This is a genomic window from Anaerobacillus alkaliphilus (genome assembly GCF_004116265.1).
GTDB lineage: Bacteria > Bacillota > Bacilli > Bacillales > Anaerobacillaceae > Anaerobacillus > Anaerobacillus alkaliphilus.
Genome location: NZ_QOUX01000046.1, coordinates 230,687 through 288,357, shown reverse-complemented (window position 1 = coordinate 288,357; position 57,671 = coordinate 230,687). Strand labels below are relative to the sequence as shown.

53 protein-coding genes (2 of these 53 running past the window's edge) are annotated in these 57,671 nt (G+C 36.6%); all 53 read left to right on the top strand.

Going from position 1 to position 57,671, the window contains the following annotated elements:
- Positions 1-273, top strand: partial view of a FliA/WhiG family RNA polymerase sigma factor gene (locus DS745_RS16575; protein ID WP_129079348.1) — the final stretch only. It extends 492 nt beyond the left edge of the window; only the last 273 of its 765 coding nucleotides appear in the window; the start codon falls outside the window, past its left edge; the stop codon is at positions 271-273.
- Between the two features lie 52 nt (positions 274-325).
- The gene (locus tag DS745_RS16570) at positions 326-1,702 is read left to right on the top strand and encodes a DUF342 domain-containing protein (RefSeq protein WP_129079347.1); all 1,377 of its coding nucleotides are present in this window, start codon (positions 326-328) and stop codon (positions 1,700-1,702) included.
- A 48-nt stretch (positions 1,703-1,750) separates the two neighbouring features.
- Complete coding sequence (locus tag DS745_RS16565) at positions 1,751-2,074, top strand: hypothetical protein (protein ID WP_129079346.1); 324 nt, start codon at positions 1,751-1,753, stop codon at positions 2,072-2,074.
- 195 nt (positions 2,075-2,269) lie between these two features.
- A complete protein-coding gene (locus tag DS745_RS16560; RefSeq protein ID WP_129079345.1) occupies positions 2,270-2,791 on the top strand; it encodes a DUF6115 domain-containing protein in 522 nt (173 codons plus the stop codon).
- 164 nt (positions 2,792-2,955) lie between these two features.
- Positions 2,956-3,654, top strand: a complete 699-nt coding sequence (gene rpsB / locus DS745_RS16555) for a 30S ribosomal protein S2 (RefSeq protein ID WP_129079344.1) — start codon at positions 2,956-2,958, stop codon at positions 3,652-3,654.
- A gap of 183 nt (positions 3,655-3,837) precedes the next feature.
- Positions 3,838-4,719, top strand: a complete 882-nt coding sequence (gene tsf, locus DS745_RS16550; RefSeq protein WP_129079343.1) for a translation elongation factor Ts — start codon at positions 3,838-3,840, stop codon at positions 4,717-4,719.
- Between the two features lie 108 nt (positions 4,720-4,827).
- On the top strand, positions 4,828-5,550 hold the full coding sequence (pyrH, locus tag DS745_RS16545) for a UMP kinase (protein WP_129079342.1): 723 nt from the start codon (positions 4,828-4,830) through the stop codon (positions 5,548-5,550).
- A 1-nt stretch (position 5,551) separates the two neighbouring features.
- Positions 5,552-6,109: a ribosome recycling factor gene (gene frr, locus DS745_RS16540; RefSeq protein ID WP_129079341.1), complete on the top strand. Its 558-nt coding sequence runs from the start codon at positions 5,552-5,554 to the stop codon at positions 6,107-6,109.
- Positions 6,110-6,403: 294 nt separating this feature from the next.
- A complete protein-coding gene (locus DS745_RS16535) occupies positions 6,404-7,171 on the top strand; it encodes an isoprenyl transferase (protein ID WP_129079340.1) in 768 nt (255 codons plus the stop codon).
- Positions 7,172-7,186: 15 nt separating this feature from the next.
- A complete protein-coding gene (locus DS745_RS16530) occupies positions 7,187-7,981 on the top strand; it encodes a phosphatidate cytidylyltransferase (protein ID WP_129079339.1) in 795 nt (264 codons plus the stop codon).
- A 54-nt stretch (positions 7,982-8,035) separates the two neighbouring features.
- Positions 8,036-9,190, top strand: a complete 1,155-nt coding sequence (locus tag DS745_RS16525; protein WP_129079338.1) for a 1-deoxy-D-xylulose-5-phosphate reductoisomerase — start codon at positions 8,036-8,038, stop codon at positions 9,188-9,190.
- Positions 9,191-9,241: 51 nt separating this feature from the next.
- A complete protein-coding gene (gene rseP / locus DS745_RS16520; protein WP_129079337.1) occupies positions 9,242-10,498 on the top strand; it encodes an RIP metalloprotease RseP in 1,257 nt (418 codons plus the stop codon).
- Positions 10,499-10,645: 147 nt separating this feature from the next.
- Positions 10,646-12,355, top strand: coding sequence for a proline--tRNA ligase (locus tag DS745_RS16515; RefSeq protein WP_129079336.1), 1,710 nt, complete (start codon positions 10,646-10,648; stop codon positions 12,353-12,355).
- 182 nt (positions 12,356-12,537) lie between these two features.
- A complete protein-coding gene (locus tag DS745_RS16510) occupies positions 12,538-16,842 on the top strand; it encodes a PolC-type DNA polymerase III (protein WP_129079335.1) in 4,305 nt (1,434 codons plus the stop codon).
- 369 nt (positions 16,843-17,211) lie between these two features.
- The gene (rimP, locus tag DS745_RS16505) at positions 17,212-17,682 is read left to right on the top strand and encodes a ribosome maturation factor RimP (RefSeq protein WP_129079334.1); all 471 of its coding nucleotides are present in this window, start codon (positions 17,212-17,214) and stop codon (positions 17,680-17,682) included.
- Positions 17,683-17,867: 185 nt separating this feature from the next.
- The gene (gene nusA / locus DS745_RS16500; protein ID WP_129079333.1) at positions 17,868-18,998 is read left to right on the top strand and encodes a transcription termination factor NusA; all 1,131 of its coding nucleotides are present in this window, start codon (positions 17,868-17,870) and stop codon (positions 18,996-18,998) included.
- 18 nt (positions 18,999-19,016) lie between these two features.
- Entirely contained in the window at positions 19,017-19,289 is a 273-nt protein-coding gene (gene rnpM / locus DS745_RS16495; protein ID WP_129080062.1) for an RNase P modulator RnpM, read from the top strand.
- Positions 19,289-19,588 (top strand): YlxQ family RNA-binding protein, encoded by a 300-nt coding sequence (locus DS745_RS16490; protein WP_129079332.1) that lies wholly within the window; start codon positions 19,289-19,291, stop codon positions 19,586-19,588. The genes rnpM and DS745_RS16490 overlap by 1 nt, the downstream gene beginning before the upstream one ends.
- A gap of 57 nt (positions 19,589-19,645) precedes the next feature.
- Complete coding sequence (infB, locus tag DS745_RS16485; protein WP_129079331.1) at positions 19,646-21,802, top strand: translation initiation factor IF-2; 2,157 nt, start codon at positions 19,646-19,648, stop codon at positions 21,800-21,802.
- Positions 21,799-22,077 (top strand): DUF503 domain-containing protein, encoded by a 279-nt coding sequence (locus DS745_RS16480; protein WP_129079330.1) that lies wholly within the window; start codon positions 21,799-21,801, stop codon positions 22,075-22,077. Before infB ends, DS745_RS16480 begins: the two co-directional genes overlap by 4 nt.
- 58 nt (positions 22,078-22,135) lie before the next feature.
- A complete protein-coding gene (rbfA, locus tag DS745_RS16475; protein WP_129079329.1) occupies positions 22,136-22,492 on the top strand; it encodes a 30S ribosome-binding factor RbfA in 357 nt (118 codons plus the stop codon).
- 72 nt (positions 22,493-22,564) lie between these two features.
- A complete protein-coding gene (gene truB / locus DS745_RS16470; protein ID WP_129079328.1) occupies positions 22,565-23,488 on the top strand; it encodes a tRNA pseudouridine(55) synthase TruB in 924 nt (307 codons plus the stop codon).
- Between the two features lie 38 nt (positions 23,489-23,526).
- On the top strand, positions 23,527-24,486 hold the full coding sequence (gene ribF / locus DS745_RS16465) for a bifunctional riboflavin kinase/FAD synthetase (RefSeq protein WP_129079327.1): 960 nt from the start codon (positions 23,527-23,529) through the stop codon (positions 24,484-24,486).
- A 112-nt stretch (positions 24,487-24,598) separates the two neighbouring features.
- A complete protein-coding gene (gene rpsO / locus DS745_RS16460; protein WP_129079326.1) occupies positions 24,599-24,868 on the top strand; it encodes a 30S ribosomal protein S15 in 270 nt (89 codons plus the stop codon).
- A 177-nt stretch (positions 24,869-25,045) separates the two neighbouring features.
- Positions 25,046-27,148 carry a polyribonucleotide nucleotidyltransferase gene (locus tag DS745_RS16455; RefSeq protein WP_129079325.1) on the top strand — a complete coding sequence of 701 codons (2,103 nt, stop codon included), beginning with the start codon at positions 25,046-25,048 and terminating at the stop codon, positions 27,146-27,148.
- 209 nt (positions 27,149-27,357) lie between these two features.
- A complete protein-coding gene (locus DS745_RS16450) occupies positions 27,358-28,344 on the top strand; it encodes a polysaccharide deacetylase family protein (protein WP_129079324.1) in 987 nt (328 codons plus the stop codon).
- 20 nt (positions 28,345-28,364) lie between these two features.
- The gene (locus tag DS745_RS16445) at positions 28,365-29,603 is read left to right on the top strand and encodes a M16 family metallopeptidase (RefSeq protein ID WP_129079323.1); all 1,239 of its coding nucleotides are present in this window, start codon (positions 28,365-28,367) and stop codon (positions 29,601-29,603) included.
- Positions 29,604-29,690: 87 nt separating this feature from the next.
- Complete coding sequence (locus DS745_RS16440) at positions 29,691-29,936, top strand: YlmC/YmxH family sporulation protein (protein ID WP_129079322.1); 246 nt, start codon at positions 29,691-29,693, stop codon at positions 29,934-29,936.
- 194 nt (positions 29,937-30,130) lie between these two features.
- Positions 30,131-31,033, top strand: coding sequence for a dipicolinic acid synthetase subunit A (dpaA, locus tag DS745_RS16435; protein ID WP_129079321.1), 903 nt, complete (start codon positions 30,131-30,133; stop codon positions 31,031-31,033).
- Positions 31,030-31,632, top strand: a complete 603-nt coding sequence (locus tag DS745_RS16430; protein WP_129079320.1) for a dipicolinate synthase subunit B — start codon at positions 31,030-31,032, stop codon at positions 31,630-31,632. The genes dpaA and DS745_RS16430 overlap by 4 nt, the downstream gene beginning before the upstream one ends.
- A 450-nt stretch (positions 31,633-32,082) precedes the next feature.
- Positions 32,083-33,132 carry an aspartate-semialdehyde dehydrogenase gene (gene asd, locus DS745_RS16425; RefSeq protein ID WP_196121277.1) on the top strand — a complete coding sequence of 350 codons (1,050 nt, stop codon included), beginning with the start codon at positions 32,083-32,085 and terminating at the stop codon, positions 33,130-33,132.
- Between the two features lie 161 nt (positions 33,133-33,293).
- Entirely contained in the window at positions 33,294-34,517 is a 1,224-nt protein-coding gene (dapG, locus tag DS745_RS16420; RefSeq protein ID WP_129079319.1) for an aspartate kinase, read from the top strand.
- A 98-nt stretch (positions 34,518-34,615) separates the two neighbouring features.
- Complete coding sequence (gene dapA, locus DS745_RS16415; protein WP_129079318.1) at positions 34,616-35,476, top strand: 4-hydroxy-tetrahydrodipicolinate synthase; 861 nt, start codon at positions 34,616-34,618, stop codon at positions 35,474-35,476.
- 202 nt (positions 35,477-35,678) lie between these two features.
- Positions 35,679-37,352 (top strand): ribonuclease J, encoded by a 1,674-nt coding sequence (locus DS745_RS16410; protein WP_129079317.1) that lies wholly within the window; start codon positions 35,679-35,681, stop codon positions 37,350-37,352.
- Positions 37,353-37,723: 371 nt separating this feature from the next.
- Positions 37,724-38,458, top strand: a complete 735-nt coding sequence (locus DS745_RS16405) for a ClpP family protease (RefSeq protein WP_129079316.1) — start codon at positions 37,724-37,726, stop codon at positions 38,456-38,458.
- Entirely contained in the window at positions 38,455-38,664 is a 210-nt protein-coding gene (locus DS745_RS16400) for a YlzJ-like family protein (protein ID WP_129079315.1), read from the top strand. The genes DS745_RS16405 and DS745_RS16400 overlap by 4 nt, the downstream gene beginning before the upstream one ends.
- A 302-nt stretch (positions 38,665-38,966) precedes the next feature.
- Positions 38,967-41,294, top strand: a complete 2,328-nt coding sequence (locus DS745_RS16395; protein WP_129079314.1) for a DNA translocase FtsK — start codon at positions 38,967-38,969, stop codon at positions 41,292-41,294.
- Between the two features lie 103 nt (positions 41,295-41,397).
- On the top strand, positions 41,398-42,120 hold the full coding sequence (locus DS745_RS16390; RefSeq protein ID WP_129080060.1) for a GntR family transcriptional regulator: 723 nt from the start codon (positions 41,398-41,400) through the stop codon (positions 42,118-42,120).
- An 86-nt stretch (positions 42,121-42,206) separates the two neighbouring features.
- Positions 42,207-43,502: an EF-P 5-aminopentanol modification-associated protein YfmF gene (gene yfmF / locus DS745_RS16385; protein WP_338324557.1), complete on the top strand. Its 1,296-nt coding sequence runs from the start codon at positions 42,207-42,209 to the stop codon at positions 43,500-43,502.
- The gene (gene yfmH / locus DS745_RS16380; protein WP_129079312.1) at positions 43,503-44,786 is read left to right on the top strand and encodes an EF-P 5-aminopentanol modification-associated protein YfmH; all 1,284 of its coding nucleotides are present in this window, start codon (positions 43,503-43,505) and stop codon (positions 44,784-44,786) included.
- Positions 44,787-44,808: 22 nt separating this feature from the next.
- Entirely contained in the window at positions 44,809-45,525 is a 717-nt protein-coding gene (gene ymfI, locus DS745_RS16375) for an elongation factor P 5-aminopentanone reductase (protein WP_129079311.1), read from the top strand.
- Positions 45,526-45,624: 99 nt separating this feature from the next.
- A complete protein-coding gene (locus tag DS745_RS16370; protein ID WP_129079310.1) occupies positions 45,625-45,885 on the top strand; it encodes a DUF3243 domain-containing protein in 261 nt (86 codons plus the stop codon).
- A gap of 213 nt (positions 45,886-46,098) precedes the next feature.
- Positions 46,099-46,872 (top strand): DUF3388 domain-containing protein, encoded by a 774-nt coding sequence (locus tag DS745_RS16365; protein ID WP_129079309.1) that lies wholly within the window; start codon positions 46,099-46,101, stop codon positions 46,870-46,872.
- Positions 46,873-46,890: 18 nt separating this feature from the next.
- A complete protein-coding gene (locus DS745_RS16360) occupies positions 46,891-47,754 on the top strand; it encodes a helix-turn-helix domain-containing protein (RefSeq protein ID WP_161568291.1) in 864 nt (287 codons plus the stop codon).
- Positions 47,755-47,909: 155 nt separating this feature from the next.
- A complete protein-coding gene (locus DS745_RS16355) occupies positions 47,910-48,404 on the top strand; it encodes a YajQ family cyclic di-GMP-binding protein (RefSeq protein ID WP_129079307.1) in 495 nt (164 codons plus the stop codon).
- Positions 48,405-48,563: 159 nt separating this feature from the next.
- On the top strand, positions 48,564-49,142 hold the full coding sequence (gene pgsA, locus DS745_RS16350) for a CDP-diacylglycerol--glycerol-3-phosphate 3-phosphatidyltransferase (RefSeq protein ID WP_129079306.1): 579 nt from the start codon (positions 48,564-48,566) through the stop codon (positions 49,140-49,142).
- A gap of 15 nt (positions 49,143-49,157) precedes the next feature.
- The gene (locus DS745_RS16345) at positions 49,158-50,417 is read left to right on the top strand and encodes a competence/damage-inducible protein A (RefSeq protein WP_129079305.1); all 1,260 of its coding nucleotides are present in this window, start codon (positions 49,158-49,160) and stop codon (positions 50,415-50,417) included.
- Complete coding sequence (locus DS745_RS16340) at positions 50,407-51,993, top strand: DEAD/DEAH box helicase (RefSeq protein ID WP_129079304.1); 1,587 nt, start codon at positions 50,407-50,409, stop codon at positions 51,991-51,993. The genes DS745_RS16345 and DS745_RS16340 overlap by 11 nt, the downstream gene beginning before the upstream one ends.
- Before the next feature lie 258 nt (positions 51,994-52,251).
- Positions 52,252-53,301, top strand: a complete 1,050-nt coding sequence (gene recA / locus DS745_RS16335; RefSeq protein WP_129079303.1) for a recombinase RecA — start codon at positions 52,252-52,254, stop codon at positions 53,299-53,301.
- A 294-nt stretch (positions 53,302-53,595) separates the two neighbouring features.
- A complete protein-coding gene (gene rny / locus DS745_RS16330) occupies positions 53,596-55,164 on the top strand; it encodes a ribonuclease Y (RefSeq protein WP_129079302.1) in 1,569 nt (522 codons plus the stop codon).
- 187 nt (positions 55,165-55,351) lie between these two features.
- Entirely contained in the window at positions 55,352-56,146 is a 795-nt protein-coding gene (locus DS745_RS16325) for a TIGR00282 family metallophosphoesterase (protein ID WP_129079301.1), read from the top strand.
- Between the two features lie 248 nt (positions 56,147-56,394).
- A complete protein-coding gene (locus tag DS745_RS16320; RefSeq protein ID WP_129079300.1) occupies positions 56,395-56,655 on the top strand; it encodes a stage V sporulation protein S in 261 nt (86 codons plus the stop codon).
- A 554-nt stretch (positions 56,656-57,209) separates the two neighbouring features.
- A protein-coding gene (locus tag DS745_RS16315) for a 2-oxoacid:acceptor oxidoreductase subunit alpha (protein ID WP_129079299.1) crosses the window boundary here: on the top strand, positions 57,210-57,671 show its start. Its footprint extends 1,278 nt past the window's final position; only the first 462 of its 1,740 coding nucleotides appear in the window; the start codon lies at positions 57,210-57,212; its stop codon lies beyond the right edge, outside the window.

Here is a 57,671-nt window from a genome sequence, read left to right as displayed (position 1 = left end):
AAAAGAGATGAAACATTTAAAAACACCCTTATGGATAAGAGTACTCTAAATCCAGAAGAGCAAATGGTCAAAAAAAACACACAAGAAGAGCTTGTTCAGATTATTGAAAGTTTGAACGATAAAGAGCAACTTGTCATCAGCTTATTTTACTTTGAAGAACTAACGTTAACAGAGATTGGTCAAATTATGGGTCTGTCGACTTCGAGAATTTCACAAATTCACTCTAAAGCCCTTTTTCGACTGAAACAAGTGTTTTCAAAAGGAAAGAGATAGATGTAATATCTAGTTCTTTCCTTAGCTAGTTCGGGTGAGGAGATTGATGTAAATGAATGCAATAGATGAATATTATGAAATACAGATTGATAAGCAAAGGATGCAAGCTACGTTAATCCAAAAAGTTCGTATAGACGAAGAAACCAATATTACAGTAGACGAGCTAAAACTGTTCATAAAGGAACACGGCATTGTCTTTGGTGTCAAAGAGGAACAACTTGAGAAGGCTATGTTGGCTGATAGCAATAATCACCCACTCATAATTGCAGAAGGGGTTAACCCTGTTAACGGTACTGATGCTAGATTAAATCCAATATTCCCTACCCTGAAAGAAGTAAAGAATAGGGATGACCTTAGAAAAGTGGATCTAAAACAAGTAATTAGTATACCATCAGTCACCCATGGTCAGCTAATCGGTGAAAAAATCCCTGCCACAAGTGGAGTATCAGGAACTAATATTTTTGGAGAAGAAATAGTTGCAAAGCCAGGTAAAGACTTTCGTTTTCGCCCAGGAAAAAACACTCGTATCGAGGAGAATTCTCTGTATGCAACGATTGATGGGCAAATGTCTGTGGAACCAAAGATCATCCATGTATATCCCTTGTTTGAGGTAAATGGGGACTTAGATTTAAAAACCGGTAATATTGATTTTGTCGGTAGCGTGAATATAAGAGGAAATGTTCCTGCTGGTTTTGAAATACGCTCAAAAGGGGATATAAGAATACATGGGACTGTTGAAAGTGCCACGTTAATTTCAGAGGGAGCTATCTTTGTATCTGCGGGGATCGTAGGACAAGGAAAAGGTTTAATAAGAGCGACTGGAGATCTTCATACTTCCTTTATAAACCAAGGAATTGTTGAGGTAGAGGGTGATGTTAATGTCACTCAATCAATTTTACATAGTAAAATCCAAGCTGGTGGTAATGTATATTGCCATAAGGGGAAAGGCAATATTGTCGGTGGGGATATCTCTGCTGGAAAGAATATTTTTGTTAAAGAAGTTGGAAACGCACACAATACGAAAACTACTTTATATTTAGGTGTGCATCAAGAAATGTTAAACAAAGAAAAGTTATACAGTCATAATTATAAGAAAGCAGAAGAGGACTTAAAAAAACTACATCTACTTTTAACGAATTTATCGGAGAAAGAAAAATTGTCTCCTTTATCACCAAGTGAAAAGATAATGAAGTTACGAGTACGTAATACAATAACCTTAACAACTGAAACAATGCTTGAAGCCAAGGGAAAATTGGAAGATTTCAAAGAGGTTTACTCTGACAATGGTCATTCGGAGATAATGATTGAAAAACAAGTGTTTGCTAACGTAGATGTTTATTTTGGTAAATACCGGAGAAAGATTATCTCTCACCATCAACAAGTGAAAGTTTATCTAGAGAATAGTGAAATTACCATTGGGCCAATCTAAGAGATCAATGTTTTTCTATTATTTTGATTAATTTTTGGAGGGGATAATGTGAGTTTAAGAGCAATTGAATTACAAGTAGCTATACCCCGTACCCAAAGCGTTGGTAAAATCCAAGATCAATTACAGCAAAGAGGCCAAGTAATGCAAGACCACCTCGGGTTAGAACAGAAAAAGGATGATGACCATAAGCGTAAGCAGGTCCTAGAGACATCTGAGACAGACAAAAAGCGGTTAAGTAATGACGATGAGAGTAATCAAGGGCAAAAAAATGACCAACGGAAAAACAAAGAGAACAAAAGCAACGAAAAACATCAGAATGCTGCTGTTGCTAAGCACCCATATAAGGGGAACTTCATCGATTTCTCTGGGTAATTTGACCAATAGTGATTCATGATTTTTTTAGTACAAGGATGAAACTAACGTGTATACTATACGAAATAGCTAATTGGGAATTGTCCAACAAACTTGGTCAATTCCTTTGGTATGTAAAGAGTATGATGTACATGATTTAAATATAATGCAATACTAGTAGTACAGGTATACTTTCAATCTGAAAGGAAGAGCAATGTGGAATATTTTATAATAGTTAGCTTCTTATTACATTTTCTTGCTTTTTTCATCATTGTTTTATTGGTACAAAAAATGAATGCGAATAATCCAAAAGAGCAAGCAAATGATCTAGAGAAGTTAAAACGGGAAATTGAAGATTTACTTGTAGCATATACAACTGAAATGAAGGAAGAAAATGAAAAGCTTATAAATAAAATTGCAATTAAACGAAAAGCTTATGAGAAGTCTCAACAAAACGCGGTTAATAAATATGATCAGCCACGAACAAAAATTGTAGATGCGAAGAAAGAGACAGCTATTATAACAGAGGAAACACCTAAAACATCCTCGAAACAGGTAGTAATTGAAGAAGACGTTTTTGTTCCACCGCTCATTAGTGAAACTGAGGATATTGTAGAGCAATCGACAACTGCTCAAGTGTTGTCCTTAGCAAACCAAGGGTTTTCAGCAAAAGAAATTGCAAAAAAACTGAAAATAGGTGATGGCGAAGTAGAGTTATTATTGAAATTTCACAAATAAAAGCAGTCTACTACTTGCTATTAAAAAACCAATATGGTATATTAAATCTCGGTGTTAATCACACACGCTTGTTAATTTAAATAAAGGTGCTACTTAATGTAGTCTTATTTAAAGAGGATGCGAGCGGAGGATAAAAAAAAACCATTTTAAAGGAGGTGTGAAGAATGGGCGTAATCTCCATGAAACAATTACTAGAAGCAGGAGTTCACTTCGGTCACCAGACTCGTCGTTGGAATCCTAAAATGGATCGCTACATCTTCACTGAAAGAAACGGAATTTATATTATTGATCTTCAAAAGACGGTCAAAAAAGTTGAGGAAGCTTACTACTTCGTAAGAGACTTAGCTGCACAAGGTGGAAAAATACTTTTTGTTGGTACGAAAAAGCAAGCACAAGACTCTGTAAAAGAAGAAGCAGAGCGTTCTGGAATGTACTTCATTAACCAACGTTGGTTAGGTGGTACGTTAACAAACTTCGAAACAATTCAAAAGCGTATTTCTCGTCTTAAGCAATTAGAGCAAATGCAAGAAGATGGTACGTTCCAAGTTCTTCCTAAAAAAGAAGTTATTATTCTTAAAAAAGAAATGGATCGTCTTGAGAAATTCTTAGGTGGAATTAAAGATATGAAGGGTATCCCTGATGCTTTATTCATTATCGACCCACGTAAAGAGCGTATTGCGATTGCAGAAGCTCGTAAATTAAATATCCCGATCGTAGCTATTGTTGATACAAACTGTGATCCGGATGAAATTGATTACGTAATTCCTGGAAATGACGATGCAATCCGTGCGGTAAAACTTCTTACTGCTAAAATGGCAGACGCAATTATCGAAGCCAATCAAGGCGAAGAAACATCTGCTTAATAGAATAGAGCTCTAAAGAGGGTGGTAAAGGGTATTACCCTTTATCACCTTTTTCTTAAATAGAGATATTATATGGCTTATGCCAAGATAACTTTTTAAAAATATTAATATCAGTCAATACTAAGTAAGTGAGAGTTAATTTAGCTTAGGTGATATGATGTACATAACTAAGGAGGAAACAAAATGGCAATTTCAGCAAGTATGGTAAAAGAACTGCGTGAGCGTACTGGTGCAGGAATGATGGATTGTAAGAAAGCACTAACAGAAACAGATGGTGATATGGAAAAAGCAATTGACCTTCTTCGTGAGAAAGGTATTGCTAAAGCTGCTAATAAGGCAGATCGTATTGCAGCAGAAGGATTAACGTATGTTGCAGTAGAAGGAAACAAAGCTGTTATCGTTGAGGTAAACTCTGAAACAGACTTCGTTTCTAAAAACGAAAATTTCAAAGCGTTAGTAGCAAATGTTGCTAAGAATATACTTTCTAATAACCCTGCTGATGTAGATGCAGCATTAACTCAAAGCTTTGAAGAAGCTACTCTTGCAGATTACATTAATACACAAATTGCAAAAATCGGAGAAAAACTATCTCTACGTCGTTTTCAAATTGTTGAAAAAACTGATGCTGACGCTTTTGGTGCTTACCTACACATGGGCGGTAGAATTGGTGTATTAACAGTTCTTTCTGGTACAAGTGACGAAGAGCTTGCAAAAGATGTTGCAATGCATATTGCTGCGATCAACCCTAAATATATTTCTCGTGATGAAGTTTCTGAAGAAGAAGTTATCCGTGAGCGTGAAGTATTAACTCAACAAGCGCTTAACGAAGGGAAACCAGAAAACATTGTTGCTAAAATGGTAGAAGGTCGTTTAAGCAAGTACTTTGAAGATATCTGCTTAAATGATCAACCGTTTGTAAAAGATGGCGACCAAAAAGTTGGTAAGTATGTAGCTAACAAAGGTGCTTCTGTAGTTTCTTTCACTCGCTATGAGGTTGGAGAAGGTATGGAAAAACGTGAAGAAAACTTTGCTGAAGAGGTAATGTCTCAAGTTAACAAGAAGTAGGCATTAGCTACAACAAAGATTGTATTATAGTTCTTTTGAAAAGTAGGGGCACATAGTGTCCCTTTTTCCAAATAGCCAATGTAAATTTATTAATCACTGGAGGGTAACATGGAAAAGCCTAAGTATAAAAGAATCGTCCTTAAACTGAGCGGCGAGGCGCTTGCTGGAGAAGTTGGATATGGGATTGACCCAATAGTTATTCAGTCAATTGCTCAGCAAATTAAAGAAATTGTTGCACTAGATGTAGAGGTTGCCATTATTGTAGGCGGAGGAAACATTTGGCGTGGAATGGCTGGTAGCGCTAAAGGAATGGATAGAGCAACTGCAGACTATATGGGGATGCTGGCAACTGTTATGAACTCTCTTGCACTTCAGGATAGCTTAGAAAATATTGATGTACCAACGAGAGTACAAACATCAATTGAAATGAGACAAGTTGCAGAACCATACATAAGAAGAAAAGCGATTCGTCATCTAGAGAAAAACCGTGTTGTTATTTTTGCTGGTGGTACTGGTAATCCGTATTTCTCAACAGATACAACAGCTGCTCTTAGAGCCGCTGAAATTGAAGCAGAAGTAATTCTAATGGCTAAAAATAAAGTAGATGGTGTTTATACTGCGGACCCTTCTATTGATGCAAATGCAAAGAAATATGAAACACTTACTTACTTAGACGTTTTAAAAGAAGGATTAGCTGTTATGGATTCAACAGCATCATCTTTATGTATGGACAATGATATCCCACTTATTGTATTTTCTATTATGGAAGAAGGAAATATCAAGCGTGCTGTATTAGGCGAAAATATTGGAACAATTGTTAGGGGGAATTAAGATGAGCAAAGAAGTGATTAAGTTATCTGAAGAAAAAATGAATAAGGCTATTGAAGCATTAAAGCGTGAACTTGTGACATTGCGTGCCGGGAGAGCAAATCCAGCAATTTTGGATAAAATTCAAGTTGAATATTACGGAGCGCTTACTCCTTTAAATCAATTAGCTTCAATTACTGTACCTGAAGCAAGGTTATTAGTCATTCAGCCGTTTGATAAAACAGCAATTAATGATATTGATCGTGCTATACAGAAGTCTGACTTAGGTTTAAGTCCTTCAAATGATGGAACTGTTATTCGTATTACTATTCCGCCATTAACTGAAGAAAGACGACGTGACCTAGTAAAATTAGTTAAGAAGTACGGAGAAGAAGCTAAAGTTGCGATCCGTAACATTCGACGTGATGCTAATGATGAATTGAAGAAGCTTCAAAAAGATGGCGAATTAACGGAAGATGAGTTACGTCGTAGTACTGATGAAGTTCAAAAGCTTACTGATAAAGAAATTGTAAAAGTAGATGAAGTTGCATCAGCTAAAGAAAAAGAAATTATGGAAGTATAATAAAATTCGAGGTAAAATAGTATAGTAATTAGAACCCTCTAGAAATCTCAGGGGGTTTTTTTACTATCTTACATATAACATTATTACTTCACCAATAAAAGAAGTTCGATTTACCCTTATAATTTTATGGAATTCAACCAACAATGGTAATACTATTTTTTTGAGAATGTTAGTTTAGCGTTGTGATGTCACTGTTTATCATATACAATTGTTAAGGTGTACCATTTAGTTATCTCGAAAATATACAATTTTACATAGGGTTTAAGAAATTAGCAAAATTTGGGGGACATGAACATGCTTGAAAAGTTCTCAAACTGGAAGTCAAAAGCTGAACAAGAAAAAAAAGATGAGCCAATAAGATTAGATAACGTTCCAAAACATGTAGCAATAATTATGGATGGAAACGGTCGTTGGGCGAAGAAACGTGGTTTACCTAGAATAGCTGGACATCGTGAAGGAATGAATGTGATTAATAAAATGGTGAGACAAGCGAATTCTCTTGGCGTTGAAGTATTAACCTTGTATGCTTTTTCAACAGAAAACTGGAAAAGGCCGAAAAATGAGGTTGATTTCTTAATGCGTCTACCTGAGAGATATTTAAGTGTTGAATTGCCTAAGCTGATTGAAGAGAATGTCAAGGTCCGCTTAATGGGTTGCAAGGACAGCTTACCTACACACACCATTAAGGCGGTTGACAATGCAATCGAGAAGACAAAGGAAAATACTGGTTTAATTTTAAATTTCGCGTTGAATTACGGAAGCAGAGATGAAATTGTGACCGCTATTCAAGCAATTGCAACAAAAGTTGCTGAAGGTAAAATTAACCCTAGTGATGTCAGTAATACGCTTGTTTCAGAGCATTTAATGACGTCTGAACTAAGAGACCCAGACTTATTAATACGGACTAGTGGTGAAATACGTTTAAGTAATTTTATGCTCTGGCAGCTGGCTTATACAGAGTTTTGGTTTACGGATGTATTATGGCCAGATTTTACAGAACAACATTTTCTAGAAGCTGTGAACGTATATCAACAGCGAACTAGACGCTATGGGGGTATATAGAAAGGGGTCACGCCGATGAAACAAAGAATTATTACAGGTATTATTGCTGGAATTATCTTTATTTTACTAATCCTTATGGGAAATCTGCCATTTACCTTAGCTATTATGGCGATAGCCACAATCGGATTGTTTGAATTACTAAAAATGAAAGACATCAAGATACTATCTATAACGGGCTTCGTTAGTGTTTTGCTTTTGTGGTCAATCCTAATTCCGAATGAATGGATTACACAAAGTCTACATACTTACCTTGTGCGCACAGAACTAGTTACGGGCTTTATCCTACTGTTGTTAGCTTTAACTGTGCTAACAAAAAATTCAATAACATTTGATCAAGTTGGCTTTATCATTATATCCTCATTATATGTGGGACTAGGTTTCCACTTTATGATTGAAACGAGAGCATTAGAACATGGACTTGCAATATTCTTCTTTATTCTGTTATCGATTTGGTCTACAGATACAGGCGCTTATTTTACTGGTAGGTCTTTTGGAAAAAGGAAACTTTGGCCAGAAATCAGCCCTAAAAAAACGATTGAAGGTTCCCTGGGTGGTGTGATTTGCGCTCTTATTGTTGGTCTTTCCTACAACTATTTTGTACCTGTTGCAGACTCGTTGATAACTGTAAGCATTATGATAATTGTTATATCAATTGTAGGACAGCTCGGTGATTTAGTTGAGTCAGCTTTGAAGCGTCATTATGGCGTGAAAGATTCAGGGACATTACTACCAGGGCATGGAGGAATATTAGATCGTTTTGACAGTTTAATTTTTGTTATGCCAGTACTTTTTCTATTACAATTTATTTAGAGAGTTTAGTATAAATAACAAAAATGTTCATTATATATCATGAGGAGCCTTTTTATGAAGAAGATAAGTTTATTAGGAGCGACAGGTTCAATAGGAACACAAACTTTGGAAGTAATTGCAAGTCACCCGGACAAGTTTAGCCTTGAAGCTATTTCAATTGGAAAAAATATTGAACTAGGTTTAAAACAAATTAATGAGTATAATCCTAAGCTTGTTTCCGTACAATTTAAGGAAGATTATGATAAGCTTCTAAATGAAATACCTAATACTGTCAAGCTAGTATATGGACAAGAGGGGTTAGAGGAGGTCGCCAGTAATAATGATGCGGATATATTAGTAAATGCTGTATTAGGAAGCGTTGGCCTAGCGCCTACATTGTCGGCAATTAAAGCTGGGAAAACCATTGCCATCGCAAACAAGGAAACTTTAGTAACTGCCGGGCACATTGTAACAGAAGAAGCTAAAAAACATAAGGTAGATCTACTTCCTGTAGATAGTGAACATTCTGCTATTTACCAGTGCTTACAAGGTGAAAGACTCCAAGAGGTGGAGAAATTAATTTTAACTGCTTCAGGGGGAAGTTTTAGGCACTTAGACAGGACCGAGTTAAAAGATGTTACAGTTGCTGATGCCTTAAATCACCCAAATTGGTCTATGGGAGCTAAAATCACAATAGATTCTGCCACGATGATGAATAAGGGGCTTGAAGTTATTGAAGCTCATTGGCTTTTTAATATGCCATATGAAAAGATTGCTGTTCTCCTTCATCAGGAAAGTATTATTCATTCTATGGTTGAATTTATTGATGGAAGTGTCATTGCTCAGTTAGGTACTCCTGACATGAAAGTTCCAATACAGTATGCTCTAACCTATCCAAATCGACTACAGCTTCATGGCAAGAAGCATTTGAACCTTTGGGAAGTTGGTAAGCTACATTTTGCGAAACCGTCACTAGAGCGTTATCGCTGTCTTTATTTTGCTTTTGAGGCAGGTAGTGCAGGTGGTATACTACCTACGGTTTTAAATGCTGCAAACGAAGAGGCTGTCTCTTTATTCTTAAATGGAAAGATATCTTTCTTAGAGATTGAAGAAGCTATTGAAAGAGCATTAAATGAATATGAAAATATTGCCTTACCAAGTTTAGAAGTTATCCAACATATAGACAAAGAGACGAGAGATTTCGTAAGGAATGTAATGGCTTCAAAATAGTACATATTTTTCTAAAAGTTGTTTTTAAAAAAATAAAAAGGTTGTGATTCGGTGAATACATTTATTTCTATTATTATCATTTTTGGACTGCTCGTATTCATCCATGAGCTTGGTCACTTAATTTTTGCAAAGCGAGCAGGTATATTATGCCGAGAGTTTGCGATTGGATTTGGACCTAAGTTATTTTCTTACAAGAAGGATGAGACAACGTATACGATTCGTTTATTACCTTTGGGTGGATTTGTTAGAATGGCAGGAGAAGACCCAGAAATGATTGAAATAAAGCCAGGATTTCAGATTGGCTTAAATTTTAATCGAAATGGCAATGTAAAGGATATTATCATAAACAATAAATCAAAGCATCCTGATGCGAAAGTCATAACTGTTGAGAGAATTGATCTTGAGCACCAATTAATAATTCAAGGCTATGATGAAAGTGATGAGTTAAAAGAGTATAAGGTAGATGCCAAAGCTGACTATATATATGATGAGCAAAGAACCCAAATTGCCCCATATAACCGACAATTTGGTTCTAAAACTCTTTCACAAAGAGCGGTAGCCATTTTTGCAGGACCTTTTATGAATTTTGCCTTAGCAGCTGTAATCCTAATATCATATGCACTCATTCAGGGCATGCCAGTTGATAAACCAATAGTAGGTGATGTAATTCCTGATGGTGCTGCTATTGAGGCTGGTTTACAAAAGGGCGATTATGTTGTGGCTATTGATGGAAAGCAATTAGATACATGGAGTGATCTAACTAGTATTATTCAAAGAAGTGCAAATCAAGAGCTTGTATTCCAAGTACAAAGAGGTAACGACGTAGTAGAAATCCCTGTTGTTCCAGAGGCCAGAACAGGACCGAACGAACAAACAGATGGATTTATAGGGATTTATCCTCCAACTGAATTTTCGTTATTAGGATCAATCTCATTTGGATTTGCGCAAACATGGGAATATATTGTCTTAATTATCCAAAGTCTTGGTATGTTAGTAACAGGCCAATTTACTTTAGACCATTTATCAGGACCAGTAGGGATTTATAACTATACAGGTCAAGCAGCAGCAATGGGGATACTGGTATTAATGCAGTGGGCAGCGATTCTAAGTATAAACTTAGGGATCATTAACCTCTTGCCACTCCCGGCACTAGATGGGGGGAGGCTAATGTTTATCGGCCTAGAAGCAGTAAGAGGTAAACCAATTGATCCTCAAAAAGAGGGAATTGTTCATTTTGTTGGATTCGCTCTTTTAATGGTACTCATGCTCGTTGTAACATGGAATGATATAAACAAATTCTTTTTATAATTTGCTCTTTTCGTAAGCGAAAAAGCAATATTCTTTTTAGAATGTAGAATGTTGTGTTGTAAGTAATGCTTAAAGCATCTCTTAGTCCAATTCTTCTTTCATTCAAATAATCATAATCTTATCATATCTAAAACAGAGGTGTTTTTTATGCGTCAAACTCATTATTTAAGTCCTACGCTTAGAGATGTACCAGCAGATGCTGAAGTTACGAATCATCAGTTGATGCTACGAGCTGGACTGATTAGGCAAACGGCATCTGGGGTCTACTCGTTTTTGCCACTAGGCTTACGTGCGTTAAAAAAGGTTGAAAATATTGTAAGAGAAGAAATGGATATGGCAGGAGCTCAGGAAGTTTTAATGCCAGCCATCCAGCCAGCAGAGCTTTGGCATGAAAGTGGACGTTGGGAAGCTTATGGACCTGAATTGATGCGTTTTAACGACCGTCATAATCGTGAGTTTGCATTAGGGCCAACTCATGAAGAGGTTATTACTACGTTGGTAAGAGATGATGTTAAATCCTACAAAAAACTTCCTATGACTCTCTACCAAATACAAACGAAATTCAGAGATGAAAGAAGACCTCGCTTTGGTGTTTTAAGATCTCGTGAGTTTATTATGAAGGATGCCTATTCGTTTGATACAACTCAACAAGGACTAGATGTTAGTTACGACAAAATGTACGAGGCGTATACAAATGTATTTAATCGTTGTGGTTTAGATTTTCGTGCTGTTGTTGCTGATTCAGGTGCAATGGGTGGAAAAGATACACATGAATTCATGGTACTTTCAGGTATAGGTGAAGATACTATTGCCTATTCAAGTGAAAGTAATTATGCAGCCAATATTGAGATCGCACCGGTTGTAGCTAACTATAGTAAGAGTACAGAAGAAGTGCTTTCTTTAGAGAAGTTTTCTACTCCTGACCTAAAAACGATTGATGAATTAGAGGATTCTTTAGGAATAAATAAAGAAGCTTTGATAAAGGCAGTTCTTTTCATTGTCGATGAAAAACCAGTACTTGCACTTGTACGTGGTGATCATGATGTTAATGATGTAAAGATTAAACACTATTATGAAGCAAGTATTGTTGAGTTAGCTAGTCGTGAACAAACCCTTCAATATATGAAATGTGAACCAGGATTTATTGGTCCAATAGATATTAGTGAAGAGGTTGATGTAGTTGCTGATGTAGCTATTCAATATGTGGTAAATGCTGTTTCTGGGGCTAACGAAAAAGATTATCACTATAGGAATGTAAATCCAGAGAGAGATTTTAAAGTTAAAGAATATATTGACCTTCGTTTTATTAAAGAAGGTGATTTGTCACCTGACGGCCAAGGAGTTATTAAATTTGCTGAAGGTATTGAAGTTGGACACGTCTTTAAATTAGGTACACGTTATAGTGAATCAATGGGTGCTATTTTCTTGGATGAAAATGGGAAGACACAGCCAATGATTATGGGTTGCTATGGAATTGGTGTGACACGAACAGTGGCAGCGGTAATTGAACAGCATAACGATGAAAAAGGGATTGTTTGGCCGAGAGCTGTAGCGCCTTTTGATTTGCACTTAATTGCTGTAAATATGAAAGATACGGAACAAAAAGATCTATCAGAACAATTATATAAACAATTAATGAAAGATGGTTATAGTGTTCTTTTTGATGATCGTGCGGAAAGACCAGGGGTGAAATTTGCGGATGCAGATCTTATTGGTTTACCTCTAAGAATTACCGTTGGAAAAAAGGCAAATGAAGGGATTGTAGAATTAAAAATTCGCAAAACCGGTGAGGTTGTTGAAGTGCAACTAGAGCAGCTATCTTCAGAGTTAACGACGATCTTATCAAATTTATTATAAGAATGACAACAATGGTACCTTGCCGTTTGAAGGTACCATTTTCTATGAAAAGTTTTTTTTCATCCAGTATTTATCTACCCAAGGTGATGTGAAAATTTGTTATACTAATAAAATGCATGTACATGGTAGTATTAGTAATAAAGCTTTATTCTTTAAATTTGAAAATACATGGGAGGTTTATTATGAGCGAAGAAAAACGAATACGCCAAGAGCGATTTCAACTACTCCTCCAACAAATATTGTTTCCAACGGATTTATCGGAGCGTTTCTTTCAAGATGGACTTATTCAAAAACTATCAATCTTTAAAAATGAAAAAAAATGGGAGTTTGAGTTTCAAGTCGACAATATTCTTCCATATCAGGTCTTTCAATTATTTCAAGAACGTTTAGGACAAACTTTCGGCCATATTGCGACTGTTACCTTTACGCTTAGTTATACAAATGCCAAAATGGAAGAAAAGACAATAATTGAGTATTGGCCATTCTTAGTTGATAGTCTTGAAGGGTTTTCACCTTCAATTCAACATTTTCTAAAAGGGCAAACACCTGAGATACAAGGTCAAAAAATAATAATTACAGTTAGAAATGAAACCGAAGCTACGGCACTTAGTAGGAAGCTAAAGGATCCTTTAAAAGACGCTTTTCTAAGACTAGGCTTCCCAAACTACCTTGTTGAAGCAACTGTAAAACAATCAAAACAAGAGTTTCAACAATTTGTTGCACAAAAAGAGCAAGAAGATCATTCGAAAATGATTGCTGCGATGATTGAAAAACAAAAAGTTGAAAAACGAGCTGACTCAATTTCTCACTCCAACGAGGCTTTAACAATTGGCTATCAGATTAAAGATGAAATTGTACCAATTGAAACGATACAGGATGAGGAAAAGAAAGTGGCTATTCAAGGTTATGTGTTTGATGCAGAGACAAGAGAGTTAAGAAGCGGACGTACATTATTAACATTTAAGATTACCGACTATACAGATTCCATATTAGTAAAAATCTTTTCAAATGATAAAGAGGATGTTCCATTACTTCAAGCTGTAAAAAAAGGCTTATGGTTAAAGGTGCGTGGCGGTGTTCAACAAGATACATTTGTACGTGATCTCGTAATGATTGCCAAAGATATAAATGAAGTAAAACCGGTTCTCAAACAGGACTTAGCTCCAGAAGGGGAAAAACGTGTAGAATTACACTTACATTCGCCAATGAGTCAGATGGATGCCATTACTCCGTGTAGCAAAATTATTGAACAAGCTAGCAAATGGGGCCACCCAGCCATTGCTATTACTGATCATGGCATCGTTCAGTCTTTCCCTGAAGCATATGGAGCGGGGAAAAAACTTGGGATAAAAATTCTCTATGGACTTGAAGCAAATCTAGTGGACGATGGTGTGCCGATTGCTTATAACACGGACCATCGTAAGTTATTTGAGGAAACTTATATCGTTTTTGACGTTGAAACAACAGGTCTTTCTGCTGTTTACAATACCATCATCGAACTTGCTGCTGTAAAGATACAAAATGGGGAAGTCATTGATCGGTTTGAGTCATTTGCAAATCCACATGAGAAATTAACAAATACCATTATTGAATTAACAGGTATCACTGATGACATGCTTGTTGGTGCTCCTGAAATTGACGATGTTTTAAAGGATTTTCGAGCTTGGATCGGTGATGACATCCTTGTAGCTCATAATGCTAGCTTTGACATGGGTTTTATTAATGCAGGCTTCCGGAAAATTGGATTAGCAGATGCAGCAAATCCTGTCATAGATACGCTAGAACTTGCTAGATTTTTATACCCAGAAATGAAAAACCACCGTTTAAATACTCTTTGTAAAAAGTTTGATATAGAACTGGTAAGTCACCATAGAGCGATCTATGATGCCGAAGCAACTGGATATTTACTATGGAAATTAGTGAAGGACTGTATCGAGCAAGAAATAGAGTATCATGACCAATTAAATGACAATATGGGTAAAGGCGATTTCCATCGTCTCCGTCCTTCTCATTGCATTTTGTTAGCGCAAACTCAAGCAGGGTTGAAAAATTTATATAAGCTAGTTTCGCTTTCACATTTAGAGTTTTTCTATCGTACTCCTAGAATACCTAGATCTCTATTACAGAAATATCGTGAGGGGATCATTGTAGGTTCGGGGTGTGACAAGGGAGAAGTATTTGAAGCGATGATGCAAAAGTCTAGTGATGAGGTTGAACAAGTGGCAAAATTTTATGACTACCTTGAAATACAGCCTCCTTCAAATTACTATCATTTAATTGAAAAAGAACTAGTTCGAGATGAATTAGCTCTAAAAGAAATTATTGGAAAAATCGTAACTCTTGGAGAGAAGTTAGGGAAACCGGTGGTCGCTACTGGTAACGTTCATTACCTTGATAAGAATGACGCCATCTACCGAAAAATCCTGATTGCAAGTCAAGGTGGAGCAAATCCATTAAATAAACAAACACTTCCTGAAGTTCATTTCCGTTCGACAGATGACATGCTTGAATGCTTTGATTTTTTAGGCGAGGAAAAGGCAAAAGAAGTTGTAGTGTTAAACACACAACTAATTGCTAACCAAATAGAGGAGATCAAACCGATCCCTGATGACCTTTATACACCTAAAATTGAAGGTGCTGACGATGAGATTCGTCAAATGAGTTATAATCGTGCCCGAAGTATCTACGGGGATAACTTACCTGAACTTGTTGAAGCAAGATTAGAAAAAGAACTTAAAAGTATTATTGGCCATGGATTTGCAGTAATCTACTTGATTTCTCATAAACTTGTAAAAAAATCATTAGATGATGGGTACCTAGTAGGTTCAAGGGGTTCCGTAGGTTCATCATTTGTAGCGACGATGACCGAGATCACAGAGGTTAATCCGCTACCTCCGCATTATGTATGTCCAAACTGCAAACATTCCTATTTCTTTGATGATGGTTCTGTTGGATCAGGATTTGACTTACCGGATAAAGATTGTCCTGAGTGTGGGACAGCCTATGTTAAAGACGGACATGATATTCCATTTGAAACGTTTCTCGGTTTTAAAGGAGATAAAGTTCCCGATATTGACTTAAACTTTTCTGGTGATTATCAACCTAGGGCCCATAACTATACGAAAGAACTATTTGGTGAAGAATTTGTTTATCGTGCGGGAACAATCGGTACCGTTGCAGAGAAAACAGCCTATGGTTATGTAAAAGGATATCAAAGCGATTATAACTTACAAATGCGTTCAGCAGAAATTGACCGTCTTGTTGCTGGATGTACCGGGGTAAAACGAACAACTGGACAACATCCAGGGGGAATTATTGTTGTTCCTGATTACATGGAGATCTATGACTTTTGTCCAATTCAGTTTCCAGCTGATGATAAAACATCTGAATGGAAAACGACTCATTTTGACTTTCACTCGATACATGATAATTTACTAAAGCTTGATATACTTGGGCATGATGATCCTACCGTAATTCGAATGCTCCAAGATTTAAGTGGAATTGATCCTAAAACCATCCCTACAGATGATCCTGAAGTATATAAGCTTTTTAGTGGAACAGAAAGTTTAGGCGTAAGTGAAGAGCAAATCCTCTGCAAAACAGGAACATATGGTATTCCTGAGTTTGGGACAAGATTTGTTCGACAGATGCTTGAAGAAACAAAACCGTCATCATTTAGTGAACTTGTCCAGATTTCCGGATTATCCCACGGGACGGACGTTTGGTTAAACAATGCAAATGAACTTATCTACAATGGAACTTGTGTATTAAAAGAAGTTATTGGTTGTCGTGATGACATCATGGTGTACTTAATATATAAAGGACTTGAGCCATCTTTAGCATTTAAAATTATGGAAAACGTTCGTAAGGGGAAAGGGCTACCTGAAGAATGGATTGATGAAATGAAGAAAAATAATGTGCCAGATTGGTACATTGGTTCCTGTTTGAAAATTAAGTACATGTTCCCGAAAGCCCATGCTGTTGCCTATGTACTAATGGCCGTTCGGATCGCCTATTTTAAAGTACATCACCCAATTCTTTTTTATGCAGCGTATTTTACTGTGAGGGCTGATGACTTCGATTTAGATACGATGATTAGAGGGTCTGCCTCAATTAAAGCTAAGATAGAAGAAATTAACTTAAAAGGTCTAGATGCTTCACCGAAGGAAAAGAACTTATTAACAGTATTAGAGTTAGCATTAGAAGCGTGTGAACGTGGCTTCTCCTTTAAAAAGGTAGATTTATATAAGTCTAGTTCTACTGATTTTATTGTTGATGGTAACTCCTTATTACCACCATTTAATGCCATGACTGGTGTTGGAACAAACGCGGCTATTAATATTGTGAAGGCTCGTGAGCAAGGTGAATTTTTATCAAAAGAAGATTTACAACAGCGAAGCAAAATTACAAAGACAGTATTAGAAAATTTGGATGATCATGGCTGTCTTGAAGGACTACCAGCTTCAAATCAGTTGTCTCTATTTTAATGACATTATCAAAAGCAGCTTGCAACTTGCATAAATTTAGGGTTTATGTTATATTTTTGAGGTAATACTTTGAATAGGTGACACAAAAAGAGTGGGGAAACCCACTCTTTCGTTTTACTCTAAAAGGATTTTTACAGTTTTAGCTAATACATAGAACTTACATACAAGTAATTGTCTCGTTTCATACTATAATAAATACTCTTTCTGATATGTTTCACTTCGAGTAAGAACTAGTAATTACAAATTGACAAGAGAGTTCTTTTTTAGAAGCAATTAAACCGCGCTTGACTTTTGGATCACCCAATTGGCTCATGTGTGGATTTGGAAAGTTATATGTACAGGTTATGCTCGTTTTAAGGAGGGATAATAATGAGTAGCAAAGTAACTACAGCCGTAGAAGAACTAGTTATACCTATTTTGACTAATATGCAACTTGAACTTGTAGATGTTGAATTTAAGAAAGAAGGGAAGAATTGGTTTCTACGAGTTTACATTGACTCAGAAAAGGGTGTAGATATTGAGGACTGTGGCACTGTCAGCGAAAGATTAAGCGAACTTTTAGATGAAAAAGACCCAATTACACAAGCATACTTCTTAGAAGTATCTTCGCCTGGTGCTGAGAGACCATTGAAAAAAGAGTCCGATATTGAAAAGGCAGTCGGTAAGAACATATACGTTACCTTATATGAGCCAATTCAAGGTGAGAAAACACATGAAGGTAAATTGGTTTCTTTTGTTGAAAATCAGTTAACGATTGCAACAAAACAAAAAACACGTCTAGTAGAAGTGGTCATTCCTTATGAAAAAGTAGCAAGTGCTAGGTTGGCCGTAGTGTTCTAATAGATTTGTAAAAAGTTGCCTTTCCTCTAAGATACATGGAACTATGCAGCATTACACTGAGTAAATGTTGGTCGATACCAATATAATTGCAGCCACATTTATACTAAATGGGACGTATTGACTCACAAAGCGTAACAAGCTTGGTTTGTACGACCATTCTAAAACGAAAGGGGGAAAAGAGCTCCATGAATACTGATTTTATGGATGCATTAACTACGTTAGAAAAAGAAAAAGGAATTAGTAAGGAAATTATTATTGAAGCAATTGAGGCTGCTTTAATTTCTGGTTACAAACGTAACTTTAATCAAGCCCAAAATGTTCGTGTGGATATTAATCGTGAGAACGGCAGTATCCGTGTTTTTGCCAGAAAGCAAGTAGTGGAAGAGGTTTTTGACTCAAGATTAGAAATTTCCCTTGAAGCGGCAAAAGCCATGAACCCACAATATGAGGTAGACGATATTGTTGAAATTGAAGTAACCCCTAAGGATTTCGGTAGAATTGCTGCTCAAACAGCTAAACAGGTTGTAACTCAACGTGTTCGAGAAGCTGAAAGAGGTATTATCTATGCTGATTTTATTGATCGCGAAGAAGATATTATGACAGGAATTGTTCAAAGGCAAGACAGCCGTTTTATCTATGTAGACTTAGGGAAAGTAGAAGCTCTACTACCGTTAAGTGAGCAAATGCCTAACGAAACTTATAAGCATAATGATCGTATCAAAGCTTACATAACCAAAGTAGAAAAAACGACTAAAGGTCCTCAGATTTTGATTTCAAGAACGCACCCTGGATTATTAAAGCGATTATTTGAGTTAGAAGTACCTGAAATCTTTGATGGTACAGTTGAACTTAAGTCAGTTGCCCGAGAAGCTGGTGACCGTTCGAAAATTGCTGTTCATGCAGAAAATCAAGAGGTTGATCCTGTTGGTTCGTGTGTTGGCCCAAAAGGGCAAAGAGTTCAGACAATCGTGAATGAACTTAAAGGTGAAAAGATTGACATCGTTCGTTGGTCAGAAGATCCAGTAGAATATGTTGCAAATGCTTTAAGCCCTGCTAAGGTAGTGCAAGTAAAGGTAAATGAAGAAGAAAAAATGACTCAAGTTATTGTTCCTGATTACCAACTTTCATTGGCTATTGGTAAAAGAGGGCAAAACGCAAGGTTAGCAGCTAAGTTAACAGGTTGGAAAATTGATATTAAGAGCCAATCTGAGGCAGAAAGTCTCGGTCTATATAATTCTAACGAGGCACAGAATTTGGACATAGAAGATGAAGTTGCTGATTATAATTTTGAAGAGGGACACGTAGAACAAGAGTAGTAAGGAGTAGGGGCCATGATGAAGAACCGTAAAGTTCCACTTCGCAAATGTGTTGTCACAAATGAGATGAAACCTAAAAAAGAATTAATCCGTATTGTTCGTACCCCTGAAGGCGAAGTCGTTGTCGATTTTACTGGGAAAAAGTCTGGAAGAGGGGCATATGTGAGTAACAGCCAAGAATGCTTTGAAGAAGCAAAAAAGAAAGATGTATTTTCCCGTCATTTAAATGTGAAAGTTAGTTCCGAAATATATGACCAACTTATCAAAGATCGAACTAAAGGAGACTTATAATGAAGCAACCACAATGGTTTTCGCTCTTAGGCCTAGCGGCTAGAGCAAGAAAGCTCGTTACTGGGGAAGAGCTTGTGATTAAAAGTATCCGTAAAAAAGAAGTCCATTTGGTAATAGTAGCAGATGATGCCTCAGACTTGACAAAGAAAAAGTTACAGGATAAATGTCAATACTACAATGTTACGTTGCAGTTCGCGTCTGATCGAGGACAGCTCGGTGCTGCGATTGGTAAACATGAAAGAGTAGTTATTGGTGTTACAGACGAGGGATTTGCTCAAAAGCTCCTTTCACTTCTTTAATAAATAGCAAGTTTGAAAGCTGGTTGAACAAGACCATGTTCAAAGGGAGGAAAGCAAATGAGGAAGATGCGTGTTTATGAATATGCAAAAGAAAAAAATATATCAAGCAAAGAAATTATTGACAAATTAAAGTCATTAAATATTGAGGTAACCAACCATATGTCAGTCATTACAGAAGAAGCCATGAAACAATTAGAGGGTCCAAATAAAGAGGAACCTAAAAATGTAGCACCCAAAAAAGAAGTAAAAGCAGGTAAACAAGAGGACAATGAAGACGATATCCCTGTAGCTGTTAAGAAAGATAAGAACGAACAAAAGGTTATAAAAAAGCCTACTCAATTTAAAGATGCAGATACGAAGAACGCTGCTCCTAAGAAAAACGATAAGAAGAAAAACAAGAGAAATCAAAACCAACAGAACCATAAGCCACAAAACGAAGAGAAGAAAGAAACTATGAAAACTCCAACAAAAATTACTTATTCAGGTTCACTTACAGTGGGCGAGCTAGCGAAGCTTCTTCATAAAGAACCTTCAGAGTTAATTAAAAAACTAATGTTCCTAGGTGTTATGGCAACAATCAACCAAGAATTAGATAAGGAATCGATTGAATTAATTGCCGGAGACTTTGGAGTTGAAGTAGAAGAAGAGATTATCTTAGAGGCTACAGATTTTGAACGATATGAAGAAGAAGATGATCCAAAAGACTTAAGAGAAAGACCACCTGTTGTTACAATCATGGGTCACGTTGACCATGGAAAAACAACACTCCTTGATTCAATTCGTCATACAAAGGTTACTGCAGGCGAAGCAGGGGGAATTACCCAACATATTGGAGCCTACCAAGTCGAAGTAAATGACAAGAAAGTTACGTTTTTAGATACCCCTGGTCACGCAGCTTTTACAACTATGCGTGCTCGTGGTGCTCAAGTTACTGATATTACAATTCTTGTTGTTGCTGCAGACGACGGGGTTATGCCACAAACGGTAGAAGCAATCAACCATGCGAAAGCAGCAAAAGTACCAATTATTGTTGCTGTGAATAAAATGGATAAAGAAGCTGCAAATCCTGATAGAGTTATGCAAGAATTAACTGAACACGGATTAGTTGCGGAAGCGTGGGGAGGAGATACGATCTTCGTTCCAGTTTCAGCGCTAAAAGGTGAGGGGATTGATGAGCTTTTAGAAATGATCCTATTAGTATCAGAAGTAGAAGAGTACAAAGCCAATCCGAAAGCTTATGCACGTGGTACAGTAGTCGAAGCAGAACTTGATAAAGGCCGCGGAGCTGTTGCAACCCTTCTAGTACAATCTGGTACATTACACGTAGGAGACCCAATTGTTGTCGGTAATACATTTGGGCGTGTCAGAGCCATGGTAAATGACCTTGGTCGACGTGTAAAAACAGCGGGTCCATCGGCACCTGTAGAAATTACAGGCCTAAGTGATGTACCACAAGCAGGAGACCAGTTCTTAGTATTTAAAGACGAGAAAACAGCTCGTTCTGTTGGTGAAGCAAGAGCTTCGAAGCAACGTGATGCTGAAAGATCAGAAAACAGTAAAGTAAGTCTTGATGATTTATTTAATAGAATTCAACAGGGTGAAATTAAAGATATTAATATCATTGTTAAAGGTGACGTTCAGGGTTCTGTTGAAGCAATGAAAGGTTCACTAGAAAAGATCGATGTTGAAGGTGTTAAAGTTAACATTATCCATACTGGTGTAGGTGCAATTACAGAATCGGATATTATTTTAGCAAGTGCTTCAAATGCAATCGTTATTGGATTTAATGTTCGTCCAGACGTAAATGCGAAACGTACTGCAGATAGTGAAAAAGTAGACATTCGACTTCACCGAGTTATTTACAATGCAATTGATGAAATTGAAGCAGCAATGAAAGGAATGCTTGATCCAGAGTTCGAAGAGAAAGTCATTGGTCAAGTAGAAGTTAGAACAACGTTTAAGGTATCAAAAGTAGGGACGATTGCTGGATGTTATGTAACTGAAGGTAAGATTACAAGAGACTCAACAGTACGTTTAATCCGTGACGGGGTTGTTATATACGAAGGCAAAATTGACGCACTTAAGCGCTTTAAAGATGATGCGAAAGAAGTTGCTACGGGGTATGAGTGTGGTATTACCCTGGAGAAGTTCAATGATATTAAAGAAGGCGATATTATTGAAGCTTATATAATGGAGGAAATTAAGCGTACATGATCGGGAGTGTAACATGTGAATGTTTCATTTATGATGTACAGTCATTAAAAGGAAAGCGTTCGGTCTTAAAGAGTATAATTACTCGCTTAAAGCAAAGGCTAAACATATCGGTATCAGAAACAGGATATCAAGATCTCTGGCAACGGACTGAAATATCGATAGTAACGGTTGCTAGTGATCGTGTCATAGCAGAAAAAGAATTGCAGAAGGCTTTAGCGATGATCGATTCCACTCCAGAAATAGAACGAACCATTACAAACTTTGAATGGTTTTAGTATGCTTTATATTAGAAGAAGCAACATAGCTTCATTGCATTTCTAACGAGGTGAGAATATGAGTGTTCGTGCAAATCGTGTTGGTGAACAAATCAAAAAAGAAATGACTGACATTCTTCAGCGTGAGCTAAAAGATCCAAGAATTGGCTTTGTTACTGTTACAGGAGTTGAAGTCACTGGTGATTTACAGCAAGCAACGATTTATATTACTGTTTTAGGTAATGAAGAACAAAAAGAATCAACATTACAAGGTCTTTCAAAAGCCACTGGATTTATCCGTTCAGAAATTGGGAAGCGAATTAGACTTAGAAAGACACCGGAATTAATTTTTAAATTTGATGAATCAACTGAGTATGGGAATAGAATTGCGTCTCTGCTTGGGGAACTTAATCGGCAACAAGATCATCAACAATAAAGACCTAGGGGGATAGTTAATGCTATCTCCTTTTCTTCTGTTATAAAGAATTATTGAAAAGTGGTGAAGAAGATGGAGCTACAGGGAATACTCCCATTACATAAACCTAAGGGAATGACATCTCACGACTGTGTTGCAAAACTAAGACGGATACTCAAGACTAAGAAAATTGGCCATACAGGAACTCTTGACCCTGAGGTTACTGGTGTTTTACCAATTTGCATTGGAAGAGCAACAAAAGTGGCACAATACATGTCAGATTATTCGAAAACATATATTGGTGAAGTAACAATTGGTTTTTCAACGACGACTGAAGATTTCACTGGGGAATTACTAGAGAAAAAAGCAGTTGCCAAGTTATTTTCTAGACAAGAAATAGAGGAAGTACTACAATTATTTACAGGGACAATAACTCAAATACCACCCATGTATTCTGCAGTTAAGATTAAAGGAAAAAAATTGTACGAATATGCAAGAGCTGGGATAGAAGTCGAAAGACCCGAGCGACACGTTGTGATACATCAGTTAGAGTTACTCACAGAGCCAGAATTACTTGAGGGTGACCAAGTAAGGTTTTCTTTTCAAGTTCACTGCAGCAAAGGAACTTACGTACGGACTTTAGCAGTTGATATTGGCAAAAAACTTGGGTACCCTGCTCATATGTCTAGTTTAATTAGAACGGCTTCTGGTCCATTTAAACTAGAGGAATGTCTAACATTTGAAGAAGTCGAGTTGAAAGCAGAAAGTGGCGAACTTCAAGGCGAATTACTTAAACTTGAAGATGCAATAGCCTATTTTCCCAAAATTTTAATAGATAAAGAAATAGAAAGTAAAGTGATGAATGGAATGGTACTGCCACTAAACGTCGACTTAGAAGCTGACCGTTTTACTATATATAATCAAGATGGAGATTGCTTAGCCATTTATATGAAGCACCCTACCAAAGCAGGTTTAATGAAACCAGAAAAAATATTAAAGAATGATGTTTTAGGCTAACTAGGCAAATGAGCATTACTGAAATTGAGGTGAAAACGTTGAAAACAATCACGCTGACATATCCACATCAGCTTAAGAAGGAACATGTAAAAGAAACTGTAATCGCCTTAGGTTTTTTTGATGGTGTTCATTTAGGTCATCAGCAAGTGATTAGTACTGCAAAGCAAATAGCTGTAGAAAAAAATATGCAGAGTGCTGTCATGACATTTAATCCACATCCAAAAGAGGTATTGCGAGGAAAAAATGAAAAGTTAGAGTATCTAAGTCCATTGCCAGAAAAAATAAGGCTTATTGAGAAGCTAGGTGTAGATGTTCTCTACGTAGTTCAATTCACCCAGGAATTTGCAAATTTAACACCGCAACAATTCGTAGATGACTATTTAATCGGGTTAAATGTTAAACATGTAGTTGCTGGATTTGATTATTCCTATGGGAAATTGGGCAAGGGGACAATGGAAACACTCCCATTTCATTCAAGAGAGCAGTTTACACAAACGACGATTTCTAAAGTGGAAACTGACCACGAAAAAATTAGCTCATCAAATATACGCATACTTTTAACCACGGGAGATGTCGACAAAATACCTAGTTATTTAGGTCGGTATTATGAAATTCGTGGAAAAGTAATACACGGAGAAAAGCGTGGTCGTAGTATCGGTTTTCCTACAGCAAATATTGATACGGATCGGTATTTTCTACCAACTAACGGTGTTTATGCTGTTTATGTAAAGATACAAGAGCGTACTTACGAGGGAGTTTGTAACATAGGATTTAAACCCACTTTTCATGATAACGCTGTAGTAAAATCTGTTGAAATACATGTATTTGAATTTAATGATGAGATTTATGACGAGAACATCACGGTTCAATGGATTAAAAGAATTCGAAGTGAAAAGAAGTTTGCGGGCGTTCAACAATTAATTGATCAGATAGCGAGTGATAAGGCTTCCGCAAAACAAATTTTAACTAAATTAGACATGTGTTCTTGCAATTTGTAGTAAAAACATGTATTCTTATTATTGTACGTTTGTACAAAACCGTTTCTTGGCTAAATCGACTCACCAACGTTTGCTAGGGAATTGGGGATTATGAAAAGGGAGGTGAATTAGGATGGCATTAACTCAAGAGCGTAAAAATGAAATCATTGAAACGTTTAAAGTGCACGATACTGACACTGGATCTCCAGAAGTACAGATCGCTATCCTAACGGAGCAAATCAATACGTTAAACGGGCATTTACGTACCCACAAGAAAGATCATCACTCACGTCGTGGTCTTTTGAAAATGGTTGGGCAACGTCGTAACTTACTTACGTACCTACGTAATAAAGACGTTACTCGTTACCGTAATCTAGTTGACAAGCTTGGTTTACGCAGATAATGAAAACACGAAAGCGGGATTCGTCCCGCTTTTTTGTTAGATTTAATTATTGGGAAAATATTCATAATTACTTACTTTTTTACTAGGATAAAAAACTTTTGAATTTACATATTTAAGGAAATAATAAAAGTTAGGTAATTTAATTAATTTAAGAAGACGAGAGGAGTCCTCGCAAACATGGTACATGAAACACAAAAATTTACAATGGATTGGGCAGGTCGCGAATTAACGTTTGAAATCGGTGAATTCGCTAAGCAAGCAAATGGTGCTGTGATGGTCAGATATGGCGAAACAGCGGTTCTTGCAACAGTAACTGCATCAAAGTCACCAAAGCCGTTAAATTTCTTTCCTCTTACAGTAAACTATGAGGAACGTTTATACGCAGCTGGAAAAATCCCTGGTGGATTTATCAAGCGTGAAGGTCGCCCAAGTGAAAACGCAATATTAACCAGTAGGTTAATTGACAGACCGATTCGTCCGCTTTTTCCAGAAGGATTTCGTAATGAGGTTCAAGTTATTAGTATTGTCATGAGTATTGATCAAAACTGTTCACCAGAAATGGCAGCTATGGTTGGATCTTCATTAGCATTATCAATTTCAGACATTCCATTTGATGGGCCAATTGCTGGTGTTACAGTAGGAAGAATTAATGGTGAATTTTTAATCAATCCGACTACAGAGCAGTTAGAAAACAGTGATATCCACTTAGTGGTAGCAGGTACAAAAGATGCTATTAACATGGTTGAAGCCGGCGCCGAAGAGGTTTCTGAAGAAGTAATGTTAGAAGCAATTATGTATGGGCATGAACAAATAAAACGTCTAGTTGCATTTCAAGAAGAAATTGTTGCTCAACTTGGTAACATTGAGAAGATGGAAGTTATTCTTCAAGAAGTTGACGCAGATCTAAATGTATTAGTTCGTGAATTTGCAGATGTCGAATTAAGACAAGCTGTTCAAGTCCAAGAGAAGCATGCTAGACAAGCAGCTATTGATGCAGTAATGGAAAAAACGGTAGCTCACTTTGAGGAAAATGAAGAGATTGATTTAGGTCAAGTAAAAGAAATTCTTCATAAAATTGTAAAAGAAGAAGTAAGACGCTTAATTACTAAAGAAAAAGTACGTCCAGATGGACGAGCTATTGATGAAATTCGTATGCTTACTTCGAAAATAGATATCCTACCAAGAACGCATGGTTCTGGTCTTTTTACAAGGGGTCAAACTCAAGCGTTGAGTATTTGTACACTTGGAGCACTCGGCGATGTGCAAATATTAGATGGATTGGGTATTGAAGAGTCTAAACGATTTATGCATCATTATAACTTCCCACAATTTAGTGTTGGGGAAACCGGGCCAATTAGAGGACCAGGCCGAAGAGAAATTGGTCATGGGGCTCTAGGTGAGCGTGCACTTGAACCAATTATTCCGTCTGAAAAAACGTTCCCTTACACAATTCGTTTAGTTTCAGAAGTTCTTGAATCAAATGGGTCAACTTCTCAAGCGAGTATTTGTGCGAGTACACTCGCGATGATGGCAGCAGGTGTACCAATTAAAGCACCAGTTGCAGGGATTGCGATGGGTCTGATTGCTGAAGGGGAAGACTATACAGTTCTAACTGATATTCAAGGTATGGAAGATCATTTAGGGGATATGGATTTTAAAGTAGCAGGAACAAAAGATGGTATTACTGCACTTCAGATGGACATTAAAATCTCAGGAATTAATCGACCTATTTTAGAAGAAGCATTAGAGCAAGCAAGACAAGGGCGTCTTCATATTCTAAATAATATGTTAGAAGCAATTAGTGAACCTAAAACACAGTTATCTGAGTATGCACCTAAGATCCTAATGCTCTCAATCAATCCTGATAAAATTCGTGATGTGATTGGACCAAGTGGTAAAGTAATCAATAAGATTATTGAAGAAACTGGTGTCAAAATTGACATTGAACAAGATGGAACGGTGTTTATTGCTTCAACGAATCAAGAAATGAATGAGCGAGCAAAACAAATTATTGAAGATATTGTCCGTGAAGTTGAAGTTGGGCAAACATATTTAGGAACAGTAAAACGAATTGAAAAATTTGGTGCTTTCGTAGAAATCTTTAAAGGTAAAGATGGACTTGTTCATATCTCACAACTTGCTGAAGAACGTGTCAACAAAGTTGAAGATGTTGTGGCGATTGGAGACGAAATTCTTGTAAAGGTTACTGAAGTAGATAACCAAGGAAGAGTTAATCTTTCAAGAAAAGCAGTACTTAAAGAGGAAAAACAAGAAAGTTAAATGAAGAGGCTGGGGCTTTAGCCAGTCTCTTTTTCTAATTAAGAATGATGAATTGTGAATGATGAATTACCCGAATTATTATTGATGGGAAGTTGCTTTGAAGCGAATGAAAAGTAATTCAGAATTCAAAATTGGCAATTCACAATTAACTGGATTTGTTCTACCTCGTCCAACCCTTGCATATTTTTTAGTACAAGGGGGGACAGTTAATGTTAAAGAAGTTTATTTTACAAGTTTGTACTTTTGTTATTATAATGATTTTGTCGATTGGCTCGATCCAGAATCCATATACTTCTAATTACATACAAGATATTAAGAGGGAAAGTATCGCTGTGTCCAGTTTTAACGACCCTCTTTTTATAGAGCTAGAACATTATGCAAAGCAACATAATGAGCCAGCAATTAACGCTGTAGTAGATAAAGTGTGGAAGGCAATACCTGGATTAAACGGCTTAGAAGTTGATATTGAAACTTCTTATGAGAAAATGCGGAAAGATGGGCAATTTCTAGAAAATAAGTTAGTATATAAACAGGTACCTCCAGAAGTTCATTTAAGTGATTTGCCAGCTTCACCAATCTATAAAGGCAATCCTGAAAAACAAATGGTTTCATTCCTTGTGAATGTTGCTTGGGGAAATGAATATATCCCTACTATGTTAAAAATTATGAATGCTCATAATGTAAAAGCAACTTTTTTCTTAGATGGTTCATGGACGAAAAATAATCCTACATTAGCAAAAATGATTCTCGATGAGGGACATGAAATTGGAAATCACGCATACTCTCATCCGGACATGAAAAAATTGTCCAATGCAAGAATTAATGAAGAAATTAGAAAAACGAATGAAATTATTAACGCTACGTTAGATGTTACACCGAAATGGTTCGCGCCACCTAGTGGTAGTTTTCGTCAAGATGTTGTTGATATTGCTAAAAGTATGCAGATGTATACGATCCTGTGGACTGTTGATACAGTAGACTGGCGCAATCCAGAACCACACGCTATGGCACAACGAGTTATACAAAAGGTAGAGCCAGGTTCAATGATTTTAATGCATCCAACGGCAAGTAGTACTGGTGGTCTAGAACAAATGATAACTGGCATTAAAGCAAAAGGATATCAAATCAGCACTGTGACAAATCTCCTGAGTGAGGAGAGAATAGGTGTTCCAAATGAAGCTTCACAGTCATATTGAAACAATAGGAGGAAATATATTTGATACAGAAGTTTGAAACTCCAAATGGATTGAGAATTGTTTTAGAGAAAATTCCTACTGTAAGATCAGTATCTATAGGAATATGGATTGGAACTGGCTCACGGTTTGAGTCAACAAAAGTTAATGGTGTTTCACATTTTCTTGAGCATATGTTTTTTAAAGGTACACAGAAGCGAACGGCTCAAGAGATTGCGGAAGCATTCGATGGAATTGGTGGGCAAGTTAATGCGTTCACTTCTAAGGAATACACTTGTTATTATGCTAAAGTGTTAGATGACCATGCTAATATTGCTTTAGATGTATTATCGGATATGTTTTTCCATTCACTTTTCGAGGAAAAAGAGTTAGAGAAGGAAAAAAACGTTGTATTAGAAGAAATTAAGATGTATGAAGATGCACCAGACGATATTGTCCATGACTTGTTAGCACAAGCTAGTTTCGGCAACCATTCATTAGGTTATCCGATTTTAGGGACTCAAGATACTTTAAAATCTTTTTCGAATAAAACATTACGAGAGTATATGAATGATCAATATACAGCTGAAAATGTAGTAATATCAATTGCAGGAAATGTAGATGAAGAATTTATTCATCAAGTAGAAGCAATCTTTAAAGATGTAGGCAAGAGTGACCAAAAACGAGAGTATATTACACCGGTATTCCTAGCGGAAAAATTGGTTAGAAAGAAAGATACTGAACAAGCACATTTATGCCTAGGTTATAATGGACTTCCTATAGGGCACGAAGATGTTTTTAGCCTTGTTTTATTGAACAATATCTTGGGCGGAAGCATGAGTAGTCGTTTGTTCCAGGAAGTTAGAGAAAAGAAAGGGCTAGCTTATTCCGTATTTTCTTACCACTCTTCGTACCACGATAATGGGATGTTGACCGTATATAGTGGTACAGCACCTCATCAACTTGATGAACTTTATGAAACGATTATGGCAACGTTAAATAGTATTTCAAAAAATGGAATAACTGATAAAGAGTTAACAAAAGGCAAAGAGCAATTAAAAGGAAATTTAATGCTCAGTTTAGAAAGTACGAACAGTCGTATGAGTCGTAACGGTAAGAATGAACTACTGTTAAAACGTCATCGCTCACTTGATGAGACAATAGAGGAAATTAATAATGTTTCCCTAAATAATGTGAACCGTCTTAGTGCTGATATATTCTCTAATGCTTATTCTGTTGCATTAATTAGTCCCGAGGGTGAGCTCCCAAATCAATTGAGATAGTCCTAACAAAAATACCAACTTCGGTTGGTATTTTTTTTTTTTGTCCACATAAAAATGAAGTAACAGAAGATACAAGGGGGAGTGGGCATGAAATTAAGCGAAATTAGTGGCAAGGAAATTATCGATTACAACAAAGGAGAACGATTGGGAATTCTAGGACAGACGGATCTTGTCATTGATGAGGAGACGGGCAAAATTGAATCATTTATTATTCCCTCAATGAAATGGTTTGGGTTAGGAAAAAAAGAAAAAGAAGTTGTCGTTTACTGGCGTCAAATCGTTAAAATTGGAGCAGACATGATTATCATAGACGTTGATAAAGAAAAAGATTAGCAGTAATCTATATATTTCTACTTAAAAGTCATGCGTTGCATGGCTTTTTATTTTTGAGTTAACAAAACAGAACATGAAAACTTCTACCTAGCATTCACAGTTTTGTGCGTTTATACATAGTATGATTTTGAATTAATAAGGAGTATTCCCCTGTAACGTTTAACAGCGAACAACAGTGAGAAAGGGGAGGAACAATGTTAACAGGGAAACATGTTGCGATCATTGGTGGAGATGCAAGACAATTAGAAGTTATTCGTAAATTAATTGAACTTGATGCAAAGATATCACTCATAGGCTTTGATCAACTTGATGAAGGTTTTGTTGGGGCTTCTAAAGTACAATTAAATCAAGTTGATTTTAGTACAGTTGAGGCCATAATGCTACCGGTTAGTGGCACTAGTTTAGAAGGGGAAATTGAAACAATCTTCTCAAATGAGAAAATTGTATTGAAAGAAGACCACCTAAAAGCAACTCCAGAGCATTGTGTCATATTTTCAGGAATTAGCAACCAATATTTAAAAAGTATCGTTAAAGCAACAAATAGAAAGCTTATTGAATTATTTGAACGAGATGATGTAGCAATTTACAATTCAATACCGACAATGGAAGGAACATTGATGATGGTTATTCAGAATACAGACATCACCATCCATCGCTCCAATGTCGTTGTTTTAGGTTTTGGTAGAGTAGGAATGACAGTAGCAAGAGCCTTTCATGCGTTAGGGGCAAATGTAAAGGTAGCTGCTCTAGAGAGTAATCTTCTTGCAAGAATTTATGAAATGGGATTTGAGCCAATTGATTTGGCACAACTAGCAAATGAGGTTCAAAACGTGGATGTTTGTATTAATACAATTCCAGCAAGGGTGCTAACTCCTACGATCTTATCTAAGATGCCGACTCGGTCACTAATTGTTGACCTAGCGTCAAAACCGGGCGGAACAGACTTTCGTTATGCAGAAAAAAGAGGAATAAAGGCAATGCTTGCACCTGGTCTACCAGGTATCGTTGCTCCGAAAACAGCTGGGCAAATTATCGCAAATGTTCTTTCCAAATTGCTGCTAGAAGAACACAACAACATTGAGGAGGAACAATCATGAACTTAAAAGGGAAACATATCGGCTTTGGATTAACCGGTTCTCACTGTACGTACAGTGCTGTTTTACCAGAAATGAAAAGATTAGTTGATGCAGGAGCCAAAGTAACACCGTTTGTTAGCCATACGGTAAAAACAACAGATACCAAGTTTGGTGAGAGTGATGATTGGTTAAGACAAATAAAAGAAATTACAAGTGAAGAAATTGTAGATTCAATTGTTAAGGCAGAACCTTTTGGACCAAAAACACCACTTGATTGTATGGTTATCGCACCATTGACAGGGAACTCTACGAGTAAGTTCGCAAATGCCCTAACAGACTCACCGGTTCTAATGGCAGCTAAGGCTACATTACGTAATTTGAAGCCTGTCGTCTTAGGGATTAGTACGAATGATGCGCTTGGTTTAAACGGGATGAATTTAATGAAGTTAATGGCTACAAAAAATATTTACTTTATCCCTTATGGGCAAGATGATCCGTTTAAAAAACCGAACTCTCTTGTTGCAAGAATGAGTGCACTTCAAGATACTGTTGAGGCAGCGCTAGAAGGAAAGCAGTTTCAACCAGTTCTTGTCGAGCGATATAAAGACACCAACGAATAAAAGGTACAATTGAACAATCCATTTTCAATTCCCTTAGTTTATGTTAAGATATTATCCATATGTATGGACAGCATAAACAAATTGATGATTGATTGTTAACGTAAGTATAATAGAAAGATAGGATAATAATCACTGAAATAAATTAAAGAATGTATTGTTTATTTAACTGTCATTTTTACCACATAATTTTAATACTTTTTATTGTAGTGGTGCTTGACATGGGGGAAAAACAAAGGCTTTCGCTAGTAGACTGCCTAGTTCGGTAAGTCTAGCGAAAAGCCAGTTTTTCATCAGAGGGTTATTATCATCTTTCTTTTCTTCAAAAGAAGAACTACTAGAACGTTAACAATTAAAATACTATTAAAATCTGATGATAGTATTTTAAGATTTAGGCAGTAGCCTTATTGGCGGTCTAAATTTCTCTAAATATAAGGAGGGTATCAACTTATCATGGCAATTGAAAAAGGATTTCATGTAGCGGTAGTTGGAGCAACAGGTGCAGTAGGAGAACAAATTCTGAAAACACTAGCAGAGCGCAATTTTCCAATCTCTAAACTTACATTACTATCATCAAAACGTTCAGCTGGTAAGACTCTTACTTTTAAAGGTGAGGAAGTAGTTATTCAAGAAGCTACTCCTGAAAGCTTTGAAGGAGTTCAGTTAGCATTATTTAGTGCAGGTGGTTCCGTTTCAAAAGCATTAGCACCAGAGGCTGTTCAAAGAGGTGCAATTGTTGTTGATAATACAAGTGCATTTAGGATGAATCCAGAGATTCCATTAGTAGTTCCAGAAGTAAACGAAGATGATTTGCACAAACATAATGGAATTATTGCGAACCCAAACTGTTCAACTATTCAGATGGTCGTAGCATTAGAGCCAATTCGCAAAAAATATGGATTAAAAAAGGTTATAGTTTCTACGTATCAGGCAGTAAGTGGAGCAGGTGCGATGGCAATTAAAGAAATGAAAGACCAAACAGCTGCTATTTTAGCAGGTGAAGAATTCACACCAGAAATTTTACCTTGTGGAAGTGACGAAAAGCACTATCAAATTGCTTTCAATGCTATTCCGCAAATTGATAAGTTTCAAGAAAATGGATTTACCTTTGAAGAAATGAAAATGATCAATGAAACGAAGAAGATTATGCATATGCCAGAATTACATGTTGCTGCAACTTGCGTAAGGATTCCAGTTGATACAGGGCACTCTGAATCCGTATTCTTTGAAACAGAACATACTGGTTTAACGGTTACTGAACTAAAGGAGATGTTTACAGAAGCTCCTGGTGTTGTACTAGAGGATGATATTAACAACCAACTTTATCCGATGCCTATTAACTCAGTAAGTAAAAATGACGTTTTTGTTGGTAGAATTCGTCAAGATTTAGATAACGAAAAAGGCTTCCATATGTGGGTTGTATCTGACAACCTTTTAAAAGGAGCAGCTTGGAATTCAGTTCAAATTTCAGAGAGCTTAGTGAAACTAGGCCTATTAAAATAAGAACCCTATATAATTAAAGGCTGATTTTAAAAGCGTGCAGTGACCCCAACTACGATTGGTAAATTGATAAACAACTGTTTATCTTGGGGTGCCCTTTTAAATCAGCCTATTTTAAGTTGTGAAAAGAAATATGCAGTTGAAATACGATAAAGAGGTGGAATATGAAGGTTATTGTTCAAAAATTTGGTGGAACCTCATTAAAAAATGAAGAAGCTAGGACCCAAGCAGCCCAGCATGTTTTGGCTGCGGTAAAAGAAGGATATAAAGTTGTTGTGGTAGTATCGGCGATTGGAAGGCAGGGAGATCCTTACTCTACTGATACTCTCTTAAATTTAGTCGGTGGAACTGCTCAGACACATGTTGGTAAACGAGAATTAGATTTATTAATGTCTTGTGGAGAGTTAATATCTTCAATTGTATTCTGTAATCTACTAGCAAGTTTTAAACTAAAAACCATTGCAATGACAGGGGCTCAGGCCGGCTTTAGAACAAACGAAGATTTCTCTAATGCAAAGATCATTGAAATGGACTGTGAGAACTTACTACAAAAACTAACTGAATTAGATGTTGTTGTTGTGACGGGGTTTCAAGGTGTGTCAGAAAATGGGGAACTAACAACATTAGGGAGGGGAGGAAGTGATACCTCTGCTACCGCTATTGGTGCAGCTATTCAAGCCGAGTGGGTAGATATCTTCACAGATGTCGAAGGCCTTATGACAGCCGACCCACGTATTGTAGATGATGCCAAACCAATTGCAACGGTTACTTATAATGAAATTTGTAACATGGCTTATCAAGGTGCAAAGGTCATCCATCCAAGAGCAGTTGAAATCGCCATGAATGCGAAAGTGCCAATAAAAATACGTTCAACATTCTCCAACTTAGAGGGTACACTAGTATCAGCTGGAAATAGAAACAAAGCAGGGATGGATGTTGAAGAACGATTAATCACCGGAATTGCCTATGTTTCAAATGTCACGCAAATTAAAGTTCTAGCCAAAGATGGAGATTACAATCTTCAAGCACAAGTGTTTAAAGCTATGGCAAACGAAGGAATTAGTGTTGATTTTATTAATATCAACCTAATGGGAGTGGTTTACACTATTTCTGACGAAAATACAAACAAAGCGATAGAGCTACTAGAGCAAATGGGATACGAACCAATTGTGACGAAAAATTGTGCCAAGGTATCAGCAATTGGGGCAGGAATGACAGGCGTTCCAGGAGTAACTGCAAAGATTGTTGGTGCTTTAGCTGATGAAAACATCTCAATTCTCCAATCTGCAGATTCTCATACGACCATTTGGGTTTTAGTTAAAGAAGAAGACAAAATAAAAGCTGTAAATACGTTACACAAAATCTTTAAACTTGACCAAATTAACTAAAACTAAAATACAACTTTTCTCTTCGATTAATGGCAGATGTGGAGTTTTTGAATATAATGGCATTATGAGTTAGTAATGGTAATGAAAGGGTGAAAAACGTGAATTTTGGGCAAGTGCTTACGGCGATGGTAACACCTTTTGATCGTAATGGCCAAATTGATTATGGAAAAACAACAGATTTAATTGAACATTTGATAACAAATGGTTCAGATGCGTTAGTTGTGGCAGGTACAACGGGAGAATCCCCAACATTATCTACAAGTGAAAAGATTGCCTTATTTGAGCATACGGTTAATGTAGTAGCTGGGAGAATTCCTGTTATTGCAGGAACTGGAAGTAATAGTACTGCGAGTTCAATTGAACTAACAAAGCAAGCAGAAGCTATTGGGGTTGATGGTATTATGCTTGTTGCACCATATTACAACAAACCTTCTCAAAGTGGTATGTATGAACATTTTAGGGCAATTGCCACTAGTACTCAATTACCCATTATGCTTTATAATATTCCAGGTCGTTCAACCGTTAATATGTCTGTAGAGCTTGTTATAGATTTGGCAAGAATTGAGAATATTGTTGCTATGAAGGAAGCTAGTGGTAATCTTGATCAAATAACGTCAATTATTTCAGGAACTCCTGATGATTTCTTTGTTTACAGTGGTGATGATAGTTTAACTCTACCTGTTCTAGCAGTAGGTGGGAATGGGGTTGTATCAGTTGCTTCCCATGTGGTTGGAAACGATCTAAAACAAATGCTCCAAGCATTTTATGCTGGAAAAATTCAAGAGGCTGCTAAGTTACATCAAAAGCTTCTACCGATCGTTAAAGCGTTATTCATGGCTCCTAATCCGTCACCAGTAAAAGCAGCTCTCCGAATGAAAGGTTTGGATGTAGGAGATGTTAGGTTACCTCTTGTAGAATTAACCGAAGAAGAACTTGAATTGTTAAAGAAAATTATCTAGAGTAACATTACTTCAAGCCTTGATCGTGATGATTAAGGCTTTTTATCTGCTCTCTATTTCCTTTGAGACGGGTAAAGAATTAAATTAATTTACCATTTCTACATAAATGTTCTTGTCCTAGAACAAAAGAATAAGTTATACTACAAACAAGTGATTAGTTCGGGGCTATAGTAAATGAAAAAATTTAATATGGGAGGAACAAATGACGTTGATAAAGCAAGAGACAGATAAAGTACGTGTTTTTGCCTTGGGCGGTGTCGGTGAAATAGGTAAAAACATGTATGTAGTAGAGGTTGACGAAGACATCATTGTCATTGATGCAGGCTTAATGTTCCCAGATGATGAAATGCTTGGTATTGATATTGTCATACCCGATATTTCGTATTTAGAAGCAAATCTGGAACGTGTAAGAGGAATTATTTTAACTCACGGTCATGAAGATCATATTGGCGCTCTTCCATATATCATGAAAAAGCTCAATGTCCCTGTATACGGTACAAAATTGACGCTTGGTATTGTCAAGGGCAAGTTAGTAGAGAAAGGTCTAGACAAGAGTGTGGATTTAAGGCTAATTGATGGTAAATCGCAATTGAAAATAGGTACGACAACAGTGAATTTCTTTAGGACTAATCACAGCATTCCGGACTCTGTTGGTGTATGTATTGAAACAGCTCATGGCGCGATTGTTCACACTGGTGACTTTAAGTTTGATCAAAATCCAGTTGATGGTGTTTATTCTGATATTGGCAAAATGGCAACTATTGGAGAAAAAGGTGTTCTATGCTTACTTTCTGATAGTACAAACGCTGAACGGCCTGGAGTATCTATGTCAGAGAGTGTCGTTGGACAAGGAATCAAAGAAGCGTTTTACGGTGCAAAAGGTAGAATAATTGTTGCAACATTTGCCTCAAATGTCCACCGTGTTCAACAAGTTATTAATGCTGCACAAAAAACAAAGCGTAAAGTCACGGTATCCGGACGTAGTATGCTAAGAATTGTTTCTATTGCAATGGAGTTAGGCTATCTACATGTTAACGATGGAACTCTTATTGATATAGCAGATGTTGATAAGTACTCTGATGATGAAATTACTATTTTAACAACTGGGAGTCAGGGAGAGCCGATGTCAGCTCTTTCAAGAATGGCTAAAGGTGCTCATAGACAGATAACGATAAAATCATCCGACACGATTATTATCTCTGCGACACCTATTCCAGGAAATGAGAAATCTGTAACGAAAATTGTTGACTTATTGTTCCGTACTGGTGCTGATGTAATCTTTGGTCAAAAACAAGTACATACTTCGGGTCATGGTTACCAAGAAGAATTAAAGTTAATGCTGAATTTAATGAAACCTAAATATTTTGTACCGATCCATGGCGAATTTCGCATGCAACATGTTCATAGCAAAATAGCGAGAACTTGTGGAGTTAAACAAGATCGGATCTTCTTAATTGATAAAGGTGAGGTTATTGAATTCATAGATGGAGATGGAAAGCTAAACGGAAAAGTCCCATCAGGAAATGTCCTAATTGATGGCATTGGTGTTGGTGACGTGGGCAATATCGTCCTTCGTGATCGTAGGCTTCTCTCAAAAGATGGTATTCTAGTCGTTGTGGTGACATTAAACAAGGCAAATAACGTGATTATCTCAGGTCCAGATATTATATCTAGAGGTTTTGTGTACGTAAGAGAAAGTGAAAAGCTGTTAGAAGAGGCAAGTGCTTTAGTTACAGAAACACTTACGAAGTGTATGGTAGAAAATGTTAATGAATGGTCTTCTTTAAAAAGTAACATCAGAGACGTTTTAAGTCGTCATCTTTTTGAAAAAACTCGTCGTAGACCGATGATTTTACCGATCATTATGGAGGTTTAACGATACGTACGATTATCATAAATAGTTGTTGATCTCTATGGGATCAACAACTATTTTCTTTTAAAAAGGCTGTTTTCGCAAAGTTTATTTCTTTCGTAAAAATCCCAAAAACCGGATTTTTACACAAATCACTAAGAATTTACCACTAATTTAGTAGGTACTGCTCTTTTCTTACGTAATTTATTGGGTGATATCTTCATTTAGGTTATTTTTCCGATTATTTTAGGATAAAAAAGCCACAATGTTTACGAAAAGAGCCTTTTAAAAAGGCTGTTTCCCAAAATTCTAATTTTATAAAAGTTAACAATCATTCATAAATCCTCTTCACTCTCCTCATACTACTATTAGCTTATATTTAGAGGAGGATTAATATGGATTACCAAAAAGCTGAAACACAACCTGATGATCAAAAGGAAAAACAATCGAGTATTGTTGAAAAAATACAACAATTGGGTCAAACGAATGTTCCGCAAATGGAACAATCAAACATACATGTTTTCACAATTATTGGTCAAATTGAAGGGCATATGCAACTGCCACCGCAAAATAAAACGACGAAGTATGAGCATGTCATTCCGCAGCTTGTCGCGGCGGAACAAAATCAAAAGCTTGAAGGAATGCTTGTTATCTTAAATACAGTTGGTGGAGATGTAGAAGCAGGTCTGGCCATTGCTGAGATGATTGCTTCTATGTCAAAACCAACAGTTACATTAGTTTTAGGTGGAGGACATTCTATTGGGGTACCAATCGCTGTTGCATCTGATTATAGCTACATAGCTGAGACCGCTACAATGACGATCCATCCAGTACGTTTAACAGGCTTAGTTATCGGGGTGCCACAAACATTTGAATATCTAGATAAAATGCAGGAACGTGTCATTAAATTTGTTACTCGTCACTCTACAATCACGGAAGATAAGTTTAAGGAATTAATGTTCTCAAAAGGAAATCTCACTAGAGACATAGGTACAAATGTTGTGGGACCCGATGCTGTAAAATATGGACTTATTAATGAAGTAGGTGGAATTGGGAAAGCAATCAAAAAATTAAACGAGCTAATTGAACAAAGACGTGGAATTCAAAATAGCGGGGAGTTAGTGCAATGATTTTGTATACACCGGTTCCTCAAGAATTAATTTATCCTGAAGAGCAATCAGCCCAAAATCAAATAACCGTTGAGATCCAAGAAGGACAATTAGTCTTAGAGCAAGTGTCAATGAGGGAATTCAGAGTCGTTCGCCTGTTAAGTACTGATCCAAATGCATTTTTAAATGAGAACTATACACCTGGAAAAATGATTTCTTTATTTTAGCTCAAGGCTCTTTTCGTAAACTTTTTGGTTCAAAGTTTTCCGTTTCGAATAAGTATATTATGGATTACTTAGTGTTAACTTAGAAAAAAATGCCCATCAAACCTTATTAATTTTGCGAAAGCAGCCTAGCTAAATCATTTATCTAGTTTTTCGAGTTGTCGTTATGGTATAATAAGCATACTTAAGAAAAAAGTAGCAACAATCACTAAGAGCAGCCGTTTTTTCTTCGGCTGCTTCTTCTTACTTACTTTATAAGAAATACTTGTTGATGTTTTCATAGATTTTAGTATAGAGGTGAAACAATGGCCACAAGAAAAAAACAAAAAAAAGTAGAGTGGAAAAGACAGCTCAGTTTTGAACTCGTAGGATTATTCCTTATTGTATTAGCCTCGGTTGCTTTTGCTAGACTTGGTAGTGTTGGACAAGGTTTAACTCATTTATTCCGATTTTTCCTAGGGGAGTGGCATGTAGCCCTTACCATTGGATTATTTGTTACGTCACTTTATTTAATGATTAAACGAAAAGTTCCAAGCTTTTTTACGAGAAGATTACTTGGTGTGTATTTATTAGTCTTTGCAATTGTCTTATTAAGTCATATTCGACTATTTGATCTTTTCTCTAAACAAGGTGATTTCATAGATGGTTCAGTCATTCGCAATACTTGGGAACTTTACTGGCTTCAACTCCAAGGTGATATCGCCATTAATGATTTAGGTGGAGGTATGGTTGGTGCCATCGGCTTTGCGATTACTCATTTTTTATTTGCATCAAGTGGAACAGTTGTTTTTTCTTTATTTATGATAATTACCGCGATTATCTTAATTACCGGTAAATCGTTTACAGATCTCCTGTTAAGCTTTGTTACTCAAATTGGGACGATCTTTGGGCGTGTGTTTCATTCGTTAAAACAATATTTCATTAGTGTGCAGCAACAGTTTACAAACAAATGGGAAGAAAAGAAAAAGCAAATCGCTCACAAAGAACCTATTGTGGTCGTTAGCTCACAATCAGAAACAACCTCAGTAGAAACAGCACAACAACCTGAGCCAATCATTTATGATTTTGCTAGTAAAGCATACGACAATTCTAAAGAAAACAAAAAAGCCGAGAGTAATGTTCCAAAAGAGGGGCAAGAGGTAGAGGAAACGATTGATATAAACATTGAAACAACAGGTGTAGTTGCAGTTCAAGAGAATATTCATTATGCAGTTCCCACTCTAGATTTATTGAATAATCCAAAGAAAAATAATCAATCTCAAGAAAGACAACATATTTCTGCAAATGCCAGAAAGTTAGAACAAACGCTTGAGAGTTTCGGAGTGAAAGCGAAAGTATCGAAGGTTCATTTAGGTCCTGCGGTAACCAAGTACGAGGTATATCCGAACATCGGTGTGAAAGTAAGTAAGATTGTTAATCTAGCAGATGACCTTGCTTTAGCTTTAGCAGCAAAAGACATACGTATCGAGGCACCTATTCCTGGTAAGTCGGCAATTGGGATAGAAGTACCTAATCAAGAAGTAGCGATTGTTACGTTAAAAGAAGTTTTAGAGGCTACGAATGCGTATCCTGATGCTTCAAAGCTATTAATAGGTCTAGGTCGAGATATTTCTGGAGATCCTATTTTGGCTGAATTAAATAGAATGCCCCATCTGTTGGTAGCTGGTGCAACAGGTAGCGGAAAAAGTGTATGTATTAACGGCATTATTGTGAGCATTTTGATGAGGGCTAAGCCCCATGAAGTTAAATTAATGATGATTGATCCTAAAATGGTTGAGCTAAACGTATACAACGGAATTCCACACTTATTAGCTCCCGTTGTTACTGAACCGAAAAAAGCCTCTCAAGCTTTGAAAAAAGTTGTAAATGAAATGGAACGTCGCTATGAACTATTTGCTCATACTGGCACGAGAAATATCGAAGGTTATAATACGTTAATTGTAAATCAAAATGAAAAAAATGAAGCGAAACAACCAACATTGCCTTATATAGTTGTGATCGTGGACGAGCTAGCCGATTTAATGATGGTTGCTTCAAGTGATGTGGAGGATAGTATTACTAGACTTGCTCAAATGGCTCGTGCAGCAGGCATACACTTAATTATTGCTACACAGAGACCGTCTGTAGACGTAATTACGGGTGTAATTAAAGCAAATATTCCTTCGCGCATTGCCTTTGGTGTTTCTTCTCAAATAGATTCTCGTACCATCCTAGACATGGGTGGGGCTGAGAAACTACTAGGTAGAGGTGATATGCTATTCTTACCTGTAGGGGCTTCAAAACCAGTTCGAGTTCAAGGTGCGTTTCTTTCTGACGATGAGGTTGAAAATGTTGTTAATTTTGTTATTGCCCAGCAGAAGGCACAGTATCAAGAAGAAATGATGACAAAGGATGAAGAGCAAGTTACTGGTGAGGTTGCTGATGAGCTGTATGAGTCAGCTGTTGATTTAGTAATAGAAATGAATACAGCATCTGTATCAATGCTTCAACGTCGTTTCCGTATTGGGTACACAAGGGCGGCAAGGTTAATTGACGAGATGGAAGCCCGAGGCATAGTTGGTCCATATGAGGGAAGTAAACCACGGGAAGTTCTTATATCGAAAAAAGCTGAAGATGATGTTTCGTCTGGTTAGATTAGAACATATATTTACTGAAAGTTTGTAACACTAACAAAAAAACTAATTTTCGTGAAGATGTAGAGATAAATTTATGCGTTTACGTCTTGTAGGGGGAAAAATAGTGATAAAAGCTGATCATAGACCATTATATTTACAAGTAATTGATAAATTAAAGAACGATATAGAAACAGGTGCATATGAAGCAGGTGAACGCCTTCCATCTGAATTTGAACTTTCTAAGCAATTAGGAATTAGTAGGGCAACGTTAAGGGAAGCTCTTAGAATTCTTGAAGATGAAGGTGTAATAATGAGACGGCATGGTGTTGGTACATTCATCTGTAGCAAACCACTTTTTTCATCGGGGATTGAGGAACTTTTTAGTATTACAGAAATGATAAGACGTGGAAATCAAAAACCTGGAACTATTTTTTTGTCGTCAAATATTGTTGAGGCAACAAGTGATGATTGGGAAAAATTCCAAATTGAAAACTTTGATGATTTAATTGTTGTCGAGCGAGTTCGTACTGCAGATGAGGAACCAGTAGTGTATTGCTTAGACAAAATTCCTAAACAATATTTACCTAATTACAGTTCACATGATGCTCAATCAATTTTTGATAGTTTAGAAAAAGAGGGTACAACAATTTCTTATGCTCTGACCCAGATTGAGCCGATTGGCTATCATGAAAAGGTATCTGAAATCTTACATTGTGAACCTGAGACCTCACTATTAGTTCTAAAGCAAATGCATTATGATGATCGGGAAAGGCCAATCCTCTATTCAATAAATTATTTTCGCTCAGATAAATTTAAGTTTCATGTATTACGAAAAAGAGTATAAACTAATGAAGAGACCACTAACATGGTCTCTTTTTTGTAACTAGGGTATAATGAGTAACAGATTATGTGAAAATGGAAAAAAAAGGAGTGAGGTTATTGAATACGAAATTAACAGAGCAAAATGTGAATGGGATAAACCTTCACGTGATTGAAACAAATAAATATAAAACGAATACAATCGTCTTACATATTCGAACACCGCTAAATAAAGAAACTGTGACAAAACGTGCGCTATTACCTTACATTTTACAAAGCGGAACTGAGACTTTTCCTTCTAGATTAGAAATTAGAAGTTATTTAGACGAACTTTACGGTGCAACACTTGGTGTTGATGTCAGCAAAAAAGGTGAAAATCAAATCTTGTCGTTTCGAATGGATGTGGCAAATGAAAAATATTTAAAAGATAAAACACCTCTGCTTGAAGAGACGATTAAGCTTTTAGCCGAAATTCTCTTAAAGCCAACGAAAGAAAATAATGCCTTTGAGAGTTCAATTGTAAACAATGAAAAGCGAAATTTAAGTCAGCGAATACAATCTATCTTTGATGATAAAATACGTTATGCCAATATGAGGATTACGGAAGAGATGTGCAAAGACGAACCATATGGACTTTCTGTATGGGGCTATGAAGAAGAAATCACGGCAGTAACACCTGAGCAGATTTATGAGGAATATCAGGCCATGTTAGTTAATGACGACATTGATTTATACATTGTCGGAGATGTGCAAACAGAAGAGATCTCTAAATTAGTTGAAAAGTATTTTATTTTCCCAGGGAATCGTCTAACTAGGGATAGAAAAGAAGTTAGCGTTAACAGCAATCAGAAAGTCGAGAAAGAAAACGAGATCTTTGAAGAACAAGATATTAAACAAGGAAAGTTGCATATCGGTTTTCGAACTGCTACGACATATAATGATGAAGACTATTTTGCGATGCAAATGTTTAATGGACTTTTTGGTGGTTTCTCCCATTCAAAGCTTTTTATAAATGTTCGCGAAAAAGCAAGCTTAGCATATTACGCATCTTCGCGTTATGAAAGCCATAAAGGTATCTTGATGGTTATGTCTGGCATTGAATTTACTAATTATAGTCAGGCCGTAACAATCATTAAGGAACAGTTAAAAAGTATGCAAAGTGGAGATTTTACAGAAAAAGAAATTGAACAAACAAAAGCAGTTATCAAAAATCAGATTTTAGAGACTGTAGATGTAGCAAGAGGTTATGTAGAATTACTACACCATAATGCGATTGCGACTAAAAAAAGAACAATTGATGATTGGTTAACAGGGATTGACCAAGTGACAAAAGAGGATATTGTTAAAGTAGGCCAGAAGGTCCAACTTGACACCATTTACTTTTTAAAAGGGAAGGGGGAGAAGTAAATGAAGCAAATCTTATTTGAACAATTAAATGAAACGTTGTATCACGAAACGCTAGAAAATGGGTTAGAAGTTTATATCTTACCAAAAGAAGGGGTTAATAAAACGTATGCCACTTTTACGACAAAGTACGGCTCTGTTGACAATAACTTTATTCCGATTGGGGATAAAGAGTCTATAAAAGTGCCAGATGGAATTGCCCACTTCTTAGAACATAAAATGTTTGAAGACGAAGAAGGAGACGTTTTCCAATTATTTAGTAAACAAGGTGCATCAGCTAATGCATTTACTAGTTTCACCCGAACTGCCTATCTATTCTCAAGTACATCTGAGGTAGAGAAGAATTTAGTTACCCTTTTAGACTTTGTTCAACATCCTTACTTTACGGAGGAAAGTGTTGAAAAAGAAAAAGGAATTATCGGGCAGGAAATAACGATGTATGATGACAATCCAGATTGGCGAGTATATTTTGGAGTTATTGAAAACATGTTCCATCATCATCCGGTAAAAATTGATATAGCTGGTACCATAGAGTCAATTGATAAAATTACCAAAGACTTACTCTATACGTGTTATGAGACTTTTTACCACCCTAAAAACATGGTGTTATTTGTGGTCGGGGCTATTGAACCAGAAGCGATCTTTCAACTAGTAAAAGAAAACCAAGGGAAGAAAACGTTTAAAGAGATGCAAACGATTGAGCGTATTTTTGATCAGGAACCAGCGACCGTAGCAAAGACTAAGGAAGTCTTAAAAATGTCAGTTCATACCCCAAAATGCTTAGTAGGCTTTAAGGAAAAGGAACAAACGAAACAAGGGAGTGAACTGTTAAAGCATGAATTGAGTATTAACATCCTATTAGACTTAATGCTAGGTCAAAGTTCGAGTAACTATGAGAAATTATACAATGAGGGGCTAATTGACGATTCGTTTTCCTTTGATTATTCAGCAGAGAAAGGGTTTGGATTTTCAATTATCGGTGGAGATACGAAAGATCCAGATCAGTTAGTTCGTACACTTGAAGAAATGGTTCAGGCATTTACAAGTTCTCCGTTAGATGAAAAAGCGGTTACTCGTGCTATTAAGAAAAAAATTGGTGCTTTTCTTAGAGCGATTAATTCCCCGGAATACATTGCGAATCAGTTTACACGCTACCAATTTAATGAAATGAATTTATTTGACGTTGTCGATACGTTAGAAAGTCTAACAATCGAAGAACTAGCACAGAAAGCCAAAGAACATTTTGACTTAGAGATGTTTACTGTTTGTCAAGTTCTTCCTAAATAAAGGTAAAGGTTGAGGAGAAATTGTGAAATATGCATTAATTACAGGAGCAAGTGGGGGAATTGGTCGCGAAATAGCAACAGCATTAGCAAAAGAAGGATATGGGTTATACTTACATTACCATAAAAATGAAGATAGTATTGATCAACTAAGGGAAGAATTTGGACATTCAACTACTTGGAAAATTCAAGCAGATCTTTCGCACAAATCGGGTGTAGCAGACATTGTCAATCAAGTTCTTCACCCGATAGATGTCCTAATATTAAATAGTGGTGCGAGCTTCTTTGGATTACTAACGGATATGACTGATTCAAAAGTTGATGAAATGATTCAACTCCATCTGACGAGCCCATTATTATTAACGAAGGCATTTCTTCCTACAATGATCCAAAAGAAGACAGGGAAAATTGCGGTTATATCATCGATTTGGGGAGTAACAGGTGCTTCTTGTGAAGTGTTGTATTCCACGGTCAAAGGTGGTCTAAATACATTTGTTAAAGCTTTGGCTAAGGAAGTTGCTCCTAGTGGCATAAATGTTAATGGCGTAGCTCCAGGAGCAATCACAACATCAATGATGTCTCAATTTGACAAGGATGAAATAGCGTCTCTTTGCGAGGACATTCCAATGGGCCGATTAGGTAAACCAGAAGAAGTTGCGGACCTTGTTACGTTCTTGATTTCCGAAAAAGCATCTTATATTAATGGACAAATCATTAATATAAACGGTGCTTGGTATTGTTAAACTAATTTTTGAACAAAAGGTGAAATTGTTGTTCCTTCGTATATTTTAGTCTTAGTTTTGACAAAATAACTTCGAAGTACATTACAAGGAGGGACAACAATGTCTGTATTAGATAATTGGGAACAATGGAAAGGTTTTTTAGGCGACCGTTTACAGCAAGCTGAACAAGAAGGTATGAACCAACAAGTAGTTAACGACGTAGCTTACCAGGTTGGGGAGTACTTAGCACAACAGGTTGATCCTAAAAACGAACAAGAGCGTGTGTTAAGAGACCTATGGAATGTTGCTTCTGAAGAGGAACAACATGCAATTGCAAATATGATGGTTAAGTTGGTTAAAAATAACAATCAAGGTATGTAATAAAGCTTTTGGGTGTTGCTTAGGCAACACCTGTTTTTTTCGATAACTATACACAATAGAGTGAAATAATAATTTTGTATCATAATTATTCTATAAATCACTTTCATTCACAAAAAAAATGAATTATGATAGAAAAAAGAGGAATTTTGTTAGAAAAACTAGGTAAATAACATTCAATAAGACTAACATAATTATGTTAGAAGGGGTTGAAATATGTCTGTGAAAGAATGGTATTTAGAATACCAAATTCATAAAAATCGTCCTGGATTGTTAGGTGACATTGCGTCACTTCTTGGTATGCTTTCAATAAATATTGTTACAATTAATGGTGTTGATCATATGAGGCGTGGGATGTTAATTCGTAGTGAAGATGATGAACAAATCCAACGACTAACAATGATTTTAAGCACCATGGATAATATTTCAGTTACAAAAATTAGAGAGCCGAAGCTTCGGGACCGATTAGCGGTAAGGCATGGTCATTTTATTGAACGAGATAGTGATGAGAAAAAGGTTTTCCGTTTTGTCCGAGATGAACTAGGTATTCTTGTTGATTTCATGGCAGAACTGTTTAAGAAAGACGGTCATAAACTAATTGGAATTAGAGGAATGCCAAGGGTTGGGAAAACAGAGTCGATTGTAGCTGCTAGTGTATGTGCGAATAAGCGATGGTCATTTATTTCCTCAACATTACTAAGGCAAACAGTTCGTAGCCAGTTAGCAGATGATGAATTAACCGATAATAATATTTATATAATTGACGGCATTGTTACAACAATGCGTGCTACCGAAAAACATCGGATGCTCGTAAATGATATCATGAGATTAAGTTCCACAAAGGTAATTGAACACCCTGATATTTTTGTTAGAGAAACGGAGTATACGTTAGATGATTTTGATTACATAATAGAGTTAAGAAATAATCATGATGAAATAATCACTTATGAAGTTATAGACCCAGGTTTTTCTTCATTTGATATTAGTTAAAGTTGGTAGGTGTTAGCATTGTCAGAATTAGGACTTCGACTTAAAACAGCAAGGGAAGAAAGGAAACTTTCTTTAGATGAGCTTCAAAACATAACAAAAATTCAAAAACGCTACTTACAGGCGATTGAAGAAGGAAAATTGGAGATGCTTCCAGGGCAGTTTTATGTACGGGCCTTTGTGAGAAGTTATGCAGAAGCAGTAGGTATGGATCCAGAAATGATACTTGAAGAGCATGCAAATGAACTCCCTGCCTCAAATAAAAAGGTTGCAGACATTCCTCCAAGAGTACAGAGTAGGAGGGCGACTGGTACAAAAAAATCTCGAAGGTTTTTAGCATTGCTTCCTTCAGTTGTAGCAGTTGTTTTTATAATCTCAATATTTGTAGGAGTTTGGTATTTTCTTCAAGATAATTCTGCAGTAGACGAGGGAATTCCCAAGGATCAACTAGCATCTCCGGTTGAAGGAGGGCGGGACAATACGGCTCTTGTTCCTGAAACCGAAGTAGTTGAAGAGACTGAAGAAGAAGAAGTGGAAGAGGTTATTGAAGAAGAAGTACCGGAACAAGAATTAGTGGTTTTAGAAACGAGAGGTAATGAAACAATTTATGAAATCTTTAACGCTAGTGAATTCGCTTTTAAAATTGAATTGCAAGGAAAAAGTTACATTGGGATTGATAATCGTAAAGGCAAAACATTTCATGCTTCCAACGTAGATGGTGGAAAAACATTAACTTTCGATTTTACAGAAGAGGAAACAATTCAATTTAACTTCGGAGCCTCAAATAACGTTCAACTTTTTATTAATGATGAACCATTTGAGTTCCCTCAAGATATTGTCCATCAAAAAGTTACATTCCATTTTCAAAAAGGTGTCGAGCAATAAAGGTTACGTACGTAAATTGAGTCATCACTAAGATGGCTCTTTTTATGGTATCAACCTAATCTCAATAAGATATTAAAACTATACAATGCTGAAATTACACATCGGTTAATGAATGTGTTAAAATTATACTTATGTTTAATGAAAGGATGATGATTATGGCAAAAGAGCATTCTTTTGACATTGTTTCAGAAGTAAATATGCAAGAAGTCGATAATGCAATTGTTCAGGCTGTTAAGGAAATTGGTACTAGGTACGACTTTAAGGGCTCTAAAAGTTCGATTGAACGTACAGGTGATGAACAAATTACAATTATTTCTGACGATGATTATAAATTGGAAAGTGTCATTGATATTCTTCAAATGAAATTTATTAAAAGAGGCTTATCGCAAAAGGTGATGGAATTCGGCAAAATTGAAAAGGCATCTGGTGGTACGGTTAGACAAGTTATCTCCTTGGTGGCTGGAATTAGCTCTGAACGTGCAAAAAAAATAACTGTTGCCATTCGAGACTCAAAGCTAAAAGTAAAAGTACAAATTCAAGGTGATCAAGTGAGAGTAACTGCAAAAAGTATCGACGATCTACAAGCGGTGATACAATTAATAAAGGAATTAGATTTAGATTTTCCGGTACAATTTGTTAACATGAGATAACTACATAATCTACAAAAAAACTGATCGTGCAAACGCCTAGCTCAAGTAGAACTTTTTTTCCTCGTTTATTATTGGCTATTATTGAGAGTGTCCCTCTCAAGAGGGGGCCAGTAGCAAATGGAGTTTGGCGTTTGTACTTCAATTATAGGGAGGGTATTTGTGAACATACCGAATAAAATTACAATGTCTAGAATTATTCTCATTCCCCTATTTATGATTTTTTTACTAGCTCCAATTGATTTAGGAATTTTAACTATTGCAGGTCATCATTTACCAGTATCGCATTTAGTAGGGGCTTTACTTTTTATACTCGCCGCTAGTACAGATTGGCTAGATGGCTATTACGCTAGAAAGTATAACTTAGTAACGAATTTTGGGAAGTTTATCGATCCATTGGCTGATAAACTATTAATGACTGCTGCATTAATATCTCTAGTGGAACTAATGTTATTACCAGCTTGGATTGCCATTCTGATCATCAGTAGGGAATTTGCCGTAACAGGAATCCGTCTTGTTGCTGCAGCCGATGGACAAGTGATTGCTGCTAGTAATTTAGGGAAATGGAAAACAGTATTTCAAATTATTGCTGTTTCTGCCTTAATGCTTCACAATATGCCTTTTGAAATTGTTGGTATTCCTTTTGCGACAATTACTGTATGGATTGCAACCATTTTAACGATTGTTTCAGGATGGGATTACTTTGTGAAAAATAAGCACATTGTCCTGAAATCAAAGTAACAGGAGGTAGTACTTGTGAATGCAGAGATTATTGCTATAGGATCAGAGCTTTTACTTGGGCAAATTACAAATACAAATGCTCAATTTATTTCAAAGCAACTGGCCAATATCGGCGTGAATGTTTATTACCATACGGTTGTTGGCGATAACAGCGTCCGTCTAGTAGATGCAGTGGAGCATGCGAAAAAAAGATCGGATTTAATTATTTTTACTGGTGGACTTGGTCCTACGAAAGACGATCTTACAAAAGAAACTCTCGCCAAGTTAGTCGGGCGTTCTCTTGTGATTGATAAAGAGGCAGAAAGAAGTATCGAGTCATATTTTCAACGGAGAAACCGTGTGATGACTGAGAACAACCGTAAACAAGCGTTGGTCATAGAAGGATCTCATATTCTGCCTAATGACCAAGGAATGGCTCCAGGTATGGCTTTTCTTGATAGTGGTATCCATTATTTGCTTTTACCTGGACCTCCAAAAGAAATGCAACCGATGTTTACGACATATGGACTTCCGTATCTTTTTTCCAATCTTGAAGAATCAACACAAATCATCTCAAGAGTTTTAAATTTTTATGGAATAGGTGAGTCGCAGCTTGAAACAGAACTTCTAGATTTAATAGAAGCCCAAACCAATCCAACCATTGCACCTTTAGCAAAGGATGGGGAAGTGACCATACGTCTAACGGTTAAACATCAGAGTAAAGCAGTAGGGTTACAATTACTAGATGAATTAGAAAACTTAATTTTAGCAAGAGTAGGGGCTTATTTCTACGGCTATGATGATACTTCATTAACGAAAGAACTAATCACTATGCTTAATGACCAAAGTTTAAGTGTTGCTGCAGCTGAGAGTATTACTGGTGGGTTATTTTCGAGTGAAATTACAGCTCATCCTGGTGTTTCGAGTATTTTTAAAGGTGGAGTAACCTGCTACAGTAATGATGTAAAACAGTCTCTCCTCGAAGTGCCAAATGAAGTGATTGAACAGTTCGGCGCAGTAAGTGAACAATGTGCCAAGTATCTCGCTGAAAACGTAAGGTCTCTTTTAAAAGCCGATTTTGGAATAAGTTTTACTGGGGTAGCTGGTCCAACCAAAATAGAAGACAAAGAGGTTGGGACTGTTTTTATCGCAGTTGCAAAACTTGGCGAAGAGACAATTAGTTATCCAATCAACCTTGCTGGTACAAGGGAACAAATACAAAGCCGCTCAGTAAAGTATGGCTTGTATTGTCTGTTGAAACAATTACAAAAAGGTGGCAAAAAAAATGTACTTTGATGATTTTCAAATTTCAAATGAAATAAAAAAAGCAATAAAAGAGATGGGCTTTGAAGCTCCGTCACCAATACAAGAAAAAGTGATCCCTGTTATTCTTGAAGGTGGAGATGTTATAGGGCAAGCGCAAACAGGAACTGGAAAAACAGCCGCATTTGGAATTCCTCTTCTCGATAAAGTATCTAATGCACCATATGTCCAATCAATTATTTTAACTCCTACACGTGAGTTAGCGATTCAAGTCGCGGGCGAATTGCAAAAACTATCAAAATTTAAGCGTACACGTACGCTACCAATTTACGGTGGCCAGTCAATAGGTCATCAAATTCGTGCCTTGAAGCAAGGTGTTCATGTCATTATCGGAACACCTGGACGTGTTTTGGATCATCTGAGAAGAAAAACATTGAAATTAGACAAGGTTCATACGGTTGTTTTAGATGAAGCTGATGAAATGTTAGACATGGGATTTGTTGAGGACATTGAATCCATTTTAAAAGAGGTAAGCTCAGAGCGACAAACGCTTCTTTTCTCAGCAACGATGCCACAGGAAATTATGAAGCTATCTCGTAAATATATGAAGCAGCCAAAAGTTGTTTCAATAAATAAAGGTGAAGTAACAGCTCCTTCCATCGACCAGGTATACTTTAAAGTATTAGAAAAAAATAAGTTAGATTCGTTATGCCGTATTATTGATAGTGAAGAAATTGATTTAGGAATTTTATTTTGCCGTACCAAAAAAGGTGTTGCAGAACTGACTGAAGCCCTTCAAGCAAGAGGGTATATGGCTGATGGTCTTCATGGAGATTTAACGCAAATGCAACGTGACAGTGTTATGAAGAAATTCCGCGACTCTACAATCGAATTTTTAATTGCAACAGATGTAGCAGCTAGAGGGATTGACGTTGACAACGTTACACATGTAATTAATTATGATATTCCACAAGACCCGGAGAGTTATGTTCATAGAATTGGACGTACAGGTCGCGCTGGAAGAAAAGGATTAGCATTAACCCTTGTAACGCCAAGAGAAATGAAGCATTTACGTTCCATTGAGTCCGAGATAAAAATGTCCATTCCGTCTCAAGAAATTCCGACAATAGAGGATGTTGTTGAAAAGCAGCAAGAGTCTTGGAAGCAACAAATTGTTTCAATAATAGAAGAAGGTGAAGAACTGACACTTTTTGATTCGGTAGTAAACGAATTGCTTAGTGACTATCCACCAGAAAAAATAACTGCTGCCTTAATGAAAATTGCCTTCCACCGTGAATTTACTGTTGAAGACGACAGCTATAACTTTGGTGATACGGGTGCCGCTAAAGGAATGGTTCGTTTCTTTATCAATGTTGGTAGGAATGTCCAACTAACACCTAAAATTGTCATTGATGAGGTTTCAGAACTAGTGGGAATTCCAGCTAAGTCAATTGGTCGAATTGATATCTTTGAAAACTTTACATTTATCGAAGTTCCAGAAGACAGTGCACCTTTCCTTTATGAAGCATTACGCTATTCAAGATTAAATGGGGCTCGTGTCAATTTAGAACCAGCAAAACCAAGACCGAAACGAGAAAAGAAGGTTTAACTGCCTAAGTAATTAGAGGCTAGCTTCCATAGTATGGTAGGTGCAATTGGAGACAAATAATTTGTCTTTTCTCTTCAATTTGCACTATGCTATAAGGGAACTAGTCTCTTTTTCATTTCCAGAAAAAAGACGAATAAATGTTCGGAAAAACTATTGGCAAATCTCAAAAAACAAGTTATGATATTGATATGGGATTTTACATCAATGAAAAATTAAACACTAGTAAAGTTACATATATAAATAAGGAGAGATGAAACAATGGGAGATCGTAAAGCAGCATTAGAGATGGCGTTACGCCAGATTGAAAAACAGTTTGGAAAAGGTTCGATCATGAAACTTGGGGAACAAGCTGAACAAAGAGTTTCTACAATATCAAGTGGTTCATTAGCTGTAGATATTGCTTTAGGCGTAGGGGGATATCCAAAAGGAAGAATTATTGAAATTTACGGACCAGAATCTTCTGGTAAAACAACAGTTGCGCTTCATGCGATTGCTGAAGTACAACGTAAAGGTGGACAAGCAGCATTTATTGATGCTGAGCACGCACTTGATCCAATTTATGCTAAAAACTTAGGGGTAAATATTGACGAGTTACTTCTTTCGCAACCAGATACTGGTGAACAAGCGTTAGAAATTGCTGAAGCATTAGTACGTAGTGGTGCAGTTGATATTCTTGTAATTGACTCTGTAGCTGCTCTTGTTCCAAAAGCTGAGATTGAAGGAGAAATGGGAGATAGCCACATTGGTCTTCAAGCTCGTTTAATGTCACAGGCATTAAGAAAGCTTTCAGGGGCTATCAATAAATCCAAAACCATCGCAATCTTTATTAACCAAATTCGTGAAAAAGTTGGAGTTATGTTCGGGAATCCTGAAACAACACCAGGTGGTCGCGCACTTAAATTCTATTCTTCTGTTCGTTTAGAGGTACGTCGTGCAGAAGTGTTAAAGCAAGGTAACGATATGGTTGGTAACAAGACAAAAATTAAGGTTGTAAAGAACAAGGTTGCTCCACCATTTAAGCAAGCAGAAGTAGATATCATGTATGGAGAAGGTATTTCCCGTGAAGGTTCGCTCATAGATATTGGTTCTGACTTAGATATTGTTCTTAAAAGTGGTGCGTGGTACTCGTATAATGAGGAGCGCTTAGGTCAAGGTCGTGAAAATGCAAAGCAATTTTTGAAGGAAAACCCTGACATTACTGATGCAATTGAACTTAAAATCCGTGAACACTATGGACTTAATGGGGAGATTAAAGTTGATCTTCCAACAGAGGATGAATTTGCTGACTTACCGTTAGATTTAAAATAAGACGGTTTAAGAATGACCTTTGAATTCGCTCGGTGTGAATTTAACGGTCATTCTTTTTTGTACAAGTTTATGTAAGTTTTTTTGGTTTCTTAGGTTTAGAACCAAGTTATATTGACAAAGCTTGACAATAACAGTATGCAATTATACAATTATGTAGAATACCCGCATTTACTATTGGCTATTTTTTTTATGTTTATAAGAAAAGTAACCTGTGCTGGATGTGCACACCTAATACGAAATGAAATAATGTACTGATGAAAAACCAACAATTAGATAGCAAGGGGAGGTGAAAGTATGGAAATTAACATCTACGTGTTCATCTTCATTTTGCTAGTCTTGTCAGCAATTAGTGCAGTTGTTGGATATCTTGTTCGAAAATCCATTGCAGAAGCGAAGATTTCTAGTGCAGAACATGCAGCGAATCAAATTATTGAAGAAAGTAAGCGTGAAGCAGATCGACTAAAGAAGGAAGCTGTCCTTGAGGGGAAAGATGAAATTCATAAATTACGTCAGGATGCAGAGCGTGATGTTCGTGAACGAAGAAATGAGATTCAAAAACAAGAGAATCGTTTGGTTCAAAAAGAAGAGGTCCTTGATCGCAAAAGTGAAACCTTAGATAAAAAAGAGGAATCATTAGAAAAACGAGAGGAATCTCTCACCAAAAAACAACGACATATTGAAGAGATGAATAGCAAAGTGGAGGAACTCTTACAAAAGCAGCAAGCTGAGCTTGAACGTATTTCTGGGTTTACTAGAGAAGAAGCTAGAGAAATCATTATGAAAGACGTGAAAGACGAGTTAACTCACGAAACAGCATTAATGGTTAAAGAATTAGTTACTAGGGCGAAAGAAGAAGCTGATAAGAAAGCAAAAGAAATCGTGTCACTTGCGATTCAACGCTGTTCAGCAGACCACGTAGCCGAGACTACAGTCTCTGTTGTAACTCTTCCAAACGATGAAATGAAAGGAAGAATTATTGGACGAGAAGGTCGTAACATTCGTGCCTTAGAAACGTTAACTGGTATTGATCTTATTATTGATGATACACCTGAAGCAGTTATTTTATCTGGATTTGACCCAATTAGAAGAGAAATAGCTCGTACTGCTCTTGAGAAGTTAGTTCAGGATGGAAGAATTCATCCTGCTCGTATTGAGGAAATGGTTGATAAATCTAGACGCGAAGTTGATGAAATGATTAGAGATTACGGTGAGCAAACGACTTTCGAAATCGGAATTCATGGGTTGCATCCGGATCTTATTAAGATATTAGGTCGACTTAAGTTTAGAACAAGCTATGGACAAAATGTCCTTAAGCACTCAATTGAGGTTGCTCAATTAGCAGGTATTATGGCTGCTGAATTAGGAGAAGATATTCAACTGGCAAAAAGAGCAGGGCTTCTTCACGACATTGGAAAAGCGATTGACCATGAAGTTGAAGGAAGTCACGTTGAAATCGGTGTTGAACTGGCAACTAAGTATAAGGAACATCCAGTTGTCATTAATAGTATTGCTTCTCACCATGGTGATACAGAAGCAACATCTATTATTGCATCCCTTGTTGCAGCTGCAGATGCGTTATCAGCGGCTCGCCCAGGAGCTAGACGTGAGACTCTTGAGACGTATATTCGTCGTCTAGAAAAGCTAGAAGAAATATCTGAGTCATTTGACGGTGTTGAGAAAACGTATGCGATCCAAGCGGGTCGTGAAGTTCGTATCATGGTAAAACCTGAAATGATCGATGATAGTGAAGCTTATCGCTTAGCAAGAGACATCACGAAGAAAATTGAAGAAGAGCTTGACTACCCTGGTCACATTAAGGTAACAGTTATTCGTGAAACTAGAGCAGTTGAGTATGCAAAATAAAGTGGCATTTGCCACTTTATTTTTTTCTACTAAACAAGCATGTCTTCAATGATTATAGAAGTTGCGATATCTTTTCAGCGACTTTTACATTCATTGAAGAATTGACTTACCTGTGGGCAAACTATCTTAAGAGTTAGTTGCTAGTTTTAACTGAATATACATAAGAAAAACAATGAGGTGCGAAAAGATGAGAATAATGTTTATTGGAGATGTAGTAGGTTCTCCCGGAAGAGAAATGTTAGCAACCTACATCCCAAAACTTAAAAGTAAGTTTAAACCAACAGTAACAATTGTTAATGGAGAGAACTCTGCATCAGGGAAAGGGATTACTGAGAAGATCTATAAACAAATCCTTGATTTGGGAGTTCAGGCGGTAACGCTAGGAAATCATACGTGGGATCAACGAGAACTAATTGAAGTTATTGATCATTGTCCTAATCTTGTAAGACCCGCAAATTTTCCTGAAGGAGTACCAGGTAGCGGTTTTATTATCATCAAGGTAAATCAGTTGGAAATCGGGATCATTAATATCCAAGGTAGAACATTTTTACCACCGTTAGATTGTCCTTTTAAAAAGGCTGATGAATTAATTGCAAAAATTAAAAAAAGAACACCAATCATTTTTGTTGATTTTCATGCAGAAGCTACGAGTGAGAAACAAGCGATGGGCTGGTATTTAGACGGTAAAGTTACAGCAGTGATAGGTACACATACACATGTTCAAACCGCAGATCATCGTATTTTACCTGGGAAGACGGCATACATGACTGATGTTGGAATGACTGGACCGTACGATGGGATCTTAGGAATGGAACGGAGTGCTGTACTTAATAAATTTTTAACGAGCTTACCTGTAAGATTTGAAGTAGCCCAGGGTAGAGAGCAATTAAACGGAGTAATTATTGATGTTGACCCTAAGACAGGTGCTGCAAAATCTATTTTCCCGATTATGATTAATGAAGATCATCCATTTTTTGATTAGGCTATTCTGAATAGGTTGTTGTTTTACAAATTAAGCAGCATAGAAAGAGTCTTCGAATAAAAGATGAAGCGTACGGCACTTATGCCTTACGCTTTTCTTAATAAATCTTCACTTAATGTGGAATATCATAACAGTTTTTGAATATATACAAAACAAGGCATATTTTCAAGAGCACATATATGAACTAAAAAGAGCTTATCATTCTACTAATGGTAAAACAAAGTTTCACATTAAGGAGGTTCAAGGAAATGGAAGTATTAAAAGTTTCAGCAAAATCTAACCCAAATTCAGTAGCTGGTGCCCTTGCTGGTGTAATTCGTGAACGAGGTGCTGCAGAAATTCAAGCCATTGGTGCTGGTGCATTAAACCAATCGGTTAAAGCAATTGCAATTGCTAGAGGTTTTGTAGCTCCAAGTGGGATTGATTTAATTTGTATTCCGGCTTTTACGGACATAAAAATTGATGGGGAAGAAAGAACAGCTATAAAATTAATTATTGAACCTAGATAGTTTTGGCTATCTTGGTAGTGGAAATCCTGTTTGTTCTTAGGACATACAGGATTTTTGCTGTAGAAAGATTAGTCTAGGTAAATTATTACTTAAAAATAAAAATAGTTCTGTTTTTTTTCAGCAAGATTTTATACAATAATGGTGAAATCTAAAATATGACAAATATTAACGATAGTTTGAAAAGAAAAATCGTGCATACTTTTTTTGAAAAAATGACAATATGTAAACGCTTCCCAATTCAATTGGTGGAAGACTTAAGTCTTGTAATGATAGTCTAGTATTATTGGAACGAATTATCATTACTTTTTAATTCGTATACATATTCTATGCGCAATTTAATTTTAAGATTTTACTCTGTTTTCCAAAAGAGAGAAAAAAGGAAAAAGGGGTCATTTCCGATTGAATTTTACTGAATTTATTGCTTGATTTTTCGATATTTTAGGTCTATCATTGTATTCATTCGAACTATTAACAAATTTGTCACATCTTTTATTTTAGATTTACAATGTAATAGTGACATTAGACTTTGTCATTTACAAAAAGGGGTGGAGAACATGATCAAACAACTTTCGTGGAAAGTTGGAGGACAACAAGGGGAAGGTATCGAAAGTACCGGAGAAATATTTGCTATAGCACTTAATAGATTGGGTTATTATCTTTATGGCTACCGTCATTTTTCTTCTCGAATTAAAGGTGGACATACAAATAACAAAATACGTGTAAGTACGAAAGCAATCAACTCGATTTCTGATGATTTAGATATATTAGTTGCCTTCGATCAAGAAACAATCGATGTCAACATTCATGAATTAAGCGACGGCGGTGTTGTCATTGCCGATACTAAATTTGGCCCTAAGCTTCCTGAAGGATCAAAAGGAACATTGTATGCTGTTCCTTTTACAGATATTGCAAGCGAACTAGGGACATCACTAATGAAAAACATGGTAGCAGTCGGTGCGTCTAGTGCAGTTTTAGGGTTAGCTCCTAATGATTACCATGAAGTAGTAGAAGAAATT

Bases quoted from the DNA above. Each gene is read 5' to 3' on its own strand.
- dpaA (WP_129079321.1), top strand. From the start codon at position 30,131: ATGTTAACAGGGAAACATGTTGCGATCATTGGTGGAGATGCAAGACAA.
- yfmH (WP_129079312.1), top strand. From the start codon at position 43,503: ATGAAGCAAATCTTATTTGAACAATTAAATGAAACGTTGTATCACGAA.
- frr (WP_129079341.1), top strand. From the start codon at position 5,552: ATGAGCAAAGAAGTGATTAAGTTATCTGAAGAAAAAATGAATAAGGCT.
- DS745_RS16480 (WP_129079330.1), top strand. From the start codon at position 21,799: ATGATCGGGAGTGTAACATGTGAATGTTTCATTTATGATGTACAGTCA.
- DS745_RS16405 (WP_129079316.1), top strand. From the start codon at position 37,724: ATGGATTACCAAAAAGCTGAAACACAACCTGATGATCAAAAGGAAAAA.
- DS745_RS16400 (WP_129079315.1), top strand. From the start codon at position 38,455: ATGATTTTGTATACACCGGTTCCTCAAGAATTAATTTATCCTGAAGAG.
- tsf (WP_129079343.1), top strand. From the start codon at position 3,838: ATGGCAATTTCAGCAAGTATGGTAAAAGAACTGCGTGAGCGTACTGGT.
- rpsO (WP_129079326.1), top strand. From the start codon at position 24,599: ATGGCATTAACTCAAGAGCGTAAAAATGAAATCATTGAAACGTTTAAA.
- recA (WP_129079303.1), top strand. From the start codon at position 52,252: ATGGGAGATCGTAAAGCAGCATTAGAGATGGCGTTACGCCAGATTGAA.
- pyrH (WP_129079342.1), top strand. From the start codon at position 4,828: ATGGAAAAGCCTAAGTATAAAAGAATCGTCCTTAAACTGAGCGGCGAG.
- rbfA (WP_129079329.1), top strand. From the start codon at position 22,136: ATGAGTGTTCGTGCAAATCGTGTTGGTGAACAAATCAAAAAAGAAATG.
- DS745_RS16535 (WP_129079340.1), top strand. From the start codon at position 6,404: ATGCTTGAAAAGTTCTCAAACTGGAAGTCAAAAGCTGAACAAGAAAAA.
- DS745_RS16450 (WP_129079324.1), top strand. From the start codon at position 27,358: ATGTTAAAGAAGTTTATTTTACAAGTTTGTACTTTTGTTATTATAATG.
- DS745_RS16340 (WP_129079304.1), top strand. From the start codon at position 50,407: ATGTACTTTGATGATTTTCAAATTTCAAATGAAATAAAAAAAGCAATA.
- rimP (WP_129079334.1), top strand. From the start codon at position 17,212: ATGAGTAGCAAAGTAACTACAGCCGTAGAAGAACTAGTTATACCTATT.
- asd (WP_196121277.1), top strand. From the start codon at position 32,083: ATGGCAATTGAAAAAGGATTTCATGTAGCGGTAGTTGGAGCAACAGGT.
- rnpM (WP_129080062.1), top strand. From the start codon at position 19,017: ATGAAGAACCGTAAAGTTCCACTTCGCAAATGTGTTGTCACAAATGAG.
- DS745_RS16410 (WP_129079317.1), top strand. From the start codon at position 35,679: ATGACGTTGATAAAGCAAGAGACAGATAAAGTACGTGTTTTTGCCTTG.
- truB (WP_129079328.1), top strand. From the start codon at position 22,565: ATGGAGCTACAGGGAATACTCCCATTACATAAACCTAAGGGAATGACA.
- DS745_RS16395 (WP_129079314.1), top strand. From the start codon at position 38,967: ATGGCCACAAGAAAAAAACAAAAAAAAGTAGAGTGGAAAAGACAGCTC.
- DS745_RS16365 (WP_129079309.1), top strand. From the start codon at position 46,099: ATGTCTGTGAAAGAATGGTATTTAGAATACCAAATTCATAAAAATCGT.
- nusA (WP_129079333.1), top strand. From the start codon at position 17,868: ATGAATACTGATTTTATGGATGCATTAACTACGTTAGAAAAAGAAAAA.
- DS745_RS16320 (WP_129079300.1), top strand. From the start codon at position 56,395: ATGGAAGTATTAAAAGTTTCAGCAAAATCTAACCCAAATTCAGTAGCT.
- DS745_RS16530 (WP_129079339.1), top strand. From the start codon at position 7,187: ATGAAACAAAGAATTATTACAGGTATTATTGCTGGAATTATCTTTATT.
- DS745_RS16370 (WP_129079310.1), top strand. From the start codon at position 45,625: ATGTCTGTATTAGATAATTGGGAACAATGGAAAGGTTTTTTAGGCGAC.
- DS745_RS16510 (WP_129079335.1), top strand. From the start codon at position 12,538: ATGAGCGAAGAAAAACGAATACGCCAAGAGCGATTTCAACTACTCCTC.
- DS745_RS16430 (WP_129079320.1), top strand. From the start codon at position 31,030: ATGAACTTAAAAGGGAAACATATCGGCTTTGGATTAACCGGTTCTCAC.
- DS745_RS16325 (WP_129079301.1), top strand. From the start codon at position 55,352: ATGAGAATAATGTTTATTGGAGATGTAGTAGGTTCTCCCGGAAGAGAA.
- rpsB (WP_129079344.1), top strand. From the start codon at position 2,956: ATGGGCGTAATCTCCATGAAACAATTACTAGAAGCAGGAGTTCACTTC.
- DS745_RS16355 (WP_129079307.1), top strand. From the start codon at position 47,910: ATGGCAAAAGAGCATTCTTTTGACATTGTTTCAGAAGTAAATATGCAA.
- DS745_RS16570 (WP_129079347.1), top strand. From the start codon at position 326: ATGAATGCAATAGATGAATATTATGAAATACAGATTGATAAGCAAAGG.
- DS745_RS16440 (WP_129079322.1), top strand. From the start codon at position 29,691: ATGAAATTAAGCGAAATTAGTGGCAAGGAAATTATCGATTACAACAAA.
- infB (WP_129079331.1), top strand. From the start codon at position 19,646: ATGAGGAAGATGCGTGTTTATGAATATGCAAAAGAAAAAAATATATCA.
- DS745_RS16490 (WP_129079332.1), top strand. From the start codon at position 19,289: ATGAAGCAACCACAATGGTTTTCGCTCTTAGGCCTAGCGGCTAGAGCA.
- dapG (WP_129079319.1), top strand. From the start codon at position 33,294: ATGAAGGTTATTGTTCAAAAATTTGGTGGAACCTCATTAAAAAATGAA.
- DS745_RS16515 (WP_129079336.1), top strand. From the start codon at position 10,646: ATGCGTCAAACTCATTATTTAAGTCCTACGCTTAGAGATGTACCAGCA.
- DS745_RS16525 (WP_129079338.1), top strand. From the start codon at position 8,036: ATGAAGAAGATAAGTTTATTAGGAGCGACAGGTTCAATAGGAACACAA.
- rny (WP_129079302.1), top strand. From the start codon at position 53,596: ATGGAAATTAACATCTACGTGTTCATCTTCATTTTGCTAGTCTTGTCA.
- DS745_RS16455 (WP_129079325.1), top strand. From the start codon at position 25,046: ATGGTACATGAAACACAAAAATTTACAATGGATTGGGCAGGTCGCGAA.